Source organism: Candidatus Polarisedimenticolia bacterium (genome assembly GCA_036001465.1).
Lineage (GTDB): Bacteria > Acidobacteriota > Polarisedimenticolia > Gp22-AA2 > Gp22-AA2 > Gp22-AA3.
The window spans coordinates 1-57,671 of sequence record DASYUH010000056.1; the positions used below are offsets into that span (position 1 = coordinate 1).

General features: G+C 67.3%; 41 protein-coding genes (1 of these 41 running past the window's edge). 24 read left to right on the forward strand and 17 right to left on the reverse strand.

What is annotated here, in order from left to right; translation table 11 throughout:
* Positions 1–574: hypothetical protein (locus tag VGV60_11260; GenBank protein HEV8701838.1), on the reverse strand; the 574-nt coding region annotated here is incomplete at its 3' end.
* Positions 575–1,089: 515 nt separating this feature from the next.
* Positions 1,090–3,816: a PBP1A family penicillin-binding protein gene (locus VGV60_11265; protein ID HEV8701839.1), complete on the reverse strand. Its 2,727-nt coding sequence runs from the start codon at positions 3,814–3,816 to the stop codon at positions 1,090–1,092.
* Between the two features lie 31 nt (positions 3,817–3,847).
* Here VGV60_11265 and VGV60_11270 point away from each other — a divergent pair, with 31 nt between their 5' ends.
* Positions 3,848–4,591 carry a TIGR04283 family arsenosugar biosynthesis glycosyltransferase gene (locus VGV60_11270; protein HEV8701840.1) on the forward strand — a complete coding sequence of 248 codons (744 nt, stop codon included), beginning with the start codon at positions 3,848–3,850 and terminating at the stop codon, positions 4,589–4,591.
* Positions 4,592–4,673: 82 nt separating this feature from the next.
* Complete coding sequence (locus tag VGV60_11275) at positions 4,674–5,747, forward strand: class I SAM-dependent methyltransferase (protein ID HEV8701841.1); 1,074 nt, start codon at positions 4,674–4,676, stop codon at positions 5,745–5,747.
* 30 nt (positions 5,748–5,777) lie between these two features.
* Here VGV60_11275 and VGV60_11280 read toward each other — a convergent pair whose 3' ends face one another.
* Complete coding sequence (locus VGV60_11280) at positions 5,778–6,455, reverse strand: phytanoyl-CoA dioxygenase family protein (GenBank protein ID HEV8701842.1); 678 nt, start codon at positions 6,453–6,455, stop codon at positions 5,778–5,780.
* Positions 6,452–7,372: a hypothetical protein gene (locus VGV60_11285; GenBank protein HEV8701843.1), complete on the reverse strand. Its 921-nt coding sequence runs from the start codon at positions 7,370–7,372 to the stop codon at positions 6,452–6,454. Before VGV60_11285 ends, VGV60_11280 begins: the two co-directional genes overlap by 4 nt.
* Before the next feature lie 103 nt (positions 7,373–7,475).
* Between VGV60_11285 and uvrB the strand changes: the two genes are divergently transcribed.
* The 14 genes from uvrB to VGV60_11355 all read left to right on the forward strand — a co-directional run bounded on the left by uvrB (position 7,476) and on the right by VGV60_11355 (position 29,223).
* Positions 7,476–9,479: an excinuclease ABC subunit UvrB gene (uvrB, locus tag VGV60_11290; GenBank protein HEV8701844.1), complete on the forward strand. Its 2,004-nt coding sequence runs from the start codon at positions 7,476–7,478 to the stop codon at positions 9,477–9,479.
* A 10-nt stretch (positions 9,480–9,489) separates the two neighbouring features.
* Positions 9,490–11,337 carry an excinuclease ABC subunit UvrC gene (gene uvrC, locus VGV60_11295; protein ID HEV8701845.1) on the forward strand — a complete coding sequence of 616 codons (1,848 nt, stop codon included), beginning with the start codon at positions 9,490–9,492 and terminating at the stop codon, positions 11,335–11,337.
* A 10-nt stretch (positions 11,338–11,347) separates the two neighbouring features.
* Positions 11,348–12,319 carry an alpha/beta fold hydrolase gene (locus VGV60_11300; GenBank protein HEV8701846.1) on the forward strand — a complete coding sequence of 324 codons (972 nt, stop codon included), beginning with the start codon at positions 11,348–11,350 and terminating at the stop codon, positions 12,317–12,319.
* Between the two features lie 213 nt (positions 12,320–12,532).
* On the forward strand, positions 12,533–13,450 hold the full coding sequence (locus VGV60_11305; protein HEV8701847.1) for a hypothetical protein: 918 nt from the start codon (positions 12,533–12,535) through the stop codon (positions 13,448–13,450).
* Between the two features lie 6 nt (positions 13,451–13,456).
* Complete coding sequence (locus tag VGV60_11310) at positions 13,457–13,735, forward strand: PqqD family protein (GenBank protein ID HEV8701848.1); 279 nt, start codon at positions 13,457–13,459, stop codon at positions 13,733–13,735.
* A 1-nt stretch (position 13,736) separates the two neighbouring features.
* Positions 13,737–14,843 (forward strand): radical SAM protein, encoded by a 1,107-nt coding sequence (locus VGV60_11315; protein ID HEV8701849.1) that lies wholly within the window; start codon positions 13,737–13,739, stop codon positions 14,841–14,843.
* A 63-nt stretch (positions 14,844–14,906) separates the two neighbouring features.
* Complete coding sequence (locus VGV60_11320; GenBank protein HEV8701850.1) at positions 14,907–19,220, forward strand: C25 family cysteine peptidase; 4,314 nt, start codon at positions 14,907–14,909, stop codon at positions 19,218–19,220.
* Positions 19,221–19,322: 102 nt separating this feature from the next.
* Positions 19,323–19,859: a sigma-70 family RNA polymerase sigma factor gene (locus VGV60_11325; GenBank protein ID HEV8701851.1), complete on the forward strand. Its 537-nt coding sequence runs from the start codon at positions 19,323–19,325 to the stop codon at positions 19,857–19,859.
* Positions 19,860–20,005: 146 nt separating this feature from the next.
* Positions 20,006–21,778 (forward strand): thrombospondin type 3 repeat-containing protein, encoded by a 1,773-nt coding sequence (locus VGV60_11330; GenBank protein HEV8701852.1) that lies wholly within the window; start codon positions 20,006–20,008, stop codon positions 21,776–21,778.
* A gap of 334 nt (positions 21,779–22,112) precedes the next feature.
* Entirely contained in the window at positions 22,113–23,876 is a 1,764-nt protein-coding gene (locus VGV60_11335) for a thrombospondin type 3 repeat-containing protein (GenBank protein HEV8701853.1), read from the forward strand.
* A 74-nt stretch (positions 23,877–23,950) separates the two neighbouring features.
* Complete coding sequence (locus VGV60_11340; GenBank protein HEV8701854.1) at positions 23,951–26,479, forward strand: VCBS repeat-containing protein; 2,529 nt, start codon at positions 23,951–23,953, stop codon at positions 26,477–26,479.
* Between the two features lie 54 nt (positions 26,480–26,533).
* Positions 26,534–27,109 (forward strand): zf-HC2 domain-containing protein, encoded by a 576-nt coding sequence (locus tag VGV60_11345; GenBank protein HEV8701855.1) that lies wholly within the window; start codon positions 26,534–26,536, stop codon positions 27,107–27,109.
* A gap of 83 nt (positions 27,110–27,192) precedes the next feature.
* Entirely contained in the window at positions 27,193–28,029 is an 837-nt protein-coding gene (locus tag VGV60_11350; protein ID HEV8701856.1) for a hypothetical protein, read from the forward strand.
* A gap of 42 nt (positions 28,030–28,071) precedes the next feature.
* Entirely contained in the window at positions 28,072–29,223 is a 1,152-nt protein-coding gene (locus VGV60_11355) for a hypothetical protein (GenBank protein ID HEV8701857.1), read from the forward strand.
* A 235-nt stretch (positions 29,224–29,458) separates the two neighbouring features.
* On the opposite strand, the gene VGV60_11360 is transcribed toward VGV60_11355, so the two are convergent.
* Positions 29,459–31,441, reverse strand: a complete 1,983-nt coding sequence (locus tag VGV60_11360; protein HEV8701858.1) for a tetratricopeptide repeat protein — start codon at positions 31,439–31,441, stop codon at positions 29,459–29,461.
* Between the two features lie 574 nt (positions 31,442–32,015).
* Here VGV60_11360 and VGV60_11365 point away from each other — a divergent pair.
* The 3 genes from VGV60_11365 to rnc are packed head-to-tail and all read left to right on the forward strand — an operon-like array spanning position 32,016 to position 36,810.
* Positions 32,016–32,798: a glycosyltransferase family 2 protein gene (locus tag VGV60_11365; protein ID HEV8701859.1), complete on the forward strand. Its 783-nt coding sequence runs from the start codon at positions 32,016–32,018 to the stop codon at positions 32,796–32,798.
* Positions 32,795–36,064, forward strand: a complete 3,270-nt coding sequence (locus VGV60_11370; protein ID HEV8701860.1) for a hypothetical protein — start codon at positions 32,795–32,797, stop codon at positions 36,062–36,064. The genes VGV60_11365 and VGV60_11370 overlap by 4 nt, the downstream gene beginning before the upstream one ends.
* Positions 36,065–36,069: 5 nt before the next feature.
* Complete coding sequence (gene rnc / locus VGV60_11375; GenBank protein ID HEV8701861.1) at positions 36,070–36,810, forward strand: ribonuclease III; 741 nt, start codon at positions 36,070–36,072, stop codon at positions 36,808–36,810.
* Between the two features lie 17 nt (positions 36,811–36,827).
* Here the strand turns inward: rnc and VGV60_11380 are convergent, their stop codons facing one another.
* Complete coding sequence (locus VGV60_11380; protein ID HEV8701862.1) at positions 36,828–39,125, reverse strand: glycosyltransferase family 39 protein; 2,298 nt, start codon at positions 39,123–39,125, stop codon at positions 36,828–36,830.
* 112 nt (positions 39,126–39,237) lie between these two features.
* Positions 39,238–40,716 (reverse strand): hypothetical protein, encoded by a 1,479-nt coding sequence (locus tag VGV60_11385; protein HEV8701863.1) that lies wholly within the window; start codon positions 40,714–40,716, stop codon positions 39,238–39,240.
* Between the two features lie 373 nt (positions 40,717–41,089).
* On the opposite strand from VGV60_11385, the gene VGV60_11390 reads away from it, so the two are divergent.
* Both VGV60_11390 and VGV60_11395 read left to right on the forward strand, forming a co-directional pair.
* Positions 41,090–41,929, forward strand: coding sequence for an acyltransferase (locus VGV60_11390; protein HEV8701864.1), 840 nt, complete (start codon positions 41,090–41,092; stop codon positions 41,927–41,929).
* A 26-nt stretch (positions 41,930–41,955) separates the two neighbouring features.
* Entirely contained in the window at positions 41,956–42,768 is an 813-nt protein-coding gene (locus VGV60_11395; GenBank protein ID HEV8701865.1) for a hypothetical protein, read from the forward strand.
* 1,317 nt (positions 42,769–44,085) lie between these two features.
* Here VGV60_11395 and VGV60_11400 read toward each other — a convergent pair.
* The 3 genes from VGV60_11400 to rsmA form a co-directional block, all read right to left on the reverse strand.
* Positions 44,086–46,551, reverse strand: a complete 2,466-nt coding sequence (locus VGV60_11400; protein HEV8701866.1) for a DNA translocase FtsK 4TM domain-containing protein — start codon at positions 46,549–46,551, stop codon at positions 44,086–44,088.
* 76 nt (positions 46,552–46,627) lie between these two features.
* Entirely contained in the window at positions 46,628–48,316 is a 1,689-nt protein-coding gene (locus VGV60_11405; GenBank protein ID HEV8701867.1) for a ribonuclease J, read from the reverse strand.
* A 7-nt stretch (positions 48,317–48,323) separates the two neighbouring features.
* Positions 48,324–49,163 (reverse strand): 16S rRNA (adenine(1518)-N(6)/adenine(1519)-N(6))-dimethyltransferase RsmA, encoded by an 840-nt coding sequence (gene rsmA, locus VGV60_11410; GenBank protein ID HEV8701868.1) that lies wholly within the window; start codon positions 49,161–49,163, stop codon positions 48,324–48,326.
* A gap of 80 nt (positions 49,164–49,243) precedes the next feature.
* Here rsmA and trxA point away from each other — a divergent pair, with 80 nt between their 5' ends.
* The gene (gene trxA / locus VGV60_11415) at positions 49,244–49,573 is read left to right on the forward strand and encodes a thioredoxin (protein ID HEV8701869.1); all 330 of its coding nucleotides are present in this window, start codon (positions 49,244–49,246) and stop codon (positions 49,571–49,573) included.
* Positions 49,574–49,577: 4 nt separating this feature from the next.
* Here the strand turns inward: trxA and VGV60_11420 are convergent, their stop codons facing one another.
* The 7 genes from VGV60_11420 to VGV60_11450 all read right to left on the reverse strand — a co-directional run bounded on the left by VGV60_11420 (position 49,578) and on the right by VGV60_11450 (position 55,811).
* The gene (locus tag VGV60_11420; protein ID HEV8701870.1) at positions 49,578–50,060 is read right to left on the reverse strand and encodes a chemotaxis protein CheD; all 483 of its coding nucleotides are present in this window, start codon (positions 50,058–50,060) and stop codon (positions 49,578–49,580) included.
* Complete coding sequence (locus VGV60_11425; GenBank protein ID HEV8701871.1) at positions 50,057–50,677, reverse strand: chemotaxis protein CheC; 621 nt, start codon at positions 50,675–50,677, stop codon at positions 50,057–50,059. Before VGV60_11425 ends, VGV60_11420 begins: the two co-directional genes overlap by 4 nt.
* A 128-nt stretch (positions 50,678–50,805) precedes the next feature.
* Positions 50,806–52,776 carry a chemotaxis protein CheA gene (locus VGV60_11430; protein HEV8701872.1) on the reverse strand — a complete coding sequence of 657 codons (1,971 nt, stop codon included), beginning with the start codon at positions 52,774–52,776 and terminating at the stop codon, positions 50,806–50,808.
* 15 nt (positions 52,777–52,791) lie between these two features.
* Positions 52,792–53,187 carry a response regulator gene (locus tag VGV60_11435; GenBank protein HEV8701873.1) on the reverse strand — a complete coding sequence of 132 codons (396 nt, stop codon included), beginning with the start codon at positions 53,185–53,187 and terminating at the stop codon, positions 52,792–52,794.
* Complete coding sequence (locus VGV60_11440; protein HEV8701874.1) at positions 53,187–53,678, reverse strand: chemotaxis protein CheW; 492 nt, start codon at positions 53,676–53,678, stop codon at positions 53,187–53,189. Before VGV60_11440 ends, VGV60_11435 begins: the two co-directional genes overlap by 1 nt.
* 13 nt (positions 53,679–53,691) lie before the next feature.
* Positions 53,692–54,930, reverse strand: a complete 1,239-nt coding sequence (locus VGV60_11445) for a methyl-accepting chemotaxis protein (GenBank protein HEV8701875.1) — start codon at positions 54,928–54,930, stop codon at positions 53,692–53,694.
* Positions 54,921–55,811, reverse strand: a complete 891-nt coding sequence (locus VGV60_11450; protein HEV8701876.1) for a protein-glutamate O-methyltransferase CheR — start codon at positions 55,809–55,811, stop codon at positions 54,921–54,923. Before VGV60_11450 ends, VGV60_11445 begins: the two co-directional genes overlap by 10 nt.
* Before the next feature lie 272 nt (positions 55,812–56,083).
* Here VGV60_11450 and VGV60_11455 point away from each other — a divergent pair, with 272 nt between their 5' ends.
* Together VGV60_11455 and VGV60_11460 are read left to right on the forward strand one after the other, a co-directional pair.
* On the forward strand, positions 56,084–57,070 hold the full coding sequence (locus tag VGV60_11455; GenBank protein HEV8701877.1) for an AAA family ATPase: 987 nt from the start codon (positions 56,084–56,086) through the stop codon (positions 57,068–57,070).
* 34 nt (positions 57,071–57,104) lie between these two features.
* Positions 57,105–57,671 carry the 5' portion of a DUF58 domain-containing protein gene (locus VGV60_11460; GenBank protein ID HEV8701878.1) on the forward strand. It continues 315 nt past the right edge of the window, so the window shows 567 of its 882 coding nt (coding positions 1–567); its start codon is at positions 57,105–57,107; its stop codon lies beyond the right edge, outside the window.

A 57,671-nucleotide genomic window follows, 5' to 3' on the forward strand; every position in this document is an offset into this window, starting at 1 on the left:
ACGAGGTCACCGTGGCTTCGCGCCCCTCGACGCAGCGGTACAGGTCGACGACTTCGTCGAAGGCCGCCAGGAGCGGCGCCGGGACGAGGATGCGGACGAGGGCGCGGTCGGAGAGATCGTCGAGGCCGTCATCGGGCGGGCCTTCGGTGTCCGCGGTCCGCTGCGTGTCGTCGCCGGCGCGAGCCTCGCCGTCGGCCGGCGAGTCGGACCCGGCGGCGCGCGACGCCCGGACCGCATCGCGCAGCGCCCGGATCGGGACGCGCCGCGCCAGGGCCACCCAGGCGGCCAGGGAATCGGCGGACGCGACCCGGGCGACGAGAAGGGCCGCCACGCGACCGATGGGTCGGCCGCCGTCGTCTCCGGTCAGGGCGTCGGCCAGAAGCGGGAGAGACCCGAGCGCACGGCCCAGCGAAGCGCAGTCCTTCACCCACCGGCCGGAGCGTCCGAATCGCTCACGGGCGTGATCCTCCACTCGGGCGAACCCGAAATCGGACCAGGCCTGCCTTTGCACGAATGCGGCCGCCGCACGGGCCAGGGGAATCGCGATGCGGTCGAGCCCGGCCCGCAGGGACAAAGCGAGGCCGTCTGCTTGGCGAAACGATGTCTCGACCGGGTAAGCGCTCGAGGCTGGCGCCGCCGGGATGTCAGCGGCCGGGTCGTTACCGGCCTGGGCGTGATAGATCGGGGCATCCTCCCTGCAGACGAAGCGATTCGGGGCTGTAACTCTCGCCGGTTGGGCGCACAAGAGATCGGCCCGTGGGCTATCGGCGCTTAGGAGGTCTGCGCGATCGACGTGTCGACGATCGGCGGGCGAGTAGAAAGTAGGATGCGATGCGCGCAGAGCGGCGGCGGAACGCATGGTGTAAATATAGCGCATACAATTCATATTGCAAGCGAAAAGTGAGAGATTTTTTGGAGCAACCGGAGACAGATGCGCGCGCCGAATGGGCGGCACGCGCGGCAGCGCGGAATGGGCCGAATGCGCCGTCGCAATCGTGTCGGGCGGGATCACGCCGAGCGCGATCACCCTGAAGACTTGTACGGGCCGAAGTGGCGGGAGGCTCCCGCCTTTACGGTGAGAAATCCGGGCTAATCGTACCGGATTGGAACGACCACGGCGGGACGACCGTCCACGCCGAAGTGCGTGGCGGCGCCATCGGGTGGGGGTGGAGTGCCCTTCGGGTCGGCGCCGCCGTTCTGGTCCAGGTTGTTCATCGCCTCCCGGCGCTCAGAGCGGGCGATGTCGAGGCGGACCTGCAGGTCTTTCCCGTCGTAGTGCACCATGATCTCCTTGCCGCCCGGCAGGACCTCGACCTCTCCCTGACCCTCGCTCGCCAGCTGCACCAGCGTGCTTCCGTCGAGGCCCAGCTCGAGGTTGGACGTGATGTCGAAGCGCTGCAGGAAGTAGGGGAGGGAGACGCGGAAGTGCTCGACCTCCGAGCAGGCCTTGGCGGGCTCCGTCCCCTCGACGAAGGCCTCGAGAAACGTCGCGGGGCAGGACGACTCGACGCTGGCGCGCAGCCCCGTGCTCCGGTCGATCGGGACGTACACGACGTTGGCCGGCTTCGCGAACGTCTCCGCCGGCTTCCCCTGGAGGGCCCCCTTCATGAAGTCGATCCAGATCGGCAGGGCGGCCCGCGCCCCGGTCTCCCCTTCGCCCAGCGACTTCTTCTGATCGAACCCGACCCAGACTCCGGCCACGAGCGACGGGCTGAAGCCGACGAACCAGGCGTCGGCCAGATCGTCGGTGGTGCCCGTCTTGCCGGCGACGGGCCGGTGCAGATCGCGCGCCGCCTGGGCGCCGGTGCCGCTCTCGGTGACTCCTTCGAGCAGGTAGGTCATCAGGTAGGCGATGTCGGCGCGCAGCACTTCGATCACCTTGGGCTTCGACTCCTCGCGCATCTTGCCGTCGCGGTCGGCCACGTAGCGGATGAAGTGCGGCTCGACGCGCACCCCCTGGTTCGGGAAGATCGAATAGGCGGTGGTCAGGTCGATGAGGGACACCTCCATCGTGCCGAGGGCCATCGAGGGGTAGGGGCGCAAGGGGCTCGTGATCCCCATCTTGCGCGCCGTCTCAATCGTCTTCGAATAGCCGATCTGATTCAGCAGCTTGACAGCCACGATGTTGCGCGATTCCTCCATGGCCTCGCGCAGGGTCGTCACGCCGTAGTACTTGCGGTAGTAGTTGTCGGGCTGATATTCATCCCCCGTTGCCGGGTCGACGAAGACCGTCGGCTCGTCGAAGATCGTCTCGGCGAGGGTGTGCCCGGCGTCGAGGGCGGTGGTGTAGACGAACGGTTTGAAGGCCGAGCCCGCCTGGCGGAAGGACTGCATCGATCGGTCGAACTGGCTGCGGTTGAAATCGTAGCCTCCGACCAGCGCCTTGATCTCGCCGGTTCCCGGGTCGAGGGCCAGGACGGCCCCTTCCGCCAGCGGTTCCTGGTCCAGCTTCACCTTCAGGGATTTCTTCGCCTCGTCGATCCCCAGGACCAGGAACGGGGCCACGTCACCGACCTTGATTACCTGGTTCGGGATCGTCTTCTTGGTCCAGTCGATCCCCTCCGGTCCGAAGCTCGCCGTGTAGGCGCCCAGCCGGACCGTCGCCGTCTTTCTGTTGACCTCGGTCACGACCCCGAAGCGCAACCGGCCTATGACGGGGGCCTTGCTCCACGATGCGTGCGTGAACGTCGCCAGGTCGCCGCCGTCCTTCAGGACGTTCTGCTTGATCGGCCGGAATCCCTGGCGCTTGTCGAGCTCGCGCAGCCCCTCGAAGACCGCCTGATTGGCGGCTTTCTGCATCGCGGGGTCGAGCGTCGTGTGCACTTCGAGCCCTTCCTCGTAGAGAGTCACCTCGCCGTATTTCGCGTCGAGATAGCGGCGCACCTCTTCGACGAAATAGGGGGCGATGTTCTCCTCCTCCGGCGCCTTGGCGACCTCGACGGGGGTGGCGATCGCCAGGTCGGCTTCCTCCTTCGGAATCTTCCCCTCCCGGGCCATCCGCCCGAGGACGTGGTCCCGGCGTGCCCGCGCCCGCTCGGGAGAGCGGAACGGCGAGTAGGCTTCCGGGCGCTGCACCAGGCCGGCCAGAAGGGCCGCTTCCGGCAGGTTCATCTCCTTGGCCGGCTTGCCGTAGTAATACTGCGAGGCCGCCTCGACGCCGTAGCGCCCGTGCCCCATGTACACCTGGTTGCAATAGAACGCGAGAATCTCCTGCTTGGTGAACGCCTTCTCGATCTGCAGCGCCAGGACCATCTCCTGGAGCTTGCGGCGCATCGTCTTTTCCGTCTTCAGAAAGAGCGAACGCGCCAGCTGCTGCGTCAGCGTGCTCCCCCCCTGCGCCTTCTTGAAGCGGACGATGTCCGTTATGATCGCCCGGGCGATGCCCCAGGGGTCGACGCCGACATGCTCGTAGAAGTTCGAGTCCTCGGTCGCCACCAGGGCGTCGATGAACGACTTGGAGATCTGGTCCAGGGGGACCACGATGCGCTTCTCGGCCCCGAACTGGAACAGCACCTGCCCGTCCGCCCCGTAGATGGTGGTGACGACCGGCGGTTTCCAGTCCTGCAGGTGCTTCACCTCGGGAATGTCGAACGTCAGGGCGTAGCCGACGACCGATCCCAGACCGACCGCGAGGACGATGGCGCCCAGCGCCAGGAGGGCGAGGTTTCTCGGTTTCCGCCAGAACGGCCGGCGCGGGGGTGGGGGCTCGGAGGGGGAACCGAATGACGGGCCGCCCGGTGGCGGTGCCACAGGAGGCGGCGAAGCGGGTGGCCGCACGCGTCCGAACGATTGGGAGTTGGGGGTGTCGGTCGTCAAGGGCCCTCGCGCCGCCGGAAGGGCGGCCCAAATGATTATACACGCGCCGGTTCCGGTCGTCCGCCTGTCGATGGTCATCCCGGCATTAAATGAGGCCGAAGCCCTGCCGGGCACGCTCCGGAGCCTCGAAAGGCAGGAGGCCGATCCGCCGTTTGAGGTCATCCTGGCGGACGGGGGGAGCCGGGACGGTACCATCCCCCTGTTCCAGGAGATGACCCGGGACTGGCCCCACGGCCAGCGGTCGGCGCAAGTCGTCGCCTGCCCGCGGCCGGGCCGGGGAGAGCAGATGAACGCCGGGGCAGGCGTGGCTAAAGGCGACGCGCTGGTCTTCCTGCACGCCGACACGCAGCTCGGTTCCGGCGCCACTCGGGCGATCCTCCGGGCGCTCTCCGACCCCGAAGTGATCGGGGGGGGCTTCAGGCATTCCTTTTCGGACGCGGGGCCCGTCCTGCGAGTCATCTCCCTGTACGCAACCGCCCGATCGCTTCTGCGGGGCATCCATTACGGCGACCAGGCGATCTTCGCGCGCCGATCTGTCTTCGAGGCGATCGGCGGGTTCACGCGCGAGCCGCTGTTCGAGGACCTCGAGCTTTCGCGGCGCCTGCGGAAGAGAGGCAGGGTGGTCACCCTGCCCATGGCGGTCTCGACCTCGGCGCGGCGCCTGCGCCAGGGGGGAATCGTGCGGACGGCCGCACGCTTTGCCTGGCTCAAGGTGCGTCACGCCTTCGGGGCCGACCCCTCTCGACTGAAGGCCCGCTATCCCGATGTCCGCTAGCGGGATTCCTTCGCCGTGGGGCCAGGCCTGCCCGCGGGCGGTTCTTCTGGTCCCCGACGGACTTCTCGTCCCGTGCGGAACCTTGAATGTTCTCCTGAAGAAGAGCGGACGCCTGGACCTGATCGTGAGAGGGTTTGCTCACGAGCCGTGGATCCGGGACGGCGCGCGCGTCACGATCGATGCCCGCCGCGCGCCGCGCGTCGGCGACCTGGCTCTCTGCGAGGTCGACCGATGGGGAGATATCCGCAGGCTCCTGGCGAGCGATCGGGAGGGCGGCTGGATCACCGGCCTGGACGCCGTTCCGGGAGCGCGGGGCCGGGTGGCGGCGGACCGTGTCCGGGGTGTCATCGCGGAAGGGTTCGGGGCGGGCAGGGGGTTGGGCCCGGCACTGGCGCTGGCCTATCCGCTCTGGTCGCGTGCTGCGGGGCTCCACTACTGGATTCGCAAGGCCCTCGAAGCGCCCGATTTCGGCACGGGAGCGGCGGCATCCGTCCAGGACAAGTACGCCTCCCAGGTCGACTCCTACTCGGACATGCTCCGATTCCCTCTGGGCGAGGAGCTGCAGGGGCTCCTCGAACGCACCTTTCCGGCCGGAGGCCTGGTTCTCGTGGCCGGGAGCGGGGCGGGCGGAGAGGTCATTCACCTGGCACGACTGGGATACCGCGTCAGCGGCTTTGATTTCCTTCCGGAAATGGTCCGCGCCTCGGTTCGCAACGTCCGTGACTCCGGCGTGAGCGCCGACCTCTTCGAAGCGGACATGGCCGAGCTGGATCGGAAGGGTGCGACGTTCGGGGGAATCTACGTGACCCCGCTGGTCTATTCGTTCGTGCGGGGCCGGGCGCGCCGGGTGCTGAGCCTCGAGCGCCTCGGTCGGCACCTCGACGAGGGAGGCTCGGTCGTCTTCAGCGCCCATCTCATGGCCTCCCCATCCCAGCTCCTGCAGGCCACGATGGCGTGGATCCGCCATGCAGGCCGACGCCGCAGCTACGAGTTCGGAGACTGGTTCACCTGGTTCCTGCGTCCGGACGGAACGATCGGCAAGTCTTACAGCCACATGTTCAGCCAGGCACGGGTCCACGCGGAGGTCCGGGAGGCCGGCTTCCGGTCCTGCCGGAAGGAGGGGGCGTGGTTCGTCGCCTCCGATTTTCGGCCATGAAGGCCGCGATCTCCACCGCCACCCGCCGGATCAGTCGTCGAGGGCGCGATAGGTCTGGTCCAGCAGGATGCGCGGCTCGTCGGCGAGATTCGGGGAGCCGCGGTGCAGGAGGTTCCCGTCCCGGAGCATCGCGTCCCCCCGGCGCATCAGGATCTTGACGGAGTGGACGCGCGGCAGCCGGTAGATGTAGTCCTGGACGCCGAAGTGGTGCAGGCGATGGGAACCCGGAATGACCTCCATCGGTCCGTTCGAATCGGTCACGTCCACGAGAGGCACGTTGAACGTCAGCCGGGTGGGCTTCACCGGCTCATGGCGATCGCCGGGACGATCGTTGGGAACGTCCGGGTGCCAGGCCATGGTGTCCGCGTCCTTGAACGGACATTCGGCCTTGGTGACGCCGTAGCGCCATTTTCCCAGCACCGCGTCCACCAGATCCTCGATGACCGGGTTGCGGCGGAACCGGTCGTCGTCGAGGGGCCCTTTCAGCTTCTCGACATACACCTTGATGTCGAAGCTCATCCGGTTTCGCCCGCGCAGCGACGAGGTGTCGCCGGCCTGGAGGCGGGCCAGCTCCCCCCGATAGATCGGCTGGAACTGCTCGTGCATGGACTCGATCAGGTCGATCGGCAGGAAGCCAGGAAAGATGACGAATCCGTTGAGGTGAAGCTCGTGGAGCCAGAGGTCCTTCTGTTCAGGGGGGGCGCTCAAGGGACGCCTCTGATGTCGGAGTCCACCGCCGGCCAGAAATTCTCATCCTTCCGGAAGTGCAGATAGCGCAGGCGGGCGCCGTCGACGCGGGAGCGCACGCGATCGATCAGATGGGAGTGCGAGGGAAGCTGGTCCACCACGAACGGCAGGTTGCCCAGCAGGTCCGCGAAGCAGCCGCCGTCGTCCGGCGCCAGGAACGTGCGCGCGTCCTTGCGCAGGCGGTAGAACCCGGCCACCGGAAAGGTGCCCACCAGCGGCGTCCCCCGGGTGTACGTTCCCCTGAACGGGCCGCCGGCCGCGACGATCCCCCCGGGACGCCCCAGGACCAGGGTCAGGTCGTCGCTGATCACCTCCCCCTCGCTGTTCATGGCGGACAGGGTCGACTTGCCGGCCCCCGATGGGCCGTAGAACAGGTAGCAGCGTCCGCCGCGCACGATGCTCGCGCCGTGCAGGAAAAAGCCCCCGATGTCGATGGCGAGCCAGGCGACGGCGCTCCTGAGAAAGTTCTCCAGCGCGCGCGGCGCCGGGTCGAGGTCGCCGGAGGCGAGGGCGATCGCTCCCTGGCGGTGCTTCACGTCGATCCAGGATGCGAGGCGGTACGAGACCGTCCGGAAGACGCCGCCGTCGAGGGCGGTGTGCATCCGGTAGACCTCCCAGCCCCGGGCGAACCCCGGGGGAACGAAGTACTCGATCGGCGCCTGGAGCGCGCGCACCCGCAGGGGGCGTCCCGCGCCGGTCGGAGCGGTCAAATAAGGCGCGTAGGCCACCGCCATCCGGTCGGCCAGCGGATCCGGCAGCCCCTCGAACTCCACGGCGACATCGGCGATCTCGACGCGGGCCGCGCGCGACCCGGCGGCGCGCGGCCAGGCGTCGAACGCCTCGACGGGGGGAGGGGATACGGCATCGCGTCGGATCACGTCGGTCTCCGGCAGGCGGATATCCTATCATTATGGTCGCCCGCCCCCCTTCGTGCAGCGCCCGTGGGCTCGTCCCGGGACGTGGGGGCCGGCATGAGGCCCCATGGCGACAGGACTCTTCAAGCTGGTCACGGAATTCCAGCCCAAGGGGGATCAGCCCGAGGCGATCCGGAAGCTGGTCGAGGGGCTGAGGGCCCCGCGCCAGCACCAGGTCCTGCTCGGAATCACCGGCAGCGGCAAGACCTTCACGATGGCCAAGGTGATCGAGGCGGTCGAGCGGCCGACCCTCATCCTGTCGCACAACAAGACCCTGGCGGCGCAGCTCTACCAGGAGTTCCGGCGCTTCTTTCCCGACAACGCCGTCGAGTACTTCGTGTCGTACTACGACTACTACCAGCCGGAGGCGTACGTCCCCCAGAGCGACACGTACATCGAAAAAGAGGCGACGATCAACGACGAGATCGACCGGATGCGGCACTCGGCGACCCGGTCCCTGTTCGAGCGCCGCGACGTCGTCATCGTCGCCTCGGTGTCGTGCATCTACGGTCTCGGCTCGCCCGAGGCCTACCACGGCATGATGCTCCTGCTCGAGCCGGGGATGGAGATCGACCGGGACGCGATGCTCCGCAAGCTGGTCGAGATCCAGTACGAGCGGACGACGTTCGACCTCGAGCGCGGCACGTTCCGGGTACGCGGGGACGTCGTCGAGATCTTCCCGTCCTATGACGACGTCGCCGTCCGGGTGGAGATGTTCGGCGACTCCATCGAGACGATCGCCGTGATCGACCCGTTCCGCGGCGCCGTCTTGAAGAAGCTGCAGCGCATCCCGATCTACCCGAACTCGCACTACGTCACGCCGCGCGATCGGCTGCTCCAGGCGGTGGACAGCATCAAGATCGAGTTGCAGGAGAGGCTGGCCGTTCTCGAGAAGGAGGGAAAGCTCCTCGAAGCGCAGCGCCTGCACCAGCGCACCATGTTCGACCTGGAGATGATCAAGGAGGTCGGCTACTGCACCGGCATCGAGAACTACTCGCGCCACCTGACCGGGCGGAGGCCGGGGGAGGCGCCGCCGAACCTGCTCGACTACCTGCCCAAGGATCATCTGATGATCATCGACGAGAGCCACGTCAGCGTGCCGCAGCTGGGGGGGATGTACTGGGGGGACCGTTCGCGCAAGGAGACGCTGGTCGAGTACGGCTTCCGCCTGCCGTCGGCGCTCGACAACCGCCCGCTGCGCTTCGAGGAGTTCGAGGAGCGGGTCGGCCAGCGGGTCTACGTCTCGGCGACGCCGGGGCCGTACGAGCTGGAGAAGGCGAAGGGGGAGGTGGTCGAGCAGATCATCCGCCCGACCGGTCTGATCGATCCCGAGATCGAGGTGCGGCCGGTCGGCCGACAGGTCGACGACCTGCTGCATGAGGTGCGCCGGCGCGTCGCGGCGGGGGACCGGGTCCTGGTGACCACCCTCACCAAGCGCATGGCCGAGGAGCTGACGCGCTACTACGCCGACCTGGGGGTCCGCGTCGAGTACCTGCACTCGGACATCGACACGCTGCAGCGTGTGCACATCCTGAGAAATTTGCGCAAGGGGGACTTCGACGTCCTGGTCGGCGTGAATCTGCTGCGCGAGGGGCTCGACCTGCCGGAGGTGTCGCTGGTCGCCATCCTGGACGCCGACAAGGAGGGGTTCCTGCGGTCGGCCGGCTCCCTCATCCAGACCTGCGGCCGCGCCGCCCGGAACGTGCGGGGGAAGGTCCTGATGTACGCCGACGTCATCACACAGTCGATGCGCGCCGCGATCGACGAGACCAACCGGCGCCGCGCCCTGCAGGAGGAGTACAACAGGAAAAACGGCATCACCCCCGAGTCAATCGTCAAGGCGATCGACGAGGTGCTCGGCAGCGTCTACGAGGCCGACTACTTCCGCGTGCCTCTCCAGGAGGAGAAGGGGGACGAGACGGCCCGTCGCCCCGAAGAGATCGAGACGGAGATCGCCCACCTGCAGGCCAAGATGCGCCTCGCCGCCGACAAGATGCGCTACGAGGAGGCGGCGGCCCTGCGCGACCGCGTCCGCTATCTCAAGAAGATCCTCGTCGTGGCGAACGCCTGAGGCCGGGCGCATGGACCCGCAGACGCCCGCACGCCAGAAACTGGACGACCTGCCGGATGCCCCGGGGGTCTACCTGTACCGCGACCGGCGGGGGAGGGTGGTCTACGTCGGCAAGGCCCTGTCGCTCAAGAGCCGCGTCCGTTCCTATTTCCAGGCCGCCTCGGCCGGGCAGGCGCCGAAGACCGACGCGCTCCTCGACGAGATCCACGATCTCGAGTACATCGTCACGCGCACAGAGGTCGAGGCGCTCATCCTCGAGAACAACCTCATCAAGAAGGAGCGCCCGCGCTTCAACATCAGGCTGCGGGACGACAAGAATTTTCCCTATCTCAAGATGACCACCGCCGAGCGCTTCCCGCGCGTCGTCCTGGTGCGCCGGGCGCGGCTGGACGGCAACGCCTATTTCGGGCCGTACGTGCCGGCCTCGACGGCGCGGCGCTCGATCCAGATGGTCGCCCGCCACTTCAAGGTCGCCACCTGCTACCTGGAGGACATGGACGGGACCCGCCCCCGCCCCTGCCTGCTGTTCCAGCTGAACCAGTGCCTGGGACCGTGCGCCGGCCTGGTCCAAGACGACGACTACCGCCAGGCGGTGCAGGACGCGCGCCTGTTCCTGGAGGGCCGCAACAAAGATTTGCTCAGGAGCCTTAAGGAAAGAATGCTCGCGGCCTCGGGCGAGGAAAACTTCGAGGCCGCGGCGCACTACCGGGACCTGGCGAAGAGCCTCGAGACCTCCTCCGAGAAGCAGCGGATCGCCTCGGTCGGGCTCGAGGAGGAGGACTACGTCGCCTTCCACCGCGAGAACGACCTGGCGTCGGTGCAGATCTTCCAGATGCGGGAGGGACACGTGCAGGCGCGCCGCGAGTTCTCGTTCGAGGGGATCCGCGAGGACGACGCCGAGTTCCTGGCCACCTGCCTGGCCCGTTATTTCGAGAGCGTGGACTACATCCCGAAGACCATCTGCGTGCCGCTCGAGCCGGCCTCGAAGCCGGTGCTGGAGGAATGGCTCTCGGCGCGGAAGGGATCGAGGGTGGCCATCCTGGCGCCGCAGCGCGGCCCGCGACGGCACCTGCTCGAGACGGCGGCGCGCAACGCGAAGATCTCCTTCGAGGCGATGTTCCGCGCGCCGCACACGTACGGCGTCGAGATCCTCGAGGGGCTCCAGGAGGCGCTCGGCCTGGACGAGCCGCCGCACCGCATCGAGTGTTTCGACATCTCGCACGTCCAGGGGACCGACCAGGTAGCGTCCCTGGTGGTCTGGGAGGCCGGGCGGCCGAAGCGCTCGGACTGCCGCCGCTTCAAGGTGAAGACCGTGGAGGGAAGCGACGACTTCGCCGCCATGGCCGAGGTCGTCGGCCGCCGCTACGCCCGCCTCCTGGCGGAAGGGAAGGACCTGCCCGACCTGGTCCTGATCGACGGCGGCAAGGGACAGCTCTCGTCGGCCGCGTCGGTCCTGGAGCGGCTGGGCGTCGGGCACCTTCCGGTCGCCGCGATCGCCAAGCGCGAAGAGGAAATCTTCCTCGACGGGCGGAGCGAGTCGGTGCGCTTGCCGCACGACTCCCCGATCCTGCACCTCGTTCAGCGGATCCGGGACGAGGCCCACCGCTTCGCCGTCACCTATCATCGCCGGGTGCGCTCCAGGCGGACCCTGGCCACCGAGCTGACCGGCATCGACGGGGTCGGCCCGCGGCGCGCCCGGCTCCTCCTGCGACGCTTCGGATCGGTGCAGGGCGTGCGGGAGGCGCCGCTCGAGTCGATCGCCGAGGCCGTGGGCAGAAGCCTCGCCGAGAGGATCAAGTCTCATCTGGACGGCGCCCCTGCGAAGTCTCCTGACGCCCGTGAGCGGCCTATGTTATAGTCCCGCCCCGATGGCGAAGAACGGCCCGTCGTTCTTGTCTTCGGCACCCGGCCAGATTCTCATCCTGTTGTTCATCGTGGTCGCCGTCTGGGCCGGCGGGGCCGGGTTCTTTCTCTACAAAGTGACCCACCCCGCGCGCCAGACGACGCCGATCGACCCGGCCGATCTCCTGCTGCGGACGGAGGACGTCACCTTCCGCACCTCCGATGGCATCGTGCTGTCCGGCTGGCTGGTCAAGGGGGTGCCGAAGGCCCCGGTCATCATCCTTTGTCACGACCTGGGAGGTTCGCGGTCGAGCCTGCTCGGCTCGGCGGTCTCCCTGAACCGGTCCGGATACCCGCTCCTGGTGTTCGATTTCCGCGGTCACGGCGCCTCGACCGGATCGGGCGCAACCCTGGGGATCGACGAGACCAGGGATATCCAGGCGGCTGTCGACTTCCTGAAGACACGCTCGGACATCGACAGCAGCCGGATCGGGCTGTGGGGCATCGGCATGGGGGCGTATGCGGGGGCACGGGCGGCGCTCGACAACCCCGCGATCGTGGCCCTCGCGCTCGATTCGATCTACCCGGACGTGGCCACCCAGGTCGACCGATTGGGGCGCGCCAGCGTCCCTCCGGCGCTCCATTTCGTGATGCCGGCGCTGAGGGCCGCCTGCAGGCCTCTTCTTTCCCTGCGCCCGTCCGGGGCGACGCTCGAGGGGGCGCTCAACCGGCTGGCGGATCGGGACATTCTCCTGATCGCCGCGGCCGATCCCCCCGATCGCTTCAGCGAGCAGAAGACGCTCTACGAGGCGATACCGGAGGGGCCGCAGGGGGGCAAGAACTTCCTGCAGCTGAAGGCCTCCGTGGTGACGGGGCTGTACGCCGAAGACAAGAAGACCTACGACGACGCCATCGTCCGATTCTTCTCGACCAACCTTCCGAAATCCTCCGGGGTGAAGGTCCCGGCGGGGAAGCCGATCCAGGTCCTGGAGCGCTGATCCCCGGGGCCCTCCTCGGACACACTCCTGGCCGGACGATTACGGGATCGGCATGCCCAGGCGAGAGAAGTGCCACCCTGTGTGCCTTTTTACACGCAGAATGATTTGGACAGGAGGGGGGGATCGGAGTATATTTCGCCCGACCTAGAAGCCATCTGCATCGATCGGGTCGGCGCCAACCTGGGGGTTCGCGACCACGTGATGTCATCTGGTGTGGAAATCAGCCCCGCACTCGTACGGGGCGAGTTCCGGCCGGACGAGGGGTACTTTACCTTGCCCGCGGAGACCTTCGGGCCCCGGTCCGTCAGCCTGTCCATCGGCCCGATCGTCATCGGGATCGAGGGCCTGTCCGGGCATCAGGCGGAGGCGCTCGGCTCCCGGTACCGTCCTTTCGTGGTCCTGGAGGCGGGGGACCCGGATGTCCGCGTCTCGCTGCGGAAGGCGGGAGTCGACCGGTTCCTGGAGTTCCGCGGAGGCCCCGGCGGAGAGACCTACCGGCTCGAGAGCCGCCTGAGCGGCCCGAGGCTGACGCTCTGGTCGTACGAGTTCGCCGGCTTCATCGAGGCGACCGCCCATCGTGCCGAGCTGGCGCTCACCCGCGACGACGGGGCGCTGTTCGACCGCGGACTGGAGAACTTCCTGCGGGTCGTGACGGCGTCGTTCATCCTCGAGCGGGACGGTTTCCTGCTGCACGCCGCCGGCGTCGTGCGCGGGGGAAAGGCCTATGTCTTCTTCGGGCCCTCGGGGAGCGGCAAGACCACGGTGACGGACCTGTCGCCGGACGACGTGGTCCTGAGCGACGACCTGACGCTTCTGATCCGGACCGGCGGGGGATACGAAGCGGCCGGGATCCCGTTCGGCCTGGCGCACCATCGGATGCCGGAGACGCGCGCGTCGTTCCCGGTGGCGTCGTTGAACCGGCTGGTGCAGAGCGCCGAGGTGCGTCGCGAGATGCTGCCGGGCGCGCGGGCCGTCGCGGAGGTGGCCGGCAGCCTCCCCTTCGTCATGCAGGAGACGCGGCAGGCGGCGCGGGCGGTCGACGTGGTGGCACGGGCGCTCGAGGCGCTGCCTGTCTGGCGGCTGCACTTCCGCAAGGACGGCGATTTCTGGAACGTCGTCGAGGAGCCGTAGGGGACCATGGATCAGGGGGCCGTTCTGACGAGGAACCCGAGCGCGGCGTATCGCGTCTACGACGGCCAGGCGACCGTCGTCATGCCGGACCGGGCCGAGGTGAAGGTGATCAATGCGATCGGCAGCGTCATCTGGGATAAGATCGACGGCAGGCGGACGGTGGGCCAGATCGTCGAGTCGGCCCTGGAAACGGTCCTCGAAGGCTACGACGTGGCCCCGGACGTGGCGCGCCGGGACATCCTGACGTTTCTCGGCGATCTGCGGGAACACGGAATGGTGAGCTGAGATGGCGAACGCGCTGCAGGAGATCACGATCCGCAACTGGAATCGCGCCGTGCCGATGTCGGCGCTGTTCGAGCTGACCTTCGTGTGCAACCACGCCTGCTCCTTCTGCTACAACTGCCCGACCGGCCAGAAGGAGATGACCACCCGGGAGGTCTTCGACGCCCTGCAGAAACTGGCCGACTTCAACATCCTCTACCTGACGCTGACGGGGGGCGAGCCCCTGGTGCGCAAGGACTTCTTCGAGATCGCCGCGCGGGCGCGCGAGCTCGGCTTCGCGCTGCGCATCTACACCAACGCCTACCTGATCGACGAGGCGATGGCGAAGAGGATCAAGGACGTCGCCAACCCGATCGAGATGGAGATCAGCATCCACGGCGCGAAGCCCGAGACGCACGACAAGCTGACCTGCGTCCCCGGGTCGCTGCAGCGCGTGGTCAACGCGGTGAAGCACCTGCGCGCTCAGGGGATCAAGGTGAACCTCAAATGCCCGATCACCCGGGACAACCAGGCCGAGGTGCTCGACCTGCACCGGCTGGCCCGGGAGCTGGGGGTGGTCATCATCTTCGACCCGGTGATCACGCCGCGCGACGACGGCGACAAGGACCCGCTCTCCCTCATGGCCAGCGACGAGTTCCTGAAGTCCTACTGGTCGGATCCCGCCTACGCGGCGGCGCGCATGGAGCCGGTGCCGTCCCCGCGCTCGGATGCGCCGGGCGAGGCGGTGTGCGGCACGGGCCGATCGTCGTTCGCCATCGATCCGTACGGCAGCATCTATCCCTGCGTGCAGTGGCGCCGCAAGGTGGCCAACATAAAAGACGTCGCGTCCCTCAAGGAGATCTGGCACACGTCGCCGGTCCTGATGGAGGTGCGCCAGACCGCGGTGGAGATGGCCGACAAGCTCCGGGACATGCATCACGAAGGACAGTCCGGCGGCTTCTGCAATTTCTGCCTGGGAGTGGCGGATCTTCAAGCCGGCGACCCGAAGGCCTACTACCCGCAGGCCGCCAAGAACGCCGAATACAGGAAGCAGGCCTACGAAGCCTGGAAAGAGAAGACGGGAGAAACGCTCGAGGATGCCGGGGGAATCCTCAGCAAGTGCAGCATGTGAGAGGCTCCACATCACGCTGCGCCTCCCAGAAGAGGTGATCGCCGGGTCCCGACCCGGCGGGCCATGCGCTCGTCACATATCCTCCGAATCCTCATCATCGGCGCCCTGAGCGCCCTCGTCATGGCTCCGGGCAGCGGCGCCCCATCGCTGCACCAGGGGAGCGCCCATCTGCGCCTGAAGGCGGGGCAACCGGTCCTGGAGCCGGCCGACCAGGGCCGCCGCGTCGTGCCGCGGCTGCCCGGATTCGGAACGGCGAGCCTCCCCGGTCAGCCGATGCTGCCGATCAAGGTCCTGATGGTGGCGATCCCCGAAGGGAGCGTCCCGGAGCTGAGGGTCCTGTCGGCCCCGTCGGAGCTGCTCGGCGCCCTGGACGTCGCCCCGGCGCCGCGCGTCCGGGTGCCGGAGCGGCTGGAGCGGCCGCGTGGCGTCGGCCGGAAGGACCGCGGCCAGGGACACGACAGAAACGATGCGGCCCTGCAGGACTACGAGGACGACTTCACGGCCGACGCGGAGGTCGACGGGCGGGACGAGGACTTCCCCGCCGCGGTGGTCCGGCTGGGAAGCATCGGATACCTGCGGGAGCAGCGCTACGTGGAGGTCCTCTTCTCGCCGGTCCTCTACAACCCCGTGCGGGGCCAGGCCCGGCTGGTGCGCGAGTTGGAGGCGGACGTGGTCTTCGACCTGCCGGACGGTTCCGTCCCATCCGGCGGCGGGCCCTTCGAGCCCGATCCGCTGTTCGAGAACACCTACCGCGACAGCCTGGTGAACTACGAGCAGGGGAAGCTGTACCGCGTCCGGCGCGGTGAAGCGGCCCCGGACGCGACGGCAGCCCCGGACACCACGGCGGCGTCGACCGCCGGGACGATCGAATCGGCGCCGGCGGCGGCGACGGGGGCCGTGCGCTACAAATTGTCGGTGTCACGGCCGGGAATCTACCGGCTCAGCCAATCCTACTTGATGCTCCACGCCCCGGAGATGGTCACGGCCAACCCGAAAGGGCTGATGCTGAGCGCCGAAGGGGTCGAGGTGCCGATCCTGATCCGCGACGCCTTCGGCAATCCAGGTGAGGCGGACAACAGCTTCGACGCGGGAGACGTGCTCGAGTTCTACGGTCAGCCGAAGCGGGAGCTCGCCGCCCTCCCGAACCTCCCGACCATCTTCCAGGCGAACGATTTCACCGACACCCAGGTCTACTGGCTGGAGGCGAAGGACCCCGCCGAACCCCGCAGGCGGATTCCCTCGGTGAGCGGCGCGCCGACCACCCAGAGCCCTCCGATCGCGCCCCACTTCGAGGACCAGGCGGTGTGGGACGAGAACAACCTCTACCTGCCGCTCGAGGACAACGACCCGTTCTTCTCGGTGCCCTCCCTCCTCGCCGGAAGCACGCAGGCGACCCGCGACATCAGCATCCCGCTTCCCGGGATGGCGGCGGTCCCGGCGACCGCGACCCTGACGTTCCGGGTGCGTGGCGGATCCGACGTCTCCACCGTCAGTCTCGATCACCGCACGCGCGTCTGGGTGAACAACGACACGGGAGGAGGGAAGGACGACATCTGGGGGGACGGAGAGACCATCCTGTCGGACAGGTTAGACGAGGCGCAGTCGGTCCTGACCAACCCGACGACGGTCCACTTCAGCGCGCCCGGACAGGCCGGCGTCACACTCGACAAGCAGTACCTCGACAGCGTGACGATCCGCTACCGGCGCACCTTCGCGTCGACCGGGGACGTGCTCCCGTTCTCCTACCCGAACCAGGCGACGCGGTTCCAGGTGTCCGGATTCAGCGGTTCAACCGCGACGATTTTCGAGGTCTCGCGCACGCTCACGGGCAGCCTCGAGGCCGACCCCTCCCGGATCACCGAGGCGCAGGCCGGCGGGGCGCCGACGACGCTGACCTTCGACGTGCCGCTCGACACGTCCTCCGGCGCCCCGGCGACGCGGTCCTTCATCGTGGCGGGTCCGGCGGGAGGACGGCTGCCCGACGGCATCGCGCGCGCCGCCGATCCGGTCCTCACGAACCCGGCGAACGCCGCCGACATCGTGGTGATCGCCGCGCGCAGCACCATCGACGATGCCCAGGGCGGCGCGCTCGACAACCTGCTCGCGTACAGGTTCCAGAGCCAGGGGCTCACCTCGAAGATCGTCTACGTCGACCAGATCTACGACGAGTTCGCGTTCGGTCTCAGGAGCGTCACGAGCATCCGCGCCTTCCTGTCCTACGCCTTCGATAACTGGAGGGGGCCGGGCGGCACGGCGCGGCCGCCGTCGTTCGTTCTCATCGTGGGGGACGCCACCCCCGATTACAAGGACACGCTGCAGGACGCTGACTGGGTCGATCAGGTTCCGACGATGATGCTGTTCCAGAAGAACTCCATCCTGGGCTACTACAGCAGCGACAACTGGCTGGCCTCGTTCCGCGGCGCCGATCAGATCGCCGACATCTACCTCGGGCGGATCAGCACCAGGACGCCCCAGGCCGCGGCCGAGGTCTTCGACAAGATCAGGACGTACGAACAGTCGCCGCCGGCCGGTACGTGGAAAGGGCGCGCCGTGCTCCTGGCCGGGGACGGCAAGGACTCGCTCGAGACCGCGGATTTCGAAGCGGTGCAGGACAACCTGACGTCCGCCGATTTCTCGACCGCGCCGTACAGCGTTCCTTCCCCGCCGCTCTACCTCGCCCGTTCGCCCTGGAACCTGAACGCCGCGGCATTCAAGAACGCGCTCGTGAACGAGCTTCAGTCGGGGGCGGCGGTCCTGTCGTATGTCGGACACGGATCGTTCGAGACCTGGGGGGGAAAGCCGCAGACGACTTTCTTCACGACGCAGGATGCCCATGACCTGACCAATGGCGCGCCGATCCCCTTCATGTTGAACATCAACTGCCTGGCCGGCGGCTTTCACTACCTGAGCGCGGTGGGGGCGATCGGGGAGGCGATGACCAACAACGCCAACGGCGGCGCCATCGCGACGCTCGCCCCCTCGGGCCTGTCGAACACGTTCGTGGGAGATGTCGCGACGCCGACCCTGTTCAGATCCCTGTTGGGAATCGGACGTGACCGGCTGCTCTCGGCGGGGGCGATGGCGTTGAGGACATCCCTGTGGAGCCAGAATCTGATCGTCGACTCGCAGTCTTACACATTCCTCGGCGACCCGGCGACTCTCATCGCCACCCCGGCGCCCACGGCGCCCTCTGGCCTGTCCGCCTCCGCGGGCAACGGAGAGGTGGCGCTGGACTGGACGGCTGCCCCGGGGCCGGTGGCAGGCTACCGCATCCTGCGGGCCACCGCGGCGGGCGGACCATACTCCACGGTCGCTTGTGATCCGGTGACGACGACCTCATGCGTTGATCGCACGGTGATCAATGCCACGACCTACTACTACTACGCCGTCTCGCTCGACTCGGAAGGATTCTGGGGGGGAGCCTCCAACGACAACAGCGACTGCGACGCCGGTCCGGAATGCGTCCTGGCCCGGCCGATCAATCCAAACCCTCCCGCTGTCCCGACCGGCCTGGCGGCCGTTGATGCAGGCACGGGCGGAACACTCCTCTTGTCGTGGCGGGCGAACAGCGAGAGTGACCTCAAGAGTTATCGTATTTTCTATGGCACGACCGAGGGGCAGTACCCCACGCAACTGACGTTCGGGCCGGCGGTGACCTCCTCGCTGCTGGTCGGATTGCAGGACGGCATCCGCTACGTCTTTGTCATCAGCGCCACGAACACGTCGGGGCAGGAGAGTACACAGTCGACGCCGGTCTTCGGAGTTCCGCACACGATCCAGGGGATCGCCCCGCCCAGCTCCATCACCGACCTGAAGGTAACCCGTTCCGGCCAGGATCTGGTCTTGACCTGGAGCCAGCCGACCCTCGACATCTACGGCAGGGCCACGACCGTGGCGCGTTACGATATCTATGCTGCGCCCACTCCAAACGCTGTAAAATCGGCCATCAATCGGATCGGCACCCTTATGGGAGCGACGAGTACGACGTTCACGCACACGGGTGCGGCCATCTCGCCGGGCAACAAGTTCTATGTCGTGACGGCGACCGACACGAACGGGTTCGAGTCGGGGGCCGGACGCGAGCTGCCGAACGGCATCAACCCGCTCCAGATTTCGCTGGTCAGCGCCAGCCCGCTGGTCGTCCGGCTCACTTGGCCGGCCATCACGACCGACCTCCTCGGCAACCCGACCCTCATCCACCACTACCAGATCCACCGGTCCGCCACCCCTGCTGCAAGGGCCTCGCTCAATTCCTCGACGATTTTCCGCGACAACGTCCAGGTTCTTTCGGTAGATTTGGATCTGACGGGATTGAGCGATCCGTCCTATTTTAGCGTGATCGCCGTGGACAACCAGGGAAACCTCAGTCCCTTCTAGGAGTTCCGTTCCTTCATGGACGTTACGAGGCCGCGCAGCATGAGCGAGGTAGGGGTCCCGTCCGGTTCGGCGCGGGGGGAGCCGGGCGAGGTCACCGCCCTGGTGGTGCGCGCCAAGGCGGGTGACGCCGACGCGTTCGCCGGACTGATGCATCTGTATGAGCGCCGGATCATCGGCATCGGGATCCAGATGGGACTGTCTCGCGAGGACGCACTCGACGCCTGTCAGGACTCCTTCGTCAAAGTCTTTCGCTACATCGGACGGTTTCGCTCCGGGGAGTCATTCTTTAAGTGGCTCTACCGCATCGCCATCAATACAATTTATGACCATTTGCGCATCAACCGGCCGGCGGAAATCGTCTCGCTCGAGGAGGTCGTGCGGGACGGAAGGCAGGAGATCGCCGATGGCGCCGAGCCGATGGCCACACGGCTGGAGAACGCGGACCTGGTGAACAAGCTTGTCGCCGAAATCGGATGCCTGACGCGCCAGGAGAGGATCGTCTTTGTTCTCAGGGACCTGCATGCCATGCCGACAGATGAAATCGGCAGAGTGCTCAGCCTGTCCCAGGTTACGATCAGGCGCCACTGCATGTCGGCTCGCGGAAAACTGCGGGATCGCCTCTTTCCGCGAAAGCCTTGATGAACCGGCCTCCAGGGGCAAGGTGAACGGGATTTTGGACTTGACATCACGGGGATTCGAGGTATGTAGAGGCCAGGGGCGAGATCTCGGTTGATCTGTGCCCGTTGCCATCAATCAACGCTTCCATTTCGACATGGGGGAATTCGGTGAAGACCCTTCTCAAATCCCTGGTGGGTGTTGGAGCGGTCGCGTTCCTTGTGCTGCTCACGCCGGCAGCCTACGCGCAGTGCACCTTCAGCCTTCCTGCGATCCACTACCTCGACACCACCTGGACGGGGCTGCCCGAGGCGAACATTTCCAGCCGGTTCTTTATTCTTACCAATCCGGCCATCAACAACGGCACGTCGGCGTTCTTGTGCGCCTCCTCCGACCAATTCGTGTCCGGCGGGTTCTGCCAGAGCAGCGCCGGCCTTCCGGACGACGGCATCGTCACCGCCAACGGCAACTTCGCCGGAGAGGGCGTCGTTGGCTGTCCGAACGTGGCGATTGATGGCGACTCCCCGGTTGTGGCGTTCGTAACGGCGATCGCCTCGGAAGGGACGCCCATGCACGAGGGTCGCTACGTGCTGGTCAGCGTCGGATTCAGCTTCAACTTCCAGGCCTATGTCTTCGATCTGGCGAATCCGATCGGTCCGAACGGCCTGCCGATTAACCTGGGCAGCTCGCGCATCCCGTCGCCGCGCATCCTCTCTTCGGTCCCGGGCTCCTCGACGGCGAGCGTCAACATTCAATGGGACAGGGCCAACACACGGGACGACTGCCTTCTCAACCTGGCCGGGACCTGTCCTTCGGGGGGAACCCGTTCCATCCTCGAGGGTTATGCCGTCTACTCCCAGGTGTCTTCCTGCAGTGCTCCGCCGACTTCGAGCGTCGTAACCAACGGCTGGACCGAGGTGGCCCGGTACGGAGCGTCGGCGACTTCCGCCACAGTCACGGTTCCCTTCGATCCCAGCGGCGCCAACTGCACCTACCTGGCGATGGGTCTCTTGGTCGGAGGAGCCCCGGGTAGGGCGGTCTCGACCCACACCACGCTCGGCATACTCGACACGGACGGCGACGGCGTGGCGGACTCCTTCGATAACTGCCCGTTCGTCGTGAACGCGAACCAGGCCGACACCGACCTGGGAGGGCCGGACGGCGTCGGCGACGCCTGCGACAATTGTCCGGGGCTGCAGAATCCTTCCCAGATCGATGCCGACAACGACACCAAGGGGGATGTCTGCGACAATTGTCCGAGCACCGCCAACGCGAACCAGGCGAATGCGGACGGCGACAGCCGCGGCGACGTGTGCGACAACTGCATCGCGGTCCCCAACGATTCCCAGACGGACAACGACGCCGACGGCCGCGGCAATGCCTGCGACAACTGTCCGGATGCCGCCAATCCCAGCCAGGCCGACGGTGACGCGGACCTGGTGGGGGACATCTGCGACAACTGTCCGGCCGCGCCGAACGCCAACCAGGCCGACACGGACGGTGACCGGCTCGGGAACCTGTGCGACAACTGCCCGACCGTTCCAAATCCGACGCAGGTGGACCAGGACTTCGACCGGGTGGGGGACGCGTGCGACAACTGCCCGACCATCCCGAACGCCGACCAGAACCCGGCGGTCTGCGAGCAGCGGGCTGAGCAGATCTTCATCAGCTTCAGCAGCCCGCTGGGGAAGGGATCCGGCACGGTCTTCTGGGTGACCTCGACAGAGGTGGACATCATCGGATTCAACGTCGTGAAGATCGACTCCAAGGGGACGAGGACCCAGCAGAACGTGGGCCCGATCCGCTGCGAGGAGTGCGTCACGGGTGTCGGCCACTCGTACAGCTTCATCATCCCGAAGCACAAGAGCGGTACCAACATCTACATCGAGATGCTGCGGCTCAACGGGACCGTGCAGGTCTTCGGGCCGGCCGTCCGGCAATAGCAGACTCGAGAGTCAAGCGTTTTCGACCCCGGCTCGGCCCCGAAAGGGCCGAGCCGGGGTTTCTGTCGTTATCTCCCTGGTCGCGGTTAATGGTGGATTGGATATCCCCGAGACTCAGGAGTTGCGAAAGAACTGAACGGGATGGTCCCGTATGAGGTAGATAGGATTGGGAATTTGTCCTTGACATCGTGGTATTTCGGGGTATCTAGGGAGGCAGGGTGAGGTCTCTATTTACTCTGCACCGCAGGCAGTCGGTCGACCGGGCTCGGTCTGTGAAAGTCATCGTACCTTATCAGGGAATCAACGCTCAATAATCTCCATGGGGGAAATCTCAATGAAGACATTCCTCAAATCTCTGGTCGCCATCGGAGCGGTCGCAGTCGCGCTCCTGGTCGCCCCGGCAGCCCACGCGCAGTGCAACTTCTCCCTGCCCGCGGCGCATCTGCTCGACACGACCTGGACGGGGTTGCCCGAGGCGAGCCTTTCCGGTCGCTTTTTCGTCCTGACCGATCCGGCCGTCACGAGCGGAAGCGCGGCGTTTCTGTGCCCCTCCGCCGCGGACGTCACGACTGGTGGCCCGTGCCAGACCAGCGCGCTCTTACCGGATGACGGCATTGTCACGGTCAACGGGAATTTTTCCGGCGAGGGCGTGATCGGCTGCCCCAACGTGTCCGTCGACGGCGACGCCCCGGTAGTGGCATTCGTCACGGCGAGCTCCGGGGAAGGTACGGCCATGCATGCGGGCCGCTATGTCCTGGAGGCTGTCGGATTCAGCTTCAACTTCCAGGCCTACGTCTTCGATCTGGCCAATCCGATTGGCCCGAACGGCCTGCCGATCAGCATCGGCGCTTCCCTCATCCCATCGCCCCGCATCGTTTCGTCTACCACGGGTACCGGCGACGCGACCGTGAACATCCGGTGGGACGAAGCGGCCACGCGTGACGACTGCGAGCTGAACCTCGCCGGGACCTGCCCGGGCGGTGGCCGCCGGTCGATCCTCGAAGGATACGCAGTCTATTATCAGGAGGGTGACTGCGCCGCGCCTCCGACCTCCGGTGCGGTCGGTGGCTGGACTGAAGTCGTCCCCCGGTACCCTGCGGCCGCGCGGTCGGCGACGCTGGTCGTCCCGTTCCACCCGGAGAGCGGCATGTGCACCTATCTGGCGATGGGTCTCGTCGTCGGCGGTGCCCCGGGACCCGTGGTTTCCGGCCACACGACCCTCGGTACGGCGGACACCGATGGCGACGGCGTGCCCGACTCGACCGACAACTGCAAGTTCACCCCGAACCACGGCCAGGAAGACATTGACAACGACACGATCGGCGACGTCTGCGACAACTGTCCTGGCGCCGCGAACCGAGGCCAGGAAGACCTCGACGGCGACGGCGACGGGGATGCGTGCGACAACTGCAAGACCATCCCGAACGCCGACCAGGCGAATGCGGACAGCGACAGCAACGGAGATGTGTGCGACAACTGCCGTGGCACCGCCAACGACAACCAGGCCGACGCCGACGCTGACGGTGTGGGCGACGCGTGCGACAACTGCAGGGCCTCGAACAATGCCGACCAGGCCGACGGGGACGGAGACGGCGCCGGCGACGTCTGCGACAACTGCCCGACCGATTCGAACCCGGGTCAGGCGGACGGCGACGGCGACATGATCGGCGACGCGTGTGACAATTGTCCGACGATTCCCAATCCGACGCAGGACGATGGTGACTTTGATCGCGTCGGGAACGCGTGCGACAACTGCCCGACCATTCCGAACGCCGACCAGAACCCCGAGGCCTGTTTCCAGCGGGTGGAGAACCCGACGATCACGTTCACCAGCACGGTGGGCAAGGGCTCCGGGACCGCTGCCTGGAGTACTTCGCACGAGGTGGATCTGATCGGGTTCAACGTGGTGGTCATCGACGCCAAGGGGGTCAGGATCCAGCAGAACATGGCCCTGATCCGCTGCGAGCCGTGCATCACGGGCGACTCGCACCAGTACAGCTTCATCGTCCCGAAGCACAAGAGCGGCCACAACATCTTCATTGAGATGCTGCGACTGAACGGGACCGTAGAGGTCTTCGGGCCGGCGGCCAGGCAGTAGTATTCTGGTATAAGATGGACCCCGGTCCCGCGCCGAAGATGGGCGGGACCGGGGTTTGCTTTCTGAGGCGCCGCATGAGATGCAGATCGGCTCTACTGTCCTGCCTTCTGGTCCTGTTCATCACTTCCCCCCTCCTGGCGCAATCCTCCTTGAAGACACGCCAGGACTATGTCGTCGGGGATCATCCTGTGGGGGTGGTCGCCACCGACTATGACGCCGACGGGTTCCTCGACCTGATCACGGTGAATCAGCAGACGGACGGGAACGGGGACATCGCTCTTCTGAAGGGGTTCGGCGACGGCAGGCTTCGCAAGGTCAGCTCCATCGTTTCGGGGTCCCTGCCGTCGGCGCTCGTCTACACGGACGTCAACAGCGACGGCAAGCCGGACCTGGTGGTTGCCGACCTGCGCAGCCAGGAGATCACCGTCCACCTCGGCAATGGGACGGGCGGGTTCGGGGCCAAGCTGTCCACCTTGATCGTCGGGACGCCGGCCAGCCTGGCGGTGGGGGACTTCAACGGCGACGCCAAGCCCGACGTGGCCATCCTGAATTCGGCGCAGAACAACGTGCAGATCCTCCTCGGGGACGGCCTCGGCCGGTTCCCGACCAGCCGGCAGACTTTCGCGATCGCCGCCTCGTCGAAGCAGATCCTCACGATCGATCTCAATGCCGATGCGAAGCGCGACCTGCTGGTAGTCAGCAACACCACGAACACCCTCCGCATCCTCCGCGGGGACGGCACGGGCCTGTTCACCCTGAACACCACGCTGACGACGGGGACCGGACCGGTCGCCATGGTCACCGCCGACTTCAACAACGACACCCGGCCCGACATCGCCGTCGCCAACCAGGCCGGGGACAATGTGTCGGTCTTCTTGCAGTCGACCAGCGGCTCCTTCGGGTCGCCTTCGACACTGTCTCCGGGCTTCGGGCCGAGAGGCATCGCGGTCGCCGATCTCAACAAGGACGGTCGGATCGATCTGATCGTGACCCTCGGCAAGGTATCGCAGGAGGGTCAGGTGGCCCTGATGACCGGCAACGGCGCCGGCGGGTTCACCCTGCTGAATACGCTCTTCGTCGGGCCGGCGCCGAACTGGGCGGCGACGGGAGACTTCAACCGGGACGGCAATCTCGACCTGGTCACCGCGAACAATACGGGGAACACCGTGTCGCTCGTGCCGAGCATCGGCACGGCGACCTTCCTGATTCCGGGACGCATCCCTCTGCCGTTCGGCTCGTTCCCGGCGTCGGTGGTCGTCGGTGATTTCAACAATGACAGCAAGGTGGACGTCATCTCGGCCAACGAGCAGACCAACAACATCAGCGTGGTGAACGGCGACGGCCTGTGCGGCTTCACGTCCGTCACCTCCGCGAACAACACCGGCATCACGCCAATCAACATCGTGGCCACCCATTTCAACGCGGACAGCTGCCCCGACCTCCTGACCGTCAATAACGGGGACGGGTCGTTTTCCATCATGCTGGGCAACTGCGCGGGCAATTTCGCGGTCACCAACGGCAACGCGGTCGGATGCCCCGACCCGATATCGGTCTCGGTGGGGGACGTGAACGGCGACGGCCGCCGAGACATCGGCATGATCTGCGAGACCGCCGGCGAGCTGTGCACCCGGCTCGGAACGGGAGTCTCGTCTCCGGTGTTCGGCTTGCTCTCCCTCTGCACGCCGTCGGTGACTGCCACTCCCCAGGGGGTGGCGATGGGCGCCTACAACCTGGACGCCGACGAGGACTACGCGATCACCTCCAGCCCGGTCCCGAGCGGCGACCCGACCGACATCATCGCCATCGCCAAGTCGGACGGTCTCGGCGGCGTGCTGGACATCCCCGCGACCTTCCCGGTCGGACTGTCGCCGCGGGGCGTCGTCAACGCCGATCTGAACGGCGACGGGTTTCTCGACCTGCTGGTCGCCAACAGCGGCTCGAACAGCATCAGCGCCCTTCTCGGCGACGGTGGCGGCGTCTTCAGCTTCCCCTCCATCGACAGCCCGGCAGGGCAGGCCCCGACGTCGATTGCCGTGGCCGATTTCAACCTGGACGGCAAGCTCGACGCCGCGACCACCAACACGAACGCCAACAACGTGTCGCTCCTGCTGGGCGACGGGTTCGGCCATTTCACCAAGGCAGGGGACTACGGCACGCGCGACCTGCCGATTTCAATCGGGGCAGGGGACTGCAACGGCGACGGCAAGCCGGACCTGCTGGTGGCCGACAACTTCAACGATACGATCACCGTCCTGGTGAACCAGACGGCGGCGGGGGACCCGCTTCAGGTCACGGATCTTTTCGGCCAGACACAAACGGTCTACTCCTGGGGAATTGTGGCCGGCGCAAAGTACGACGTCATCCGCGGGCAGCTGCGCCTGGCCAGTCAGGGGCCGACCACCAATAGCCTGGGGCCCGTGACCTGTCTGGCCAACGACCTCACCGAGACCGACACGGCCAATCTTCCTGACACCACATACCCTCCATCGGGGGACGCCTATTTCTACCTGGTCCGGGCGACCGTCGGCGGTCTGGCCGGCAATTACACGGTCTCCGTGCCGGGCGGGAAACCGGGCGTCCCGTCCTCTGGCGGGTGCCCTTGAGGAAATTGCGGACCATTCTTGAACGGTATTCCTCATGAGACGGTATATACGGTCATGAAGAGATGCAGAGATTTCAACGCGCTCTTGCCCCTTTACTCCGGCGGCGAGCTCAGCGAGGCGGAGAACCTGGAGGTGAAAGGTCACTTGGCTCGGTGTGCGGCCTGCCGTGAGGAAGAGGAGCAATTCACGCAGGTTATCGGGATCGCCCGGCAAGCAGGCTCTGGGGAGTATCGAATTCCAGAGATGGTTGCCAACAGGATTGCGCTCGAGGCGTCATCACGCCCCTCGCGCAGGCCATGGGGCTTTCCTGTTCCATCCTTTTCGCTGTCCGCCCACCCTGGTCTTCTGGCGGGCGCCGTAGCGTTCGTTTTCATTTTGGCGGCGCTGCCGATTGCCATGCGTGACGTTAACCGTCCGATTCGCCAGACCGGAGTCTCGGTCCTTGACATCACGGCCGATGGCGGCGTCGTCAGGCTGGCGTGGAGCGACGGAAGTCGTGATTTGTACAGGGTTTACAAGAGCACCGATCCACGGGACATGGGGCAATCCGAGGTTCATGTCGTCAGGGGTAACGTCTGGACCGACAAGCGCTCCGAATCGTCTCCGATTGTGTATTACAGGATCGAGTGAGAAGGGTCCGGTTTCAAGTTCCTGTTGACAAACTTGCATTTGAGCGTAAATAGAAGTGGCCTAATTTCAAGGAGGCAATAGACATGATCAGACTCAAATCAATGCGCCCGTCTCTGGCGATTCTCGTCGCGGCTGTCCTGATTGTGGCGGCCGGGGGAGCCGTCATCGCGTCGAACATGGGGTTCAAGATGAACAAGCCCCTGGTGAGGGTCCCGACCGGAGCCGCCACCCTGACGGGCAACAACTGGACGTCGATCCCGTTTCACAACCCGTACGGGACGATTCAGGGCTTCTGCAATCAGACCGGCCTGACATCCACCGGTTTCTCGGTGACCGGAATCTCCACGCTGAACTACAACGAGCCGCCGTTCTCCCCGGCACTCTCTGGAAAGTGCAGCAACCAGGCTTCACTTCCCTGTCCCGCTACCGCATCGACAAACTCGTTCTGCTCTTGCACCACCGACGCCGACTGCCCCGCCGTCGGGACGGGCAGCCCCTTCTTCTGCGCCGAGGGCCCCAAGAATTTCAACTGCGGTTCCGCCGGGGCGTCGGCCCAGTCCCTTATCAGTGGCAAGGGGTTCCAGATCCGCCAGCCGGCAGCCGGAGTTTCCAGCATCATCATCGTCGGCTCCCATAATTCGGGTCAACAGATTCAAATCAAGAAGAACGTAAACTATTGGTACAGCGTGCCGTACCATACGACCGCGGTCAATACAAACGACCTGTGCACCCAGCTGGGGCTGACCGCCACGGGCTTCGGCCCGGCGGGGATCACCCGCCTGATTCCCGGCCCGCCGGCCGCCCCCCAGTCGACGACCTGCGGCTCGACGACCACGGTCTTCAATCTGGTCCTCGGTGAAATGATCCAGGTCCGCGAGCCGACCAAGACCTCGGTTACCTTCACACCGGCGCACTATTAATCGGCAGTGAACCTCATCATCGGGGAACGGAGGAATCAAGACATGAAGAGAGTGATTCTAGTACTGGCGGTTCTTGGCGTGATGGCGCTCGCGGCCCCATCGGCATACGCGGCGTGTGGCGCCTCGGTGCCGCTGCTCCACGGTTTCGACTCGTATTTCGCGTGCGATAACTCCAGGGGGCCGGTGACCGCCTTTGCCTACCTGGTCAGCGCTCCGAGCGCGACCAATACCGGTCCGGTCGGGATCATTCGCGACCTCGGCGCCGGCAAGGTCGATATTCAGACCGACTGGTCCACCCCGGGTGTCATCGGCTGCCCGCAGGACGCGCTGGGGAACCACCGAATCATGATCGTCGTCCAGGCCAACGATGGCACGGGTCTCATGACCTCGATCAGCGGCGCCTCAGCCACGCTCGCTTTCGGCTACACCGTCGAGACGTCCCAGCAATTCCTGGGGTTCGACGATACGGGGAAGGTGCTGGCAGCTCCGCTGCCGTGCGGGACTTCGAATGGCAGGCCGAGGATCGTCAGCGTTTCCCCCTCCTCGGTGCAAATCCACGTCGATCCGCCGCACATCTTCTCCGACTGCGACTCAGGCACCGTAGGAGAGGCATTGGGGGACGCTTGTGTGGACGGCTTTGGCGGCACCGTGCTGCCCGTCGGCCGCATCTTTACCAGTAACCAGCCCTGCGGCACGAGGCCGGACGTGCGCAGCTCGCTCTGGACGGTGAGCACGGCCGTCCTGGATGCCGCGGGCAATGCCAACGTTCCGTACACCAAGCCTGACAACGGCACCAAGCAATGCGCCACCGATCCGACCTGCCTGTGCGCCTACATCGGGACCACGACGGGCACCGGCACCGGGGAGAGCAGCTCGATCAACGGCTTCATCTCCGTGGCTGGCACGCTTGCCGCTCAGCCGACCGCCGAGAACGTTCGTGCGACGACAGACAGCGGCAAGGTGAAGCTCTCCTGGAGCACGTCGAACGAGGTCGGCCTGGCCGGGTTCAGGCTCATCGCCGTATCCAAAACCAAGGGCCAGTTCGAAATCGGTTCGCTCATCGCCGCGAATGGAGCGGCCTCGTCCTACACCGCCGAAGCGCGCATGGGTGACCTAAAAGGCTCGCGTTCGATCATCATCCGCTCGGTGCTGACGAACGGAACCACGGTCGATGCGGCCCCGGTCAACTTTTAAGGGAGAGGGAGAAGGACTCATGAAAAAAGCCTACGAAAAGCCCGCGATCATCCACACGGAGAAGATCGAGGCACGCGCCGTCGCCTGCTCCAAGTCGGATGACGCGTGTGTCACGCGGGGTCCCATCACGAGCTAGGATTGGTCCTGAGGCGAGTCGTGGAGCCACCGGGTCTCGCGACCCGGTGGCTCTTTGTTTTTTCTGCGTGAACGCCTTCAGGGGAAGAGGCGACCCGATTCAACGCGGGCCGGACCTTGACAGGACCGATTGGAATTCCCGGGTCCCGGCATAGACGTCGAACTCGTCCACTTTCTCGAGCCACTCCTTGACCTTGGGGTCTCTGGCGAGAGCGGTCTCCAGTAGCACCAGGGCCTCCCCCTTTCGTCCGGCCTGCGCTTCGACTCGTGCGAGACAGAAGTCGAACCATGCCAGACGGGGGAACGCGCTGCGGGCGGCATCCGTCGCGGCGCGCGCCCGGTCCGTCTGCCCCGAGCGGATCAGGGCGACCACGTAGTTCGATCGGGCATCCACGTCATCGGGGTCGAGGCTCACCAGATCGCCGTAGGCGTCGGCCGCCTCGGCATATCGCGCCTGCCCGTAGAGGGCATCCGCAAGGTCGAGGAGGGCCGGCGTGAACCCGGGCGCCAGGTGCAGCGCCGCCCTGGCTTCCGCCTCGGCTTCCACCGGGCGGTCGAGAAGCAGGAGCGCCTTGGCGGCGTCGACGTGCGCCGGCGCGAAGAAGGGGGCCAGCTCCGATGCGCGGCGCAGGTGGGTGAGCGCATCCTCCCGTGTCGCCTTGTCCTGCCTGGTGAGCATGAGCGCCACGCCGAGGTTGTAGTGGGCCTCGGCATTGCGCTCGGTGATCGCGAGCGCGCGCCGGAATGAGGGGACGGCTTCCCCGGCAACTCCCCGGCCGATGAGCATCACCCCCAGGCTGCTGTGCGCCATGGAGTAATTGGGGAAACGTTCCGTCCAGGCGGTGAACAGGGAGACGCCGTCGCGCCAGAGGCCGGTTTCTGTGTAGGACACCATGGCCAGGACCGCGAGAATCGGCGTGGCCACCAGCAGCGGCGCCGCCCGCAGCACGGAAGTCCTCCGAGCCGCCAATCTCCCCAGGAGGTCGCCCAGGGCCAGACACAGGCCGAGGAGCGGCATGTAGAGGAAGTTCTGCGCATAGAGCGAGCTGATCGGCATGAGGATGTTCGAGGCCGGCAGGAAGCTGGCCAGGGAGAATGCCAGGGGCAGGGCGATCCGATCCCGTCTCAGCCAGAGAATGAGAATCCCGGCCCCCCACGCCGAAAGGGCCCCGAGGCTCAAGAGGACACTGGGCGCCCAAGGGGACGGCAGGGTGGAGGGATCGACGTAGTTCCGCGGATCGCTGAAGCGGACGGGGACGACGAGATACAGGATGTACCGTCCTGCGAGCGCCAGGGCTGCCCAGAGACGCGAGGGCATGGTCAGCTGCCCCAGGGGGTTGGTCAGGGGGTCGACCAGCTTCTGGGCGATCAGGACACCCACGCCGGACCAAAGGCGCAAGGCCAGCCAGGCGACCACGGACCCCCCGAGCGCGAGCAGGGCCGGCCAGGTCCTGTCCCGCCTGTCAGGCGTGCGGACCTCCTGAAGGGGCTCGGGGTCCCGCAATCGCCTTAACCCGAGTATCGGCACGGCGAGGAAGGCTGCCGCCGACTCTTTCGAGAGAAGCGCCATGAGAAAGAGAAGCCCGACGAGAACCGGCCGACGCCCGTCATGAAGCGCCAGCCAGGCGAGCAGGACGAAAAATGCCGGCAGGAGATCGACGCGCGCCACGATGGAGCCCACCGGCCAGGCGGCGACGGGATGAACTGCAAAGAGCGCGGCGGCGCAGGTGGCGGCCCAGACCGGGGCCCCGATCCGCCGGATGAGCTCGAGGAGGAGCGCGGCATTCGCCGCGTGCAGCAGAAGGTTGACCAGGTGGAACCCGGCCGGACCCCAGCCGAAGAGCCGGCCGTTGAGCGCCAGGCTCGAGGTCGCGATCGGGCGATAGTAGGCGGCCCCGAACGGGGTCCCGTGCCAGAAGTGGTGCGCGAAGGCGGTCAGCGGGCTCCAGGGCTCGTGCAGGAAGGAATTGTTCACGATCAGGTGCAGATCGTCGAAGACGAACTCGAATCCCAGCGTGCGCAGATGAAGAGCCACCACCGTGAGTGCCACGGCGGCGGCAGGAATCCACGAACTTCGCTTCATGGCACGCTAGAATAGCACGCCATATCGCGGGAAGCGTTCGGAGACCCGGCGCACAAGCTCGTACGAGAACCCCCGGCTGCCCCCAGGGCGCAGCCGGAGACTTGGTGGGTGGCAGGGTTTAGCAGCATTCGACGCTATCAAAGGGAAGCTGGCTGTTCATGTACCAGTTGGCGGATGCCCGGATGACGGAGACGCCGATACCGCGTCCTACAAAATTGATGTAGCTCTTGCCGTTCGTCGTGATCGACGTGTCGGTCGAGAGGACTCCGCTGTCGACACAGACCGTATACACATTCCCGGGACCACTGTGCCTCCCGAATCGTGGAGCGGAATCGGCGTCATTCCTCACCCCTGAGAGGGCACCCCGGATTAGAGGGTCACGCGCATCGGACCGTTGTCTGCACCTCCCCGCGCAGTGACAGCACATGGCACTGCCCCAGCACACGCATGGGGCCAGGATGGAGAGCGAGAACGCCACCAATAAAATCATAGTTTGGAGCGCATCCTTGCACACTCGATCAATGCTGGCAAGTCATAGCGCGCTAGAATAGCACGCCATTTTCGGGGGTGAGGGGTGGTCGAGCGGCAACGGGTGGTCGTGGTCCTGCCGGCCTACAATGCCGAGCGGACCCTGGAGCGGACCTGCTCCGAGATCCCGCGCGAGGTGGTGGACGAGGTCATCCTGGTGGACGACGCCAGCCACGACCGGACCGTGGAGGTGGCCCGCCTGCTCGGGATTCCGACCATCGTCCACCCGCAGAACCGCGGCTACGGAGCCAACCAGAAGACCTGCTACCAGGCGGCCCTGGAGCGCGGCGCCGACATCGTCGTCATGCTGCACCCCGACTACCAGTACCCGCCGCGCATCATCCCGTCGATGGTGGCGCTTCTCAAGTCCGGATTGTTCGACGTGGTCATCGGCTCGCGCATCCTGGTGAGAAGCGCGCTCAAGGGGGGCATGCCAATCTACAAGTACGCGGGGAACCGCTGCCTGACGCTCGTCGAGAATGCCCTTCTGGGCCGCAAGCTCTCGGAGTATCACAGCGGGTTCCGCGCCTTCACGCGCGCCGTTCTGCTGAAGCTGCCGATCCTCGAGAATTCCGACGGGTTCGTGTTCGACAACGAGATGCTCTGTCAGGCGATCTACTTCGGGTTCTCGGTCGGCGAGGTGAGCAGTCCGTGCAAGTATTTTCCAGAGGCCTCGTCGATCGGATTCGGCTCGAGCCTGCGGTACGGGCTCGGGGTCCTGCGCACGGGGGCGCTCTACCGCCTGAACCGCTGGGGCCTGCTGAGATCGCGGATCTTCAACCCGCGAGGCCGGGGGCTGCGGCCGGTGATAGAATCCCCGACTCTATGAGCGAATCCGGAGTCCCGGGAGCGGCGAGCCCGGCAGGGGCGAGGCTGTCCGTCGGCAGTCTCGTCGTGCCGACGGCCGCGTTCACCCTGTACCTGGCGCATGCGGCCGCGGCGGCGATCCTCCTGATCGTCGGCCACCGGGTCTTCTCCCTGACCGCCGGATTCACCACCCAGGCGGCGAGCGCCTTCGTCGCGGTCGTCGCGATCGCCTGTGCCGCCGGGGCGGTGTTCGCGGGCCGGAGGGCCAGGTGGGCGTCCAGCCCGATGGCGCTGCTCGCCCTCCTGATGGCGGGCCTCGGGCTGGCGAGCGCGTTGTCGGCGGGGCTCTACGGCGTGGTGCGGGCGGGATACCTCGTCCTGTGGCCCGTCCTGGGCGGGTCGGAGGCCGGGTTGTTTCTGATGCGCTTCATCCTCGCCCTGGCCCTGGTCGCGCTGCCGGCGGCGCTCTTCTGCGCCAGCCCGCCGGTCCTGGCGCGCCTCATCGCCACGCGGCCCGAGGGGGCCGGCCTCAGCCTCGGTTTCGCCTTCGGCCTCGCCCTGGCGGGGAGCGCGCTCGGCCTGGCCGTCGCCGGGAGTTTCGTCCTCCCCGGCCTCGGAATCCACGGAAGTCTCCTGCTGGGGCTCTCCCTGTCGGGGATCGCCGCGGCGGGGACCGTCCTGCTGCGCCAGAAGGGGCTGGAAGGGCAGGGGTCGATCGGCGCCGCCCTGGCGGGGGACGCGGTTCGCGCCGGGGAGCCCCGGCTGGAGGAGCATCCGGCGGCCACCACCACCGGGACGGCCGCCGCCCTGGGGGCGATGATGACCCTGTTCGCCTTCACCGCCTGGGGGTTCCTGCTCCTGTGGGACCGGGGCCTGTCGTTCGTCCTGGGGCGCACGCTGGTGGCGCGCACGACGACCGGCGCCGTCTTTCTTCTGACCCTGGCGCTCGGAGTGTTCCTGGCCGCGGCGCTCACCGACCTGCTCGCCGCGCCGTTCACAGCACTCGCGGCGACCCTGACCGCATCGGCCGTCGCCGCCTACGCCTCGATGTACGTCATGCCCCAGGTGTCCCTGCTGTACCTGAAGCTCTCTCCGTACCTCGGCCGGTCCGGGTTGTCCCAGATTCCCGCGGCCGCGGCCACGGCGGCCCTGCTGCTGCCCGCGACCCTGCTGCTGGGAGCGTCGCTGCCGCTCCTGGCGCAGGCGGCGCGCCAGAGGCGCCGCTCGGCGGTCGGCGTGCTGGTCTTCATCGCCATCGGCGTCATCGCGGCCGACCTGGGGGTAGGCCTCATGGCGATCCCGCTCTTCGGGCTCCGGCGGGCCCTCTCACTGGTGGCGGCCGTCGGCATCATGCCGGCCATCCTGGCGCTGATGCTGGCGCCGTTCCGCCGGCCGGCGCTGCGGACGACGTTCGTGCTCGCGCTGCTCGGCCTGATGGTGATCCTGGGAGGCTTCGCGGCCGCCTGGGACCCGCGCATCGTGGCCTCTGGCCTGTACCGATACGGCACGAGGGCCCTGACGCGCTTCGGATCGGTCGAGGAGTACCTCGCGGCGCGCCAGAGCATCAATGTCCTGTTCTACCGCGAAGGGGTCAACTCCTCGGTCATGGTCGAGGAGACGCTCCTGCCCACGCCCGGGCTGCCGCCGGTCGAGGCGCTGTCTCTGACAGTCGACGGCAAGGTGGAGGCGACGACCGGCGACGACACCCGCACGCAGGTCCTGCAGGGACATATCCCGATCCTGGTGCACGGGCCGACCGAAAGCGTTCTCCTGATCGATTTCCTGAACGGCGTCACGGCCGGATCGATCCTGCGCCACCCGGTGAAGACGCTGACCGTCATCGAGCGCGAGCCGGCCCTGTTCGAGGCTTCCAGATTCTTCGCGTCGTACAACAACTCGCCGCACGCCGATCAACGGCTCGTCCGCCTGGCCGACAGCGCGCGCTCGAGGCTTCTGGCCGACCCGGCGGCCTACGACGTGATCATCGTCCCGGGGATGGAGCCGTGGCTCCCGGCGAGCGCGGCCCTGGTGACCCGGGAAGGGATCGACCTCCTCAAGTCGAGGCTGAACCAGGGCGGCCTCCTGGCGCTGCGGGTCCCCCTGGCATCGACCGGCGAGGCGGCCCTGCGCGCGGTCATGCGGACCTTCGCGGGCGCCTTCGACTCCGTCCTGGTGTTCCAGATCTCGCAGGAGGACCTCCTGCTCCTCGGATCGGCCGAGCCGCTCGGGCTCGACGTCGGCTGGTTCCGGAACGTCATCTCCTCCACCGGCGATGTGTCACGCGACCTGCGGCGCATCATGGTCCTCGGCCCGAACGAGATCCTCTACACCTTCCGCCTGGCGGGAGAGGAGCTGCGCGGGGTCCTCGGCGACGGCCCCGGCAACGACGACGATCGCGCGCCGGTCGAGTTCGCCTCGGTGCGCGAGCTGACCATCCACAGCAACTCCGCGCTGATGGCGGCCGTCGATTCCGCCGGGACCTCGATCGTGCCGCAGCTTAGAAACTACGGCGTCTCGCCGGAGGAGAAGGCCGAGTTCCTGTACAACCTGGCCAAGTCGTACCTGGGCATCGCCGGCGACCCGGCGCGCGCCCGGGACATCGCCCGGGAGCTGTCGTCACTGGGCCAGACGGCGAAGGCCCGCTGGGTGACGGGGGAGTGCCTCATGCAGCAGTCCGACCTGGACGGCGCTCTCGGCGAGTGGAACGGGGTGCTCGATCTCGATCCCGGCAACCTGGATGCCCTGTTCAGCCTCGGGACCGTGTACATGGACAGCCGCGACTACTGGAAATCGGAGCCCTTCCTCGAGGAGGCGGCACGCCTCCACCCGGACATCTCCATCGTGCGCTACAACCACGGGCGGATCCTCTACTACCTCGGAAAGAACGATGCGGCGATCGGCGAGCTCAAGGAGGCCCGGCGCATCGCGGTCGACAAGGAGAAGGGGGACGGCTACCCTCTGGTCGACTACCTGGTCGGCATCGCCGCACACAGGATGAAGAAGGACAAGCAGGCGGCGGACTCGCTCGAGACCTACCTGAAGTGGGCCTACACCCAGCCGCTCACTCGCGTGGAGGTCGACGCCCACCTGAAGCTGGCGGAGGCCTACGAAGGGATCGGCAAGCGGTTCGAGGCCCTGAAGGAGCGCCAGAAGGGGGATGACCTGCTCCGCCGCCTCCAGGGCCAGACGCCCCAGAATCCGACTCCGTCCGGCGCCGCCCCCTCCGGTCCTGCCACTGCGCCGACACCGGCCGGGGTCCCGGGCACGCCCGCGGCCGCGCCGGGATAGCCCGCATGCGATCCCCGTCGTCCGACGCGCCGCGTCCCCGTGCGGGCAGCGCGCCCGGCCTGCCGCGCCTCGAGGAGAGGCTCGGGCACGTCTTCGAGAACAGGGACCTCTTGACCCGCGCCCTGACCCATTCCTCCTTCGCGCACGAGGGGGGAAGCGGCCCGGACAACGAGGCCCTCGAGTTCCTCGGGGATGCGGCGCTCGGCTTCCTGGTCGCGCAGGCAGTCATGAAGCGCTTTCCCGAGATGGACGAAGGGGGGCTCTCCAAGTTCAAGGGATTCCTGGTCAGCCGGCCCAACCTGGCGCAGGTGGCGCGTCGCCTCGGCCTGGGAGTCCACCTGAGGCTCGGCAAGACGGCCGAGCAGGGGCTGGCCAGGACGAAGGAGTCCCTCCTGGCCGACACGCTCGAGGCGGTGATCGCCGCAGTCTTCCTGGACGGCGGCGATCAGCCGGCGCGGGCCGTGGTGAACCGGCTGTTCGGCGGGCAGATCCAGAGGCTGAGCCGGGAGGAGATCGAGGAGAAGGACTACAAGACCGCCTTCCAGGAGCTGATGCAGGCCGGTGGCCGGCCCGCGCCGCGCTACAAGGTCGTCAGGACGGAGGGGCCGGCGCACAGCCCGACCTTTCACGTCGGGCTGGTCGTGGACGGCAAGGAGGTGGCGGTCGGCAAGGGCCTGACGAAGAAGGAGGCCGAGCAGCGGGCCGCCCGCGCCGCTCTGCGTTTCCTGAAACGCTCGACGTCTTAGGAGCGTGTCCGAGGCGGCTACTTGCCGTCCGGCTCGTCGGCCAGAGGTTGCACGCCGCGCGCCCGCAGGTACGTCACCGTGGCCTGGATCTCGCCGGCCTGGGAGTACTGCGGATCGAGCTCGAGCGCCCGCTGGAAGTTGTACAGCGCCTTCCCCGGCTCGTTCAGCCCCTGCTGCAGGATCAGGCCGCGATGGAAGTAGATTCTCGCCAGCTCTTGAGGGGAAAGGTCCTTGTGCATCGCCCGCCCCTGGTCGATCTGCCGGAGCGCCTCCTTGAACTCGCCGGTCTTGAAGAGCGCCTCGGCCAGCTCGGCGCGCGTCTGGAGATCGTCGGGCCATAGATCGACCCCCTTGCGCAGCCACTCGATCGCCGCCGGCTGGTCCCCCTTCAAGGTGAAGGCACGCGCCATCTTCCGGATCGACAGCAGGTAAGCCGGGGCCTGCTTCAGCGCCTCCTGGAACTGCGCCGTGGCCTGGTCGAGGAGCAGCATGGCCTTCTGCCGCTCGCCCCGCCCGAGCAGCTCCTCGGCCTGCTGCACCAGGGTGATGCCGATCCCGTGGTGGATCCCGATGTGAATCCCCTTGAACTGCGGGCCGCGGGCGATCGATTCGACCTCGAGCTCCTTCATGAGGGCCTCGCGGGTCGCGCCCGTGCCGAAGCGCGCCTGGAGCTCCGCCTCGCCGCGCTCTCCCGGCGGGCCCTCACCGAGCAGCAGGAGCCCGGTGAGGTAGGCCTGCAGGGCCTCGTCGTACCGCGACTCGGCGTAGTAGGCGTTGCCGCTGATCAGCGCCTGCTCGATGGCCGTCACGACACCACGCGGCAGCTCGACGTTGATCCCGGCGAGACACACCGGGAACAGGAGCCCGGCGACCGCCTGCTCCCGTCCCGGGAGCAGGGCCAGCGTCCGCGCCGGCATGTCGCCCGAGCGGGCGGCGAAGGCCACGGCGAGCCCCCCGAGACGACGCAGGAGCCTCCCGAGCGCGAACAGGGCCGGCGCCGCGAACAGCGCCAGGATCGGCACGATCGGAACCCGGAACCGCGAGAAATTGAAGAACAGCAGGACCGTCCCCATGTAGCCGAAGACCAGGATGTAGAGCGGCAGATACCTGCGCCAGCGGCGCCAGGTCAGCAGCATGCCGAACAGTCCGAGGGGCGCGACCGTTCCGAAGGTCGAATACAGATGAAGGCGGACCGGCGCCCACGATCCCCCCGCCGGCACGGCGAGGGTCCGCCATCCCGGGGGCGGGAACGTCGCGTTCAGCGCGCTCAGGAGTGTGGAGAAGCGCTGCAGGATGACGTAGTCGAGGTTGTCCGGCAGCTCGTAGAAATTCCAGAAGTGGACGAGCTTGCGCCCCAGCAGGCGGAGCCAGGAGAGCGGCTCCTCGGCGATGAACTTCGTCCCTTCGCGGAACCAGAACCAGGACGACTGCATCGGTGTCATCGCGTGCCCGGTGATCTCCGCGGCGCGGGCGATGAAGTCGGCGTGCTCGTACCGTGGATCGGGGCGCACGAAGGCGGGCGGCACGTACAGCCCGTTCGCGTCCGCGTTGTTGCCGATGAAGAAGACCTCGCCTCCCCCGGTCGTCAGGAGCACGAACTCGTGCGACACGATCCAATTGCGCAGCGTCACCGGGGCGATCATCAGGACGGTCCCGAGCGTGAACGCCCCCGCCGCGCGCAGCCCGCGGCGGTTCGCCCCCCCGCCCAGGACGAGCGCCAGCCCCGCCAGGACCGGCGCCAGCAGGATGAAGTTGTCCCGGTCGAGCGCGGTCAGGCCGTACACGACCCCCGCGACGGCGAACAGGCGCGCCGCCCGCGGCCCCTCGGCGCCCCACGCCTTGTCGAGCAGCAGCAGGAGCGCCAGCGTCAGGAAGGGGGAGAGGAAGGTCTTCATGACCATCCCCTCCTCGAAGAGGAACGGGCCGTACAGCGCGATCAGGACGGCCGCAGCCACGCCGTGCCCGTGTCCGAACAGGCGCCGTCCGGCACGATACGTCAGCAGGACCGTGCCGGTGCCGATGAGCGACTGCACCACCAGGATCGGCCCGACGCCGGTCCCGACGATCTTCATCAGGACGCCGAGCAGGTAGGCGTAGAGCGGGCTCTGGACGAACGGCTCCTTCCCGAGCCAGTTCCCGGCGGCGATCTCCTGTCCCCAGCGGTGATAGAACCCTGGGTCCAGGTCCTCCGGCTGGACCAGCGTCGAGTCCTTGATCTGGAAGACATAGATCAGCCGCAGAGCGAGCGCCAGGGCGCACACCCCCGCGACCCACATCCAGTCTGGAACCGCCCGTCTGTTCGAGACCTCCGGCACGCGCCCCCCGCCGCAAATGGCGCCGGATTATAGCAGAGGGGGGAAGTGACGCCCCAGCCACCTCGGACAATGGCCGGGGCGTCGCATGAAAAATTGGACCTTCAAGCGCCCGTCAGCGAGTCACTGTCCAATCCACGGACGCGACTGAGCTGGCGTTCGACGACTTGAGGGTGAATCCCGTGGTGGTCTTGCTCATCACATAGACGGTTTCCTGAGCATTGGCAGACAAGCCCACCCGGTAATTGGCGTCTGGCATTGGCGTTGGCAGGGTTACGGCCACGGTGTTCGACGTAGGGAAGGTGGCCACCCCACTTTCGACGTTGATTGTTTTGTACAGCGCCGCATTTGAGGTCTGGAGAGCATTCGCGTTCGTGGTCAGGGCCGAAACGATCTTCGAGCCGACGTTGAGAATCGTGGGTTCGTATCTGAAGCCACCGAGGACGTAGGGTCCGCCCACGATGTCGCCCCTGAAGCTCCCCCCGCTCCCGCCGTTGTCGACGAAGGTATCTCCAACCAGACTGACTTCTGTCGTTCCGCTTCGATTCAAGCCGGTATACGGGAAGCCGATCCCTGCCAGCTGGCCCTGGCTCAGCGAGGTGGGGCTCTCATAGAGGAGCTCCGAGCCGGTGAGATCGATCCTGATCCGGTCACTGGCGGTGGTTGGATTTGCGAGTCTCAGAGCCGCCATGCTCCGAGTTGCGCTTCCAATGTTGGCGGTGCTCATCTTGACATGGAGAGTGCTCCCCAGGACTTTGACGAACCCACTCGAGAATTGGGTAGCCAGCCCGGCCACATTATAGGTCGCTCCTGGCTCACCGCTTTCGCCGTGCAGGTGTGACGCCCAAACCGTCGTCTTGATGTTTGGAGTAGTGGTTCCGACAGCAAGCCCGAAACACGCGGCAGTCGTGCCACTGTTTCCTCCATTGCACACTGCACGCAGATCGCTGGAAAAGATATGCCAGACGGTTGAACGCACCAGAATGGCGTAGTCTGCGGATCGAATCTTCGAATTGAATACTTGAATCAGGCCAGATGGATTTCCGGCCCCTTCCCATAGACCGTAAATGACCCCTTGCAGGTCCGCGCTATCAAACACAATCTTGTCAGGAACATCGCCGAGATACACCGCGCCGAAGTCAAGGCCGGCCCCCAAACCCCCCGGGTCCAGGGTTCTGGCATCGATCGTAAGATTGCTCACTGTGATGTTCGTCGAATTCGAAAGGTCGAAGAATTTGGGCGATGTGAATCCATTCGCGACATTCTGAAACCACCCCAGAGGAACTGAGGCAGACGAGGTCGCTTGAACGACAGACACCCCCATTCCACGTCCCGTGATGTTGATGTAGCTCTTGCCTTGCAGGCTGATGGATGTGTTACTCGGCAGGACCCCGCTGTCCACAAAAATGGTATAAATGTTGCTCGCGCTGCTGTCCGTGATGCTGTTGATGGCCGTCTGGAGGTCAGTGTACGTGCAGCCCGAAGCGCAGACGTCTTTGAACTTCGCGGACGCACCAAACGAGGGCACAGCGGACATCACGAAAAACTCCGCACATGCGACCAGAAAGATCACAAGATGCCGAATGCAATTCATAGCATCCTCCGAGTGGAGAAAGTGTGCGGCGACCCTTCACCCTCGCGAGGATTGCCTCATGTGAATAGCGGGAACACTTCAGCGGGAACTTCTTCACCTCCTTTCCGATCATCCAAGGGTGCCCCAGCAGATGCACACCGCGGAATGGGGACTGCTCCTTGTATGACACTGGAAGCTGAGAGCGAACATTTGTTACTTACGCTCATTTGGTCTTTTGTCAACACAAATCCGCAGCAAGCAAGAATGAGTCACTGCCAGTTGTGATCGGCTCGCAAGAATTGCTTCGTTCCTGGGAGCCCCGGATGATTGACTCTCCCATCGGTTTACAAGACAATCTACCGGACGCTCACTTGGTGCAGCATTCGGAGGGTCGTTGGCCTCGCGACCGGTTTCTCTCGCCAGACAGGACATCGCCCATCTGTACGATCGCTTCCTCGACAACCTGAAGGTCCGTCTGCAGAACCCGCAAATCGATCGCGACATCCTGTGCCGCGACGTGCTGACGGAGATGCATTACGGGGAAGGGGCGCGCTACACCGACCTGATCGAGGACGGCTCCCGCCCGGTCTCCGAGCGGGTGATGATCGCCCAGTTCGATCCGCGCAACGTCACCCTGGAAGCGGAGTACTACGCCGAGTGCGATCCGGTGCGCTACAACCGGGTCAAGCCGCTCCTGTGGCTCTGGATCCAGTTCGACCACTCCCCCCTGGGGCAGAACGTGCACCTCGGGGTCCAGGTCAGACGGCTCCTCGCGAAGCATGTCCTCAAGCACTGCGGTGAGAACGTCCGGATCTTCCGCGACGTCGAGGTCTCGTTCGGCTACAACCTCTCGATCGGGGACAACACGACGGTCCATCGCTATGTCCTGCTCGACGACCGGGGGGAGATCGTCATCGGCAACAACGTGTCGATTTCCGACTACGCCAACGTCTATTCGCACGCGCACGACATCGAGGACATCGAGCGCGTCACCTGCGGCCGCACGGTGATCGGGGACGGCGCCCGCATCACCTACCACGGAGTGATCCTGTCCGGGATGACCGTCGGCCGGAACGCCATGGTCGGAACCATGGGGGTGGTGACCCGGCAGGTCCCCGATCATCACATCTCGGTCGGGATTCCCGCCAAGAGCGTGCGCGTGAAGCGCGAGGGGCTGCGGGGAAAACAACCGGACGCGCCCCCCGCAGCCACCCCGCGCGTGGTGATGGAATAGACGCGCCCGCCCGGCTCGTTCCTGGGGTGGCCGCCCTGGCCCTCGCGGTCGCGGCCTCGATCGCCGCCCGCCCTGTCGAAGCGGCCGATCTGGCCCCCGCCGCGGACCACGTTCCATCCGATCTGCAGTTCATTCTCTCCGAGGCCCAGAGGGTGCAGGAGGCCGACGTGGCGGCCTGGGCGAGCTACCGGTTCAGGCGCAGGGCGGAGCATCAGGATATCGGCGATGCGGGGGAGATCGAAGAGCAGGAGGTCTTCGAGTTCCTGGTCACGCCGCAGCCGGGCGGTTTCGACGAGGAGCTCCTGCGCCTGGATGACCGCGAGCCCCTGGCGGACGAGAGGGATCGGCATCGCAAGCTGGGATCGTTCGGGAAGCACTACCGGACCCTGATGACAGGCGTGGGGAACGACGAGATCGAAGGGGGCTACTCGCTCGGGCTCCTGCTCCACCTGGCATCCTACCGCTATGCCGGCCTGGAAGACCACGACGGGGTCGCCTGCTACCGTCTCGATTTCTTCCCGGACGAGGCGGCAGGGCCGAAGGAGAAGGGGCTGGCCTGGAAGGTCGCGCGCGTCATGAAGGGAAGCCTGTGGATCGCGCGCGAGGGGTTCCATGTCGCGGCGGCTCGGGCCGAGACGGTCAGGCCGATCTCGCTGGCGCTGTCGCTTGCCAAGGTCAGCGAAGTCGAGGTCAGCGTCGTGTGCGCGCCGGTCGGGGAGGGGATCTGGCTGCCCCGGCGCATCGAGATGCGCACGCGGGCGAGGGTGCTGCTCAAGTCCATGCACCGACGCAACCTTTACGCCTATTCGGACTTCCTGCGCCAGCCGCCGCCCGGCTAGCCCGGATTTCTTACAGGGGAGGCGGCAGCCTCAGTCCTCGGCTGCGCCAAAAAATCTCTCACCTTTCGCTTGCAATCTGAATTGCATACTCTATACTTACACTATGGGTTCCGCCGCCGCTCTGCGCGCATCGCGTCATTCTTTGTATCCGCTCGCCGCTCGTCCATGCGTCGATCACCCGCCCGTCGATTCCCCCCTCGCCGATCTCACGTCCGCCGATCTCACGCACACCCGGCCGGCATGAGCCGCGGCCCTGCGCCGATTCGTCTGCAGGGAGGATACGCCGGCCTATCACGCTCCGTCCGCGCCCGCCTCGAGCGCCTACCCGGTCGAGAGCTCTCTTCGTCAGGCGGACGCCCTGGCCCTGTCGCTGCGGACCGGGCTCGACCGCATCGCGATCCCCCTGGCCCGTGCGGCGGCCGCCTTCGAGCAGCGGCAGGCCTGGTCCGATTTTGGATTCGCCCGACTGGAAGATCACGCCCGCGAGCGGTTCGGACGCTCGGGCCGGTGGGTGGATGAGGCCCGGGCACTCGGGCGCACCCGCTCGCTTCGCGCCGCCGGGCTCGCGGCGTCGGCCCACGCGGCACATCTCGACGACGCCGCGTGGCACGACTCGCTGCGCCGCGAGCCGGGCACCGCGCGCGAGCGGGTCCAGCGCTTCGGGACCGACGCCGCCGAGCGACCCAGCCCGGACGTTTTCCTCCGCCTCCGCCTGCCGCACGAACTCGCCGGCGACTTCCTCGGCGTCATTGAAGCCTTCCGGGTGCGCCTGTCGAAGGCGGCGGACTCGGTCCCCCGCGACGAACCGTGGCCGGATCCGCACGCCGCGCCGTCCATGCTGGCAGCCCGGACGTTTTCCGTCCGCTCCCGCCGCGTGCCGGCCTGGGTCGGCCTCCTGGCGCTCCTGGAAGACTTCGTCCTCACCTGGGACCCGCCGCACCGCGGCGCCCCGAAGCGCCCCGGCGACCCGGTCTATTCCCGCGCCGGATGGCGCTGCACCGCTCCCGGCTGCACCTCGCGGAAGAACCTGGACGACCATCACGTCGTCTACCGCTCCCGGCGTGGCGGCGACGGGCTCGACAATCGCACCTGCCTGTGCCGCTTCCATCACAAGCGGGGAGAGCACGGCGAGCTGGCGTCCTGCCGCGGCAAGGCGCCGCTCGGCATCCTGTGGAGGCTCGGGAAGAAGGACCTCGCGGTCTGGTACCGCAACGAGCGGCGCGTTGTCGCGCCGACACTCGGAACTACGGCCGGATCGCACTCGCGCGACATGCGATCCGAATGGACACCGGTGAGAAATCCCGGCGAGTCGGCCGGTCAGGTCTGCTCCTCCCGCATCTGGTTCATCCGCTCGAGGAACTCCGGCTCGACCAGGACCTCGCGCGGCTTGCTGCCGTCGGCCGGGCCGACGATGCCGTTCTGCTCCATCATGTCAACCAGACGGGCGGCCCGCGCGTAACCGAGCTTCAGCCGGCGCTGAATGTGCGACACCGAGATCTGGCCCATCTGGATGGCCAGCCGGACCGCCTGGTCGTAGGCCGGATCGACCTCCTCGTCGCGCCCTCCGGCCCCGCCCGCGGCCGTCCCCTGCGGCTCGTCGCGGGTCACGGATTCGTCGTACTGCGGCTTGGCCTGCTTCTTCAGGAAGGTGACGATCCGGGTGGCCTCGATCTCGGTCACCAGCGGGCCGTGCAGCCGGATCAGGCGGGCGGACCCGGGCGGGATGAACAGCATGTCGCCGTGCCCCAGGAGTTGCTCGGCGCCGTTGCTGTCCAGGATGGTGCGCGAGTCGACCTTGGACGAGACCCGCATGGCGATGCGGCACGGGAAGTTCGCCTTGATGACGCCGGTGATGATGTCCACCGACGGGCGCTGCGTGGACAGGATCAGGTGGATGCCGACCGCGCGCGCCATCTGCGCCAGGCGGGTGATCGCCTCCTCCACCTCCGCGCCGGTGGTCATCATGAGGTCGGCCAGCTCGTCGATCAGGATGACGACGTAGGGGAGCGGCTTGAGCGGCTCGCCGGCTGTGGTCGGGAGGCGGGCCGAGGCCGGCGGGGCCTCCGCTGCCGGGAAGGCGTCCGCCGTCTCCGCGGGGGCCGCCGCTCCCGCAGGAGTCTCGGCCTTGGCGCCGCCGCGGCCCGCCGCGCTGCGCTCCTGGATCTCGCGCCTCACGATGAGGTTGTATTGATCGATGCCGCGCACCCCCGCCTCGGCCAGCTGCTTGTAGCGCCGCTCCATCTCCAGGACGGCCCAGCGCAGGGCGTTGGCGGCCTTCTTGGTGTCGGTGACCAGAGGAGTCAGGAGATGCGGGATGTTCTCGTAGACCCCGAGCTCCAGGCGCTTCGGATCGATCATGATGAACTTCACTTCCTCCGGGCTCGACTTGTACAGGATGGACGTCAGGATCGAGTTCATGCAGACGCTCTTTCCCGATCCCGTCGAGCCGGCGACCAGGAGGTGGGGCATGCGGGCCAGGTCGGCGTAGTAGGGCTCGCCGCTGATCTCCTTGCCCAGGGCGAGGGTGAGGGCGGCCGGCGCCTTCTGGAACCGCTCGGAGGCCAGAAGCTCGCGCAGGGAGATGATCTCGCGCTTCTTGTTCGGGACCTCGATGCCGACGGTCGACTTGCCGGCGATGCGGTCGATGCGGATCGACTCCGCCTCGATCGCCAGGCAGAGATCGTCCGCCAGGGTGACGATCTTGCTGTATTTCACGCCGGGGTCCGGCTTGAACTCGAAGACCGTCACCACCGGCCCCGGCTGGATGGCGATCACCTGGCCGGTGACGTCGAACTCGCGGCACTTCTCGGTGATGATGCGGGCGGTCTCCACCAGGTCCTTCTCGTCCACCTGCACATCGTGCTGCGGCAGGTTGAGAAGGGACAGGGGAGGCGAAGTGTAGCTCGCCAGGCTCTCGACGAAGTCGAACTGCGGCTGTCCTTCGGGGGGCGCGGCCTTGCCGCGGGCGGCGGCGCGGGCCGCCTTGCGGGCGGCCGTCGCGGCGGCGGCGCGGCCGTCGGGCGGAGGGACCTGGTCGTCGTCGCTGGCCGCGAGCGGAATCGCCGCCGCGGCGTGCGGCTCGGGCAGGGTCTCCTCTCCGGCGGAGGCCAGGGCGGCGGCGCTGGCCCGGCGTTCCTTCTGCCGCCGGGCGACCTCCAGGCGCAGCTTCTCCTTGCGGCGCGCCTCGCGGCGGCGGATCGAGGCCAGCCAGAGGTTGCGCATCAAGGCCGCCGCCCGCGTCCAGACGGCCCGGGCCGCCTCGAACATCGAGGCGCGCGTCACGATCAACAGGCTGGCCATGAGGCAGGCCAGGGCGGCGACCAGGGCGCCCCAGCGATTGAGCGGCCGCGCCAGAATGTGGGCGAAGGCGTAGCCGAGCCAGCCGCCCGCGCGGCGCACTCCCGGACCGGCCCTTTCGTCCAGGACCAGGTGCAGGGTGGCAGCGGCCGAGAGGACCAGGAGCGCGCAGCCCAGGGTGCGCGACAGGGCCCTGGCGCTTCGCCTCCGGAAGACCTCCCAGCCCAGCAGGAGCAGGAGCAGGGGGATCGCCCAGCCGGCGTAGCCGAAGAGCTGCAGGAGGAGCTCGGCGCAGAGGGCTCCCGCGATGCCGGCGACGTTGCTCACCGGCTCGCTCGTCCATTGACCGAGCGGCCAGGGGACCGGATCGTCGGCGTGGTACGAGGCGAGGCTCAGCACCAGGAGCACGGCGATCGCCATCAGGGCGATCGCCAGGGACTCCGACAGAAATCCCCGGGCCGCGGGGGTTTCGCGGCGGGGAGACACCGATCTCCGCCGGTCGCGCATAGGCCTGGATTCTACCATCTGGGCACCCGGGCGCCCGTCCGAATGCTCGGATCGTCTAAGTTTCGATGATGGCGGAGATGATGATGGGCCGCCGGTCGAGGGACTTGCGGAAGAAGCGCTTCAGGTCGCGCTGGATCAACGTCTTCATCACGCCCCGGTCGGCGCGCTCCTCGGGGGTGGCCGCCTCGACGCTCCGGCGCACGACCCCGGCGGCCTCGCCGAGCACGCCGCCGCGTTCCGGGCCCACCGGGAAGCCCCGGCTGACGATCTCGGGCTCCCCTTCGAGGTGTCCGGTGTGGCTGTCGATGGCCACGACCGCGAGGATGATCCCCCCCTCGGAGAGGTGGCGGCGGTCGCGCACGATGATCTCCTCGACCTCCTCGCGCGTCCCGTCGACGAACACGCGGCCGACCTGGACCCGGCCGGTCACCTTCGCCTCGCGGGTGGACATCTCGATGACGTCCCCCGTCTCGACCAGCAGGATGCGATCGCGCGGCAGGCCGGTCTGCTCGGCCAGAAGGGCGTGGTTGTGAATCTGGCGCAGCTCGCCGTGAATCGGCACGAAGTAGCGCGGGCGGGTGAGGGTGAGCAGGATGCGCAGCTCCTCCTGGCTGGCGTGCCCCGAGACGTGCAGGGGGGGCCGGCCCCCGACGATGACTTCCGCCCCCCGCCGGTACAGGTGGTTCACGACGCGGTTGATCGATTTCTCGTTGCCCGGGATGCTCCGGGCCGACAGCACCACCGTGTCGCCCGCCTCGATCGTCACCTCGCGGTGATCGTCGAGCGCGATGCGCGACAGGGCCGACATCGGCTCGCCCTGGCTGCCGGCCGCGATCACGACCACCCGGTCGGCCGCCAGGCGCTTCACCTCCGACGCCTCGATCAGCGTGCCGGCGGGGGCCTTGAGATATCCCAGGCGGTCGGCCACCTCGGAGGTGGAGATCATGCTCGAGCCGACCAGAGCCACCTTCCTGCGATGCGTGACCGCCAGGTCGACCACCTGCTGGATGCGGTGGACGTTGCTGGCGAAGGTGCTGATGACGATGCGCCCGCGGGCCTTGCGGAACAGCCCGTCGAGCGCCTCGCCGACCATGCGCTCCGAGCCGCTGAACCCCGGGACCTCGGCGTTGGTGCTGTCCGACAGGAGCGCCAGCACTCCCTGGTCGCCGTAGAAGGAAAACGTCTGGAAGTCGAAGGTGCGCCCATCGGCCGGGGTCTGATCCATCTTGAAGTCGCCGCTGTGCAGGACGACGCCGGCCGGCGTCTTGATCGCGAGGCCGAACGATCCGGGGATGCTGTGCGTCACCTGGATGAACTCGACGCCGAACGGGCCCAGGGTGATCTCGTCCCGGGCCTTGACCTTCTTCAGAAAACGATCCGCCGGGAGGTCGTGCTCCTGAAGCTTGCGCGCCACCAGCCCCAGGGTGAAATCGCTCCCGTAGATCGGGACGCGCACCTTGTCGAACAGGTACGGGAGCGCCCCGATGTGGTCCTCGTGCCCGTGCGTCAGGATGACGCCCCGCACGTCGTCGACACGCTCCATGACGTACGTCAAGTCCGGGATGACGAAGTTGATCCCGAGGGCCTGCTCTTCCGGGAACATCAACCCGGCGTCGACGATGATCAGATCGGATCCGTATTTCAGGACGGTGCAGTTGTTGCCGAACTCGCCGATGCCGCCGAGAGGCACGATCTGCAGGGGAGTCTGCGGTTTGGGGCCCTCGACTCGGGCGCGGGTGGTCACGACGGGATTATAGAGCGTTTCGCAGGCGGGCCAGGGCGACAAACCCTTCGACCGGAACCTGTTCCGGCCGGGCGCCGGGATCGAGTCCGGCCGCGACGATGAGCCGCGCCGCCGCGTCGCTCCCGAGAGGAACGCCGGCCGGCCCAGGGAGGGACGCGAGGTTGTTCAGGAGAGTCTTCCGCCGGCGCCCGAAGGCCGCGCGGAGCATCGCCTCGAGCGCTCCGGCGGGCAAGCCTTCGCCGGGGCGCTCCGTCTCGTTCGATGTCGAGCGCAGGGTGAGACGGACGAGCGCCGAGTCGACCTTGGGGACGGGCCGGAAGGATCCCGGCCGCAGGCGCAGGAGGCTCTCGACCCGCGCGTGAGCCTGGCAGAGGACGGACAGCCCGCCGTAGCTCCGCCGTCCGGGCGGCGAGGCGATTCGCTCCGCCACCTCGCGCTGCACCAGGACAAGGAGGTCGCTCAGCAGGGAGCGCTCTCCGAGGAGCTTCAGGATCACCGCGGTGGCGATGTTGTACGGCAGGTTGGCGATGACGCGGGCCCGCCTGCCGGGTGAGGCCCCGAGGCCCGTGAGCAGGGAGCGCAGGTCCGCCTGCAGGACGTCCGTCTGCACGATCCGGAGGTCCGGAGGATCGCCGGTCTCGGCGCGCAGCAGGGCGGCCAGGTCGGGGTCGATCTCGATCGCGAGCAGGGTCCGCACCCGTCCGAGGAGGCGGCGCGTGAGCACCCCTTTCCCCGGGCCGATCTCGAGGACGAGATCGTCCGGGCCGGGGCGGAAGGCGGCCACGATGGCGTCGGCCGCCCCCTGGTTGACCAGGAAGTTCTGCCCCCAGCGCCTCCGGGCCTGCAACCGAAGCGGGCTTCCACGCATCCTATCGGTATGGTATAAGAACGGCTCCTGGAGTGCTGACCGAGGGCCCCGGAGAGCCGATGAGCCAAAACATCCTGACGCTGACGAACAGCAACTTCGAATCCGAGGTCAAGAAACCGGGGTCGCCGATCCTGGTCGATTTCTGGGCGGAATGGTGCGGCCCGTGCCGCATGGTGGCTCCCCTCCTGGAGAAGCTGGCCGAGGAATACGTCGGGAAGGTGCGCATCGGCAAGGTGAACGTCGACGACGAGAGCGGCCTGGCCGGCCGCTACGGCATCCAGAGCATCCCGACGCTGCTGCTGTTCAAGGACGGCAAGGTCGTCGACCAGTACATCGGGGCGACCTCGCGCGACGTCCTGGTGAAGATGTTCGACAAGCACACCCGCTGAATCCTCAGACCACCCTGGGCCCGCCCCGGACCGTCGTGATCGTCAGGGACCCGTCCGATAGATCGGCCACCACGGTGCGTCCATGCTCTCCCCCCACGTCTCGCGCGACCACGGCGACCCGGGCCTCCTCGAGCGCCCGGAGCGCGGCCTCGATGTTCTTGTCCCCCACGGTCGCGCGCGGCATGCCGGGATCGACCGAGAACATCCTCGAGCCTCCGGTGACCTTCGCACAGAGCGCCTCGCGCCGCGCACCGAGCCGGATCGATTCCTCCACGATGGCGGCGACCGCGGTGCTCGCGTAGCGTCCGAGGTGCCCGCTCTCCCTCCCGGGCGGGCCGGGCAGGAGGATGTGGGCCATCCCCCCGACCCGCGTGCCGGCGTCGTAGACGAACACCGCGACGCACGATCCGAGCCCGTGGATGACCAGCTTCGCCGGCGCCGGAAGGACGCGCAGCTCGCCGGCGCGGAGCGACCGGGGGCGGCTCACCGCGCCCTCGATTTCGTCGCGGCCCGTTCCCCGGTCTCCCGCTCGTGCGCCCGCCCGAGCACGCCGAGCGAATCGGGATGGGGGAGAAAGAAGATCTCGCCGCGCAGCCCGCTGGCCGGCTCGTGGACCTCGCTGGCCAGGACGACCGCGGTGTCGGAGACCGATGCGAGGTCGATGAGCAGGTGATCGGTCACCGCCCCGACCATGTCGAGGGCCAGTCCGGGAATCGAGGGGAGCAGGCTGACCCCGAGCAGGCGGCTGAGGGCGTTGAGGTAGGCGCAGCCCAGGATGTTGCCGATCTCCAGCAGCGCCGAGCGCTCCATCTCGTCCATGCCCTGGAGGCCGTGGGCGCGGGGCGGTCCCTTTCCCGGCCGGGGCAGGACCAGGTCGAGGAGGAGCGGGAGCTGATCGCGGCTGAAGAGGAGCAGAAGATGGCCGCGCAGATCGCCGTAGATCTTGAGGGACAACGCGCACACCACGCGCGACGCCCCGCCGGCCAGGTCGGCCACGTCCTCCAGGGGAAGGGTCCTGGCCCAGGGGACGTCCAGACGCAGGGGGCGGCCGATGATCTGGCCCATGGCGATCGCGGCGTTGTGGGCCCCCGCTTCGCTCAGCACGTGAAAGCGGCTCAGGTCGGCCCGGGGCACACGCAGGATGCGCGGGCGCGCTCCCCGGGCGGAGCCCCTTCTCCGGAAGGCGGGGGGTGCCTTCCTCGGGGGGCGCCGGCGCGGGCGCGCGCGGACCTTCACGCCGGCCTCGAGGTGCGCGTCAGGTTCGCCGGGTCGAGGATGAGCGCGATCTGGCCGTCGTTCAGGACCGCCGCGCCGGCGTACTGCGGCAGCAGCTCGAGAGGGTGGCGCAGCGGCTTGACCACGATCTGCTCCTCGCCGAGGATTTCGTCCACGCCGAGCGCGTAGGAGCGCTGGCCGACGTGATACATCAGGGCGGGAAAGGCGTCGGGAAACGGTGCGGCGGTGTCCCCCGACAGGACCCCTCCCAGGGGGAGCACCGTGACCAGATCCTCCCCGTGCTGAAGCATCCGCTCTCCCTGGCTGGTCTGAAGGCTGGAGCCGCGAATCTCCAGGGTGCCGTGGACCGCCGACACCGGCACGGCGAAGACGTGGTCCAGCGCACGGCACAGGAAGGCCCGCGTCACCGTCACCGTGGGGGGGAGGTCCAGCTCGATGAGGGTCCCGACACCGACGTGCGAGCGGATGATCAGGTTGCCGCCGAGCTTCTGCACGCGCATGCGCACGACGTCCATGCCGACGCCGCGCCCGGAAATCTCGGTCGTGCGGGTGGCGGTCGAGAAGCCGGGCAGGGTGACCAGCATGAGCGCCTCCTCGTCGGACAGGCGCACCGCGACCTCGCGCGACAGGAGGCGGCGCTCGACCGCCACGCGGCGCAGCGTCTGCGGGTCGATCCCGCGCCCGTCGTCCGAGACCACCAGGCTGACGCGGTCATCGCGACGTGACAGCACGATCTCGATCCGCCCCTCCGCCGGCTTGCCGGCGGCACGGCGCGCCCCGGCGTCCTCGATCCCGTGGTCGATGCTGTTGCGCAGGATGTGCTGCAGCGGGTCGATCATGTCCTCCAGGGTGGATCGGTCCAGTGACACGTCCGTGCCGCGCACCTGGAGCTCGACCGACCGGCCGAGGCGGCCGGCCACGTCCCGCACGATCCTCTCGAGGCGCGGCACGATGGAGGCGAAGGGCAGCAGGCGCATCGCCATCACCTCGTCGCGGAGCGCATCCACCGTGCGTCCGAGACTCTCGAGGATCTCCCCCGAGTCCGAGCCGGGAGCGGGGGCGACCGCGCGCAGCAACCGTTCGCGCTCGAGGATCAGCTCGCCGATGCCGTCGAGCAGGTGGTCCATGCGCTCGGTCGCCACGCGGATGGTGCTGATCGCTTCGGTCTTCGGCGCGGCCGCATCCCCGGAAGGCTCCGCCGTCGCCGCCGCGGCGGGAGGCGGGTCGGTCTCCGGGAGGCGCGGCGACGCATGGCAGGATTCGACGTCGGGGAGGCCCTCGATGAGCGCTCCCAGACGCTTGGCCGCGACGTTGGTGGCCAGGACGATGCGCAGCCTCCCGGTGAACGCAGGGGTCGTCAGGACCGCCGGGGGGGGCGTCAGGTCCAGGATCCGTCCATGCTCTTCGAGCCGCTTCAGGATGACCATCGCCCGGGCCCCGCGCAGCGGCGCTCCATGACGGATCACCACGTCGATCGCCAGGTGCGGCCGGGGGCCGAGCGGGGGTGCCGCCTCGCCGGACGGGGAGTCCGCCGACGCACCGCCGGGCACGGATGCGCCCCGCGCGGCGCTCCCCGTCGTCCCCTCGCCCGCGGGAGAGGCGAGGGCCCGCAGCGCGTCCCGGAACGGATCTCCGGAGGGCATGTCGACTCCCGCAACCGCCGCATCGAGCTGGGCCGACAGCCGGTCGTTGGCCCGCATCAGGAGGTCGACCGATTCGGGTGTCGGAGCGAGGGCGCCGTCCCGCCAGAGGTGCAGCAGGTCTTCCATGGCGTGGGCCAGCGAGGCCATCGGCGCGAATCCCATGGCCGCCGCCATCCCCTTGATGGAGTGGGCATGGCGGAACAGATCGTGGATCTCGCCGGTCTCGAGGAGGGCGGACCGCGCCCGCCGCAGGAGGGCCCCCTGGCCGTCGATGTGCTCACGCGCTTCGGAGACGAAGAGCTCGAGGAAGTCGGGGGATTCCACCGCGCACCTCCTTTCTCAGGAGGAGGCGGCCCCGCCGCTGCCGGCCGGGAGGACCTTCGACAGGACCTGCAGGACCCTCTCGGACGTGAACGGCTTGACGATGAAGTCCTTGGCGCCGGCGGAGATCGATTCGACCACGAGGGCCTCCTGTCCCATGGCGCTGCACATGACGATGACGGCCGTGGGATTCACCTTGAGGATCTCGCGCGTGGCCTCGATGCCGTCGAGCTGCGGCATGACGATGTCCATGGTGACCAGGTTCGGGCTGAGCTCGCGGAATCGCGCGATCGCTTCGCGGCCGTTGGAGGCCTCGCCGACGATCTCGTAGCGGCCGCCCGCGTTCACCAGGATGTCCTTGATCATCGAGCGCATGAACATGGCGTCATCGACCACCAGGACGCGAATCGCCATCAGGATGCCTCGTCCGGGGCGGCCGGCTCGGGGCCGAACCCCCTGCGGATGGTGTCCTCGACGCGCGCCACGAGCGCCGAGAGGGACAGGAGATTCAAGAGGCGGTCTCCCACCGGCAGCCTCGCCTGAAGCCAGCCCGAGGGGTCACCGGGAGGGGGCACGGCATCCTCGGTGGAGGCGGAGGCCACGTCCACGCTGCTGCGCACGAGAATGCCCAGATGATCGCAGGGAGGCGCGAGCACGACGCCGTACGCTTCCCGGGAGGGCGGAGGCGCGGAGCCGCCTCCCGCGGGCCCGTCGCCGGGAGACATCAGCCGATCGAGGTCGATGAGCGTGACGATCCGGCCGTGGACCTCCGCCAGTCCCGCGATCACGCCGGGCGCGCACGGCACCGGCCGCACGCCGCGCAGTCGCGCGACCTCCTGAACGTCCCTGGCCGCCAGTCCGAACCATTCGGATCGCGCCTCGAAGGTGATGATCGGATCCTGCACGTCCGGCCCCTTTCTACCCGACCTTGAACACCGCGATCAAGTCCTTCAGCGTGTCGGAGGCCTTCGCCAGCTCCTGCGCCGACGCGGACATCTCCTGCATCGACGCGGTCTGCTCCTCGGTCGCGGCGGACGCCTCCTCGGTGCCGGCGGCGTTGTCCTCGGCGATCTTCGAGATCTCCTCGATGGCGCGCACCAGGCCGTCGGCCCCCTTGGCCTGCGCCGCGGTCAGGGCGGAGATCGCCTCGATCCGTTCCATGCTGGTGAGGACCGACTGGACCATGGCGTCGATGGAGGTCCTGGCCTCGAGGATGACCGCCTTGCCCTCGCGCGCCGCCTGGGTGCTGTCGTTCATGCTGCCGATCACGTCGGTCGACTGCGAATTGATCTCCTTGGCGAGCTTCGAGATCTGATCGGCGAAGCGGCGCGACGAGTCGGCCAGCTTGCGGATCTCCTCGGCGACGACCGAGAAGCCGCGCCCGTGCTCTCCGGCCCGGGCCGCCTCGATCGTCGCGTTCAGGGCCAGGAGGTGGGTCTGCTGCGCGATGTGGGTGATGAACTCGACCGACTCGTTGATGCGCAGGGCGCGGTCCTTGAAGCCCTCGACGGTCGCGGTCGACCGATCGATGCGGGAGACCAGCTCGGCGACCGTGCGCGAGGACCCCTCCATCATCTCGCCGGCCTGCCGGGCCCGTTCCCCCGCGTCCTTCGAGGCGCGCGCGGCGAAGCGGGCCTTCTCGGAGATCTCCTCGATGGACGTCGCCATCTCGCGGGTGATCGACGAGGTCTTGTTGACCATATCCGCCGTCCCCTCGGCTCCCTTCGCGATGTTCTGCATGGTCGAGGAGATTTCCTCCGTGGTCGCGTTCATCTCCTGGGCCGTCGCCGACAGGCTCTGGGCCGATTCGAAGATCTGCCCGCTGACGGCGCGCACCTCGGTGACGATGGTCAGGAGGTTCTGCAGCATGGCGTTGAACGAGCGGGCGACATCGCCGACCTCGTCGTCGCTGTGCACGTCGACCTTGCGGGTCAGGTCGCCCTGGCTGATCACGGCGCTGGCGCCGGCCAGGTCGAGCAGGTTCTTGGTGAAGTACTTTGACAGCACCACCGCGGCGGCGAGTCCGATCAGCACCTGCGAGCTGACGTAGCCGACGAGGTCCCAGAAGCCGTAGACGCTCGGCGGCGTGAAGATGAATCCGGTCACCATGAACAGGAAGGTGGTGATCAGGAAGGCCAGTCCCAGCTTCAGGCGCATGCCAGCATCTCCTCGGGCCCGCCGCCGGGCGACACCCTGCCTGCCGCCGTGCAGGACGGCAGCCGGCGGTACACGCGGTCGCGCGCGCTCACGACGTCGAACCGGGAGCGGGCCTCGCCGAACAGCCGCTCCACGCGCCCGAGGACGAGGTACCCCCCGTCGGACAGCGCCTCCGCGAAGCGGGACAGGATGCGCTCCTGGTGCTCCAGGGAGAAATAGATGAGGACGTTCCGGCAGACGATGAGGTCGAGGTCCCGGCGCCCGATCGGATCGAGGAGACTCTCGCGCTCGAAGCGGACCATGCCCTTCAGCCGGGGGGAAGGGGAGGCGGTCCCGTCGGAGCGCACGACGAAATGGGTGGCCGATCCGCTCGGGGCCGAGTCGAGCAGGGGACGCGCGGGAAAGATCGCCCGCGCGGCCGCCTGGAGCGCGCTCTCGTCGAGATCGGTGCCGGTGATCCGGACCTGGACGCGGCGCGCGGGCCCGTCCCGTCGCGTCGCCGTGGCGAACAGGGCCGCGAGCGAGTAGGGTTCCTCACCGGTGGCGCAGCCGGCGCTCCACACCGTGACCCGCTGGCGCCGCGACGCCGACCGACGCAGGAGATCCGGCACGATCCTCTCCTCGAGGAACTCGAAGCACGATCGGTTCCGAAAAAAGCTCGTGACCTTGATCGACAGCGCCCGCTGGAGCCGCCCCAGCTCCTCCGGGTGCCGGCGCAGGTAGCGGGCGTACGCCTCGATCCCCGCCAGCCGCAGCGCCCGCACCCGCACCAGCAGGCGGCGCTGCAGGTAGCTCTCCTTGTAGCGCGACAGGTCGAGCCCCTGCCGCTCGATCAGGTGGCGGTGGATCGCTTCCCAGGCAGGATCGCCGTCTTTTTGCATGCTCACGATCGCGCGCGCACCGCCGGGAAGTATAGGTTCCGGTTACAGAAGGGTCAAATGGGGCGGGCGGGCCTCGCGGGGCACGACCGGCGCCCCGGGCCTGGCTGCAATGGTCTGGAAATCAAGGGCTTACGGCGACTCCCGGCCGGCGCGCGGGGCGTTCCTGCCGGCGCGCGACCGCCGTGCGGCCGCCGCGCCAAAATTGACTCCCCTGGAGCGGTGGTCTAGAATTTCGCGCTCCTCACGCGCGCGATCCGGAGGTTTCCGAGGCCATGGAACAGGACATCAAGAAGATCAACGAGCTGGTCTCCCGCGAGTCCGTGTTCGTCGAGCAGATTCTGGGGGAGGTCCGTAAGATCATCGTCGGGCAGAAGGTCCTCCTCGACCGGCTGCTCATCGGCCTCCTGGGGGGCGGACACCTGCTCCTGGAGGGCGTCCCGGGCCTGGCGAAGACGCTATCGGTGAAGACCCTGGCGGACGTCATCGAGGCCCGGTTCCAGCGCATCCAGTTCACCCCCGACCTCCTGCCTGCGGACCTGATCGGGACCATGATCTACAACCAGAAAGACGGGCAGTTCGTGCCGCGCAAGGGCCCGCTGTTCGCCAATATCATCCTGGCGGACGAGATCAACCGCGCTCCCGCCAAGGTGCAGTCGGCCCTTCTCGAGGCGATGCAGGAGATGCAGGTCACCATCGGCGACATGACCTACCCGCTCGCGCCTCCTTTCCTGGTCCTGGCGACCCAGAACCCGATCGAGCAGGAGGGCACGTATCCCCTACCGGAGGCCCAGGTCGATCGCTTCATGCTGAAGCTGAAAGTCGACTACCCGAGCAAGGCCGAGGAGCGGGAGATCCTCGAGCGGATGACGGGGACCGGCCCGCTGGACGTGAAGCGGCTCATCACGCCGGCCGACATCCTGAGGGCCCGCCAGGTGGTCGCCCAGGTCTACATCGACAACCGGATCAAGGACTACATCGTCGAGCTCGTCCTCGCGACGCGCCGGCCCGAGGAGTACAAGCTCGACACCAAGGGCCTGGTGCAGTTCGGCGCCTCGCCGCGGGCCACCATCTTCCTGGCGGTGGCGGCGAAGGCGCACGCCTTCATCCGGGGACGCGGCTACGTCACCCCCGAAGACGTCAAGTCGATTGCATTCGACGTCCTGCGGCATCGGATCATCCTGTCGTACGAAGCCGAGGCCGAGGACGTCACGACCGAGCAGATCATCCAGAGGGTGCTCGACACCATCGAAGTCCCCTGACGCCCTCCGGCTTCGACAAGGGGTGGCGTGACCGATGCTCCCCGCTGAGATCCTGAGGAAAGTGCGGCGGATTGAAATCCGCACGAACCGCCTGGTGAACGAATCGCTGGCGGGCGAGTACCACTCCGTCTTCAAGGGGCGGGGCATGGAGTTCTCGGAGGTGCGGGAGTATCAGTTCGGGGACGACATCCGGAACATCGACTGGAACGTCACGTCGCGCATGGGGCACCCCTACGTCAAGAAGCACGTGGAGGAGCGCGAGCTGACCGTCATGCTCCTGGTCGACTTTTCGGGCTCGGGGGAGTTCGGCACGCGCCGCCAGTTCAAGCGGGAGATCGCGGCCGAGATCTGCGCCCTGCTCGCCTTCTCCGCCATCAAGAACAGCGATCGGGTGGGGCTCGTCGCCTTCACCGATCGCATCGAGAAGTTTCTCAGGCCGCGCAAGGGGAAGGACCATGTCCTGCGCGTCATCCGCGAGGTACTGTACTTCCGGCCCGAGGGCCGGGCGACCGACCTGGCCCAGGCGCTGCAGTTCCTGTACCGGACGATCACCAAGCGGGCCGTGGTTTTCGTGGTCTCCGACTTCCTGGCCGAAGGGTAC

Coding starts and splice junctions, on each gene's coding strand:
- VGV60_11270 (HEV8701840.1), top strand. CDS start 3,848: ATGATTATACACGCGCCGGTTCCGGTCGTCCGCCTGTCGATGGTCATC.
- uvrB (HEV8701844.1), top strand. CDS start 7,476: ATGGCGACAGGACTCTTCAAGCTGGTCACGGAATTCCAGCCCAAGGGG.
- uvrC (HEV8701845.1), top strand. CDS start 9,490: ATGGACCCGCAGACGCCCGCACGCCAGAAACTGGACGACCTGCCGGAT.
- VGV60_11300 (HEV8701846.1), top strand. CDS start 11,348: ATGGCGAAGAACGGCCCGTCGTTCTTGTCTTCGGCACCCGGCCAGATT.
- VGV60_11310 (HEV8701848.1), top strand. CDS start 13,457: ATGGATCAGGGGGCCGTTCTGACGAGGAACCCGAGCGCGGCGTATCGC.
- VGV60_11315 (HEV8701849.1), top strand. CDS start 13,737: ATGGCGAACGCGCTGCAGGAGATCACGATCCGCAACTGGAATCGCGCC.
- VGV60_11320 (HEV8701850.1), top strand. CDS start 14,907: ATGCGCTCGTCACATATCCTCCGAATCCTCATCATCGGCGCCCTGAGC.
- VGV60_11335 (HEV8701853.1), top strand. CDS start 22,113: ATGAAGACATTCCTCAAATCTCTGGTCGCCATCGGAGCGGTCGCAGTC.
- VGV60_11340 (HEV8701854.1), top strand. CDS start 23,951: ATGAGATGCAGATCGGCTCTACTGTCCTGCCTTCTGGTCCTGTTCATC.
- VGV60_11345 (HEV8701855.1), top strand. CDS start 26,534: ATGAAGAGATGCAGAGATTTCAACGCGCTCTTGCCCCTTTACTCCGGC.
- VGV60_11350 (HEV8701856.1), top strand. CDS start 27,193: ATGATCAGACTCAAATCAATGCGCCCGTCTCTGGCGATTCTCGTCGCG.
- VGV60_11355 (HEV8701857.1), top strand. CDS start 28,072: ATGAAGAGAGTGATTCTAGTACTGGCGGTTCTTGGCGTGATGGCGCTC.
- VGV60_11360 (HEV8701858.1), bottom strand. CDS start 31,441: ATGAAGCGAAGTTCGTGGATTCCTGCCGCCGCCGTGGCACTCACGGTG.
- VGV60_11370 (HEV8701860.1), top strand. CDS start 32,795: ATGAGCGAATCCGGAGTCCCGGGAGCGGCGAGCCCGGCAGGGGCGAGG.
- rnc (HEV8701861.1), top strand. CDS start 36,070: ATGCGATCCCCGTCGTCCGACGCGCCGCGTCCCCGTGCGGGCAGCGCG.
- VGV60_11385 (HEV8701863.1), bottom strand. CDS start 40,716: ATGAATTGCATTCGGCATCTTGTGATCTTTCTGGTCGCATGTGCGGAG.
- trxA (HEV8701869.1), top strand. CDS start 49,244: ATGAGCCAAAACATCCTGACGCTGACGAACAGCAACTTCGAATCCGAG.
- VGV60_11435 (HEV8701873.1), bottom strand. CDS start 53,187: ATGGCGATTCGCGTCCTGGTGGTCGATGACGCCATGTTCATGCGCTCG.
- VGV60_11445 (HEV8701875.1), bottom strand. CDS start 54,930: ATGCGCCTGAAGCTGGGACTGGCCTTCCTGATCACCACCTTCCTGTTC.
- VGV60_11450 (HEV8701876.1), bottom strand. CDS start 55,811: ATGCAAAAAGACGGCGATCCTGCCTGGGAAGCGATCCACCGCCACCTG.
- VGV60_11455 (HEV8701877.1), top strand. CDS start 56,084: ATGGAACAGGACATCAAGAAGATCAACGAGCTGGTCTCCCGCGAGTCC.